The following is a 57671-nucleotide window of genomic DNA, read 5'->3' on the forward strand; positions in this document are numbered from 1 at the left end:
TTTGAAAAATTCATCTTCATCTATAGATTTTGCATTATTATCACCAAAAAAATTGGGAATAAAGAATAACAAAAGTGCTATGATCGCAATCGGAAAAAACCAGTTAAATCCTTTATTGTTCATTTATACTTTTTAAAATTTAAAATTCATTTTCTATTCTGGTGATCTTTGCATCACCCCAGAGTTCTTCTATATCGTAGTATTCGCGTACCTGCTTTTGAAATATATGAACTACCACCGAAACATAATCTACCAAAACCCACATTGCATTTTCGGTACCCTCTACATGCCAAGGCCTTTCTTTGAGTTCGTTTCTTACTTTTTTCTCAACACTTCCTGCCAGGGCAGCAACCTGCGTGTTGGAATTTCCGCTGCATATCACAAATGTCTCTGCTACTGAATTTTCAATGTTTGAAAGGTCAAAGATCATGATATCTTCCCCTTTTACATCCTGGATAGCTTCAACGATTTTATCTAATAATTCTTGCTTTTCTGCTGTTTTATTCATTAAAAAAATACTATAATCTGCAAATTTATTGTTTTTTCTTTACTTTAGCCTTACTTTTAGGCGCTGAAAGTCTTAAAGTTTTCTTAAATGAGCGAACTGTTTTACCTAAAAGAGTGTTCTTCTACTAATGACGAAATTCCCAAATTTTTACTTTACGGAGGTTCAGATTTTGTAAGCCTTTATACATTCAACCAAACCAAAGGAAGAGGACAGTATGGAAATAGCTGGGCATCAGCTCCTGAACAAAATTTAGCGTACACGTTAGCTGTGAATACCTTAAACTCCAATGTTCCTGATAGTCTATTCAATTATTATACCGCAAGCAGTATAAGAGAATTTCTTGCCAATTTGACTGGAAATCCCGTGAAAATAAAGTGGCCGAATGATATTATCCTTAAAAATAAAAAGATCGCCGGGATTCTGATTGAAAAGAAAAAAATCCATAATCAGAATTATTTTATCATTGGGGCAGGTATTAATATTCTTCAGGAAAAATTTGAAATTCCCAATGCAGGCTCTCTCTTAACGCAGGTAGGCAAACATTTTGACCTGAAAACATTTACAACACAACTGCATGATTTTCTGACAGAAAAACTAAATCATATTCCTTCTGAACGGGAAATCATGGATGAGTTCAATGCCAATTTATTCCGCAAAGATGAGATCTCTGTATTCGAGATCGGAAAAGAAAGACAAAATGGCATTATACGATCTGCCGACGAAAAGGGTGAGATACGGATAGAACTGGAAGATGGCTTAAAATCCTTTTACCATAAGGAAATAAAGCTTCTTTACTGATTGGCCCGTCTCAGGTATAAAATTAATGCTAAAGGCAAAAATATGAGATTCGGGAACCACATAGCCAAAGCAGGGCTCATGCTTTTATTCTCTGAAACCACCTTCAACGCCTCAAATGAGAACACGAAAATAAATGCCAGGGAAATCCCGACGGCAAGGTTGATACCCAAACCACCCCTTCTTTTCTGGGAAGAAAGTGAAAGTGCCAGAAAAGTGAGGATAACAATAGAAACAGGCATAGATGTCCTCTGATAAAGCTCATTAAGGTGGGCATTGAGGTTACTGTTCCCTTTTTCTTTTTCTCGCTGGATGAACTTAAGCAATTCCGGTGTTGTTTTATTCTGCCCAAGCAACTCGTTCGGAAAAAGTTCTTCCGGGGCATGTCCATAACTTTTTCTTAGTTCAAATCCGTTACCCAGTTTTTCGGAGTCATCTTTATTGATGGTCTTTTCCAGATAGTTGTTCAATACAAACTGCTTTTTGTCTTTATCCCAATATACTTCATTAGATTTAAGCTCATAGGTCATTTTTCTGTTCTTATCGAACTGCTGAAAGATAAACCCTGAACCTCTTCTCTCTCTTTTATTCCATGTATTGATAAAGATGTATTCTGTTTTGCTTAATTGTGCGGAAACCGGAGCCGTTCCCAATACTTTTTCTTTATTGGCTGCATTATAGGTGTATGCTTCCAATTCATTTTTTTTAATATTAGCCCACGGTAAGACAAAATGGTTAACCACTAATGATATGGATGCAATAAATAATGAAGTGATCAGATAAGGCCTTGCAAACCTGTGAAAACTGGCACCGCTGCTGATCACGGCAACAATCTCCGTATTATTGGCCATTCTGGATGTGAAATAAATGACGGAAATAAACACCAGGATAGACAAGAATGTCATAACGAGATTGATGATCCAGAAAGGATAGAAATGAACCAGAAAATAAGCCAGATCCAGTTTCGGATCTATAAGCTTGGCATTCTCAATTCTTGGGATTTTCTGTTGAACATCGATCACCAATACCACTATAGACAGCAGGATCAGCATGAAACTAAAGGTTCCAAGGTATTTTCCGATGATATATCTGTCTATAATTTTAAGCATCTTATTTTTTATTTAAAGCCGTTGTCTCAAAACCGGCACCACTGATTTTTTCCATTCATAAAAATCGCCTGCTATAATATGCTCTCTCGCCACTTTCACCAGATCCAGATAGAAGGCAAGGTTATGGATAGAAGCAATCTGTTTGGCCAAATATTCTTTTGAAACGAATAAGTGACGCAGATAGGCTTTTGAGTATTCTTTATCTACAAAACTTGTCCCAAACTCGTCCAAAGGCGAAAAGTCGCGTTTCCATTTTTCATTTTTAAGGTTCATTACACCCTGCCATGTGAAAAGCATTGCATTTCTGGCATTTCTTGTAGGCATTACACAATCCATCATATCAATTCCCAAGCCAATAGATTCCAGTATATTCCAGGGAGTTCCCACTCCCATCAGGTATCTTGGCTTTTCTTTGGGAAGGATATCCGTAACCTCATCTGTGATCCTGTACATCTCTTCTTCCGGCTCCCCTACGGAAAGTCCACCGATCGCATTTCCCTCTGCCCCTGCTTCGGAGATCACTTCGGCAGAGATCTTTCTCAGGTCTGAATAGGTAGATCCCTGAACAATAGGGAAAAGCCTTTGCTGATGGCCGTATAATTCTTTATTCTGTTCAGTCCATTCGATGCACCTTTTCAACCAGCGATGGGTAAGCTCCATGGATGATTTGGCCTGATTGTATTCGCACGGATAGGGCGTACACTCATCAAAAGCCATAAAAATATCTGCTCCGATCTGTCTCTGGATCTCCATAGATTTTTCCGGAGAGATGAAATGATAGCTTCCGTCAATATGGGACTTGAATTTCACGCCTTCTTCTGTCATTTTCCTGCTGCTGGCCAAAGAAAACACCTGAAAACCTCCTGAATCGGTAAGAATAGGAAGATCCCAGTTCATAAATTTATGCAGCCCTCCTGCTTCCTGCATAACATCCATGGTAGGGCGCAGATACAGGTGATAGGTATTTCCCAGAATGATCTGGGCTTTAATGTCTTCTTTTAATTCTCTCTGATGAACTGTTTTTACACTGGCAACAGTCCCTACCGGCATAAAAATAGGCGTCTGGATCTTACCGTGATCTGTAGAGATCTCTCCGGCCCGGGCCTTTCCTTCAGAGGTTTTTTCTATATTAAAAAATTTCATTCGTAGACTTTTTTTATTTCCTGCCATTGGTGGCCGATGTTTTGCCAAACAGAATATGTTCCTGCATCATTATTTATTTCGCAAAAGAAGGAACGTTTTCCCCTTTCTTCAACTTATCTTTTATATATTGATTGGCTTTCGGGTCTTTTTCCAGTAATTTTTTCTGGGCTTCATCCGCAATAGCATCCATTTTATTCCTGATCACATAATATTTATAGCTTTCTACAAAATCCACAGGCTTTACCTGATGAGACTGAAGGACAAACCTTGTCCCGCTTTCCAGATTGGTTCCCTGAAACATGAAGATCGCCTGATCATTAATGGCTAAATCTGCAAGAATTTCGGACATCATATTTTCATCAACAAGATTTTTCGGTTTGTCGATATAGTCGGTGCAGGAAAATAATCCTATCATCATAAAAATGAATATCAGTTTTCTCATAATCTGTTGATCAATGATTTCCATTTCAAATTTAAGACCCCAAAAACAGCTTCATGGATGATCCCGCCATTCATTTTGCTTTCACCCAAAACCCTGTTTGTAAAAATAATAGGTTCTTCCACTATTTTGAACCCTTTCTTATACGCCCTGAATTTCATTTCGATCTGAAATCCATATCCTTTCAGCCTTACATTATCCAGTCCGATCTCTTCAAGGACTTTTCTTGAAAAGCAAACGAAACCTGCCGTGGTATCATGAATTGGCAGTCCCAGGATAAATCTTACATATTTGGACGCAAAATAGGAGAGCAACACTCTTCCCATGGGCCAGTTCACCACATTCACTCCTTTTGAATACCGGGAACCGATAGCCATATCGGCCTGTAAACAGGCATTATATAGTTTCGGGAGGTCATTTGGGTTATGAGAAAAATCGGCATCCATCTCAAAAATGTAATCATAATTATTCTGAATAGCCCATTTGAACCCATGAATATATGCCTTTCCCAAGCCATCTTTTATATGCCTTATCGACAAATGCAGATGATGGGGAAATTTTTTCTGCAGATCCTTCACCACTTCAGCTGTTCCGTCAGGTGAAGAGTCATCCACCACCAGAATATGAAAGTCATTTTCCAAAGCAAAAACCGCAGAAATAATATTTTCAATATTTTCCTTCTCGTTATATGTCGGAATAATGACCAGTTTTTTCATTTCAGTTTGCAAAGATAGTTTATTTAACCTTTTTATTTTATACAAAATAATCTATAATTTTGCAAAAAACATTCCGTTGCCGTTATCACAAAATTTTATAAATCACATAAGGATACCTGAAAACAACGATTGGGTGATCTTTATATTGCTGGGCTGTGTCTTTTTATATATTTTTATGATGAATGTCATAGAAAGGGATGCCAATTTGAAAGACTTTTTGCTTCAGAAATATTTTGACTCAAGCAATAATCTTCCAAGCTGGATCATAACATCCTGTGTCACTACTCTTACTTTAGCTGTTCTGGTATCCCAGTATATACCTATTGTTCCAGAATATATTGCCGATCTGCAGATTTTGGGTTATCAGCTGAATAAAATCGGGTATAGCTTATTAGCAATCCTATTTTTTTATCTGTCAAAATCTACTTTAGGCTTTTTATTTTACCAAAGTATCGGGGATGGAAAAAAATGGTCCGTTTTCTATTTTACTTCTACCAAATTTTATTTCATCCTGTCATTTTTACTGATCATTTTATGTATCGTTCATTATTATTTCCCAATTGACAGAAATAAAATATTCCTGTATTATATATTCTTTTTTTCTATCGTATTCATTTTCAAAGTTTTTTTCTATTTATTTCACAAAAACAACATCTTACCAGAAAAATGGTATTATAAATTTTTGTATATTTGCACCCTCCAAATCGCGCCTTTATTGTTGCTTTGGAAATTATTATTTTTTTAATATAGTCAATAACGATGAGAATAAAATCTATATTGGTTTCTCAACCAGCGCCAAGTGAGTCTTCCCCGTATTTGGATATAGCGAAGAAGGAAAAAATAAAGATTGATTTCCGTCCTTTCATCCACGTCGAAGGAGTTGACAATAAAGAACTTAGAACACAAAAAATAGATCTGACGCAATATACCGGCATTATCTTTACCAGTAAAAATGCGATTGATCATTATTTCAGACTGGCGGAAGAACTACGCTTTGCTGTTCCGGACACTATGAGATACATATGCCAGTCCGAAGCTGTAGCCAATTATCTTCAAAAACATATTGTTTACAGAAAAAGAAAGATCAGTTTCGGGGAGAAAAATTTTTCAGACCTGCTGCCTCTTTTCAAGAAATTCCCGTCTGAAAAATATCTGCTGCCTTCATCAGATGTTTTGAGCCCGGATATTCCAAAAACTTTAGATGCCGCCAATATAGACTGGACCAGAGCAATCATGTACAGAACAGTCTGCAGTGATCTGACTGATATTAATATTAAGGATTACGAAATGCTGGTATTCTTCAGCCCACAGGGAATCAAGTCTTTACAACAGAATTTCCCTGACTTCAGGCAAGACGACACTAAAATTGCCGTTTTTGGGAATACCACCTTAAACGCCGCCGAAGAGGCAGGACTGAGAGTAGATGTAATGGCTCCTACAAAGGAAACTCCTTCCATGACTATGGCCCTTGAAAAATATATTAAAAGCCTTCATAAATAGCTTTTAATATCTTATATAAAACAGCCGTCTTTCAATAAAAGGGAAGATGGTTTTTTTTTAACTAAATTTGAACAAGAATTAATATTGAATGGAAGCTCCAAAGGCAAAAAAAATAGAAAAAATACTCGAAATACACGGGGACAAGAGAATAGACAATTATTTCTGGCTTAATGAAAGAGAAAATCCTGAGGTCATCCAATATCTTGAAAAAGAAAATGCCTACGCAGATTTCATTATGAAAGATACTGAAAATCTTCAGGAAGAGCTTTTTGAAGAAATGAAATCCCGCTATAAAAAAGATGACGAATCCCTTCCCTATTTTTTTAACCAATACTGGTATATTGTCCGGTACGAAGAAGGAAAAGAATACCCTATTTTTTGCAGAAAGTATAAAAGCTTAAACAATCCGGAAGAAGTTGTTCTTGACGTCAATATCCTTGCAGAAGGAGAAAACTTTTTCGAGGTCGGATCTGTTGCAGTAAGCCCCAATAATCAGATCGCTTCTTTTTCGTCAGATAATGTCGGCAGAAGAATTTACACTTTACAATTTAAAGACCTGTTAACCGGAGAGATATTATCTGATCAAATCCAAAATACGACAGGAAAAGCGGTTTGGGCCAATGACAACCAACACGTTTTCTATACAAGAAAAGACGAAAGCTTACGGGCTTTTCAGGTTTACAGACACGCATTAGGAACCGACCCTTCTGAAGATGTTCTGATCTTCCATGAAAAAGATGAAACTTTTGATGTCAATGTTTTCAAAACAAAATCATTACAGTATATTTTCATCGCAAGTTCCAGTACGATCTCGGATGAGCATCGTTTTATCCCTTCAGACAATGTTTTTGCAGAATGGAAGATCATTCAGTCCAGGATAGACGACCTGGAATATTCCGTGGAACATTATGAAGATGAATTTTATATCATTACAAATGCAGATGAGGCAACCAATTTCAAAATTGTAAAAGCAAAGATCGACAGCTGCGGAATGGAAAACTGGGTGGATGTAATCCCTCATCGTAAAGACGTGCTGTTGGAAGGCTTTGAGATCTTTAAGGATTATCTTGTTCTCGAAGAAAGGGAAAAAGGGCTGTTACAGATCAAGATCATCGATGAGAAAAACCGGGAGTCTCATTACCTGCCTTTTTCAGATCCTACTTATACTGCTTACATCAGCATCAATCTGGAATTTGATACTGAAGTTTTGCGTTATGGCTACACTTCTCTTACTCAGCCAGGCTCAACCTATGAGTATAATATGAAGGAAAAAACAACCAAGCTTTTGAAACAACAGGAAGTTTTAGGTGGCAAGTTCTTTGCAGAAAACTATATTTCCGAAAGGATCTGGGCAGACTCCAGAGATGGAAAGTCCAAGATCCCTATCTCTTTGGTTTACCATAAGGACACGAAAAAATCTGCCACTACTCCCCTGCTTTTGTATGGTTATGGAAGTTATGGGCACACCGTTGATGCAAGTTTCTCGAATGTAAGACTATCTATTTTGGACAGAGGGTTTATTTATGCTATTGCCCATATCCGCGGTGGTGAATATTTAGGGAGAGAATGGTATGAGGATGGAAAAATGCTGTTTAAAAAGAATACTTTCTTTGATTTCATTGATGCCGGTAAATATCTCATTAGCCAAAATTATACTTCATCAAAACACCTGTACGCAATGGGAGGAAGTGCCGGGGGCCTTCTGGTTGGAGCTGTCATTAATTATGAGCCAGATCTTTTCAACGGCATCGTAGCACAGGTCCCATTTGTGGATGTGGTAACTACAATGCTGGACGAAACCATTCCGTTGACCACCGGGGAATATGATGAATGGGGAAATCCAAACAACAAGGAATATTATAATTATATGAAATCCTATTCTCCCTATGACAACGTGGAAGCAAAAGACTACCCTCACCTACTGATCACCACCGGTCTTCATGATTCACAGGTTCAATACTGGGAACCTGCAAAATGGACGGCCAAATTAAGGGAAATAAAAACGGACGATCATCTTCTGGTCTTTAAAACCGATATGAGCTCCGGGCACGGAGGCGCCAGCGGAAGATTTGAATCATTGAAAGAAGACGCGCTAGAATATGCATTTTTATTAAAATTAGAAAACAAAGAAGAATGATCAACGAAGCCGAATACTGGAAAAAAATAGAACAATTCTTTGAGGATAACTTCCAGACTGAAAAGAACCCGCCAATCGAAACACTTCTGTTTCTTATCGGGCTTCAGGAATTAGGGAGTGGCCAGCAAAAATATACAAAAGACGATAAGGTAAACCTCCTCCACATTGCAGTTTGCAGATTACTGGAACCTTTTGGCTATTATAAATTTACTCATTATGAAGACGGATGGCCGCAATTTGAGCAATTGGAAGAACTGCCAGAGTTAAGACCTAATGAACAGACCCTGCTGATGAAAAAAGCTATTATTCAATATTTTCAGGATGAAGAATTGATTTAATTTGAAAATGTTTTTTGTTGCTCTATTATTTGGGCGGGGACTTCCAGATAAAGCCTGTTCCCATTGATATGAATTTTCAAATTATCTCATTCTCAAATTACCATATTATCCTTTCAGCACATCCTCCAGTTGATCGAGCCCCATTTTGAAACCTTCTTCAAAACCCATTTCCAGCAGCTGTTTGATGGCTTCATGAGACTGAAAATGAATGTTAACCGTAACTTTGGTACCTTCTTCTACTCCTGTAAAGCCAAACAGCCACTTTGCTTCCGGAAAATCAGGATTAATATTCCCATTTTCATCACAGAAGGAGTCAGTTCCGTCGAAGCTTCTATGTTCTATGATTTCACCATATTTCACCAGAGCATAGTGCCTTTCCCCTTCCGGTCCAACCATAGAATACAGCCAGGTTCCACCTTCTTTGAAATCCTGACTTTTAGTTTCGCACTTCCAGGGCTTTGGAGCCCACCATTGATCCAGTAATTCGGACTGGGTAAAATAATCCCATACTTTTGAAACGTCTGCATCATAAATTTTCATTACATACACACTGTTCGAGTCAAAATCTTTATTAAAAACAATATTGGATTCCATAAGTAACTATTTTTAACAAACTTACCTCTTTATTTCAAAAGCCGCCTTTTCTTATGACAAGTATTTAAAAATTTATAAATAAATGTTAAAAAACACCTTTTTAAGAAAAATAACACAATTTTTTGGCTCGTTTTTTGTTTATCTAGTCTTAAAATAATTAATTTTAACATTCATTTTTCCAAATAATTTAAAAATAAATAAATGAATAATAAATTCATCCCAATAATCTCGGTGTTTATGACGATCTCTCTGATTGTCTTTGTTACGCTCCAGTTTTATTGGCTGAAAGGTTATTATGGCGCTTTGGAACAGGATTTTTCCAACAAAGTATATTCAGCTTTAGAAAATACGGCCAAAAGTATCGGTGAAATTGAGGTGGAAACCGTGATGAATGAAAACTTTAAAAATTTCAGAGAAGATATCCGCGCCAACAGCAAACAACCATCACTAACAACAATACAGCAGGTAGAAGATTCCGGAACCCAGCGCCAGATCATTTACTCTAAAAATATTATTGAAAAAACACAGCTTCCTATCTCTAAAAAAGGAGACTCAATAAAACTGACAACACTTTACCGGGATGAGGCTGCCTACAAAATAAGAAGAGATACTACCAAACCGGAGCAGCTTACCGCTGAAATCAATAATGATATTGAAAACGGGGATTACGACATTAAAGAGTTTGTAAAGATCAACGGAACCAATCTTCCCATCACGAAAAGAGTCAATGAAAAAATTCTGGATTCGGTCATTACAAAGGAGCTTAAGATAAGAGGAATAAGCGCTCAGGTGGGATATGGGGTGACAGATAAAAACAATAAACTGACCAGTGTTGCCAATAAGCTTTATAAGGAGAAGAATGATGGCAATACATACATTTATCCCCTTTTCACTGATAAAGAGGACCGTACTTTATATTCTTTAGCATTGGTTTTTCCTAAAAAAGAATATTCCCTGGCCATGAATAACTGGCCAATGCTGTTGGGAACCTTCCTTTCGCTGCTTACCATCTTAGGGATTTATATCATTTCCATCAACTATATGATGAAGCAGAAAAAGCTTGCGGAAATTAAGACTGACTTCATTAATAATATGTCACATGAGTTCAAAACTCCTCTGGCAACCATTTCCGTGGCAACGGACTCTCTGGCGAATGACAAAATTGCCACTAATCCTGAAAAAGTAAAATACTATTCGGAGCTGATCAAACAGGAAAATTTGAGAATGAAAAAACAGGTGGAAAACGTGCTTAATATGTCAAAACTTGAAAGGAATGAGGTAAAATTGTTCTTAAAGGAAACCAATGTAAGAGAACTGATCAAAAAAACCACAGAATCCTTCAATCTGATCGTGGAACAAAGGAACGGATCTCTTACACAGGAATTTACAGCTGATAAATACACCTTCAGGATCGATGAATTCCATATCTCGAATATGCTGGTGAATTTACTGGACAATGCCAATAAATATTCTCCGGACACTCCTGAAATTCATGTAAAAACAAGAAATGAAGGAAATCTGTATGTGATTGAAATTTCCGACAAAGGAATGGGAATGGACATCCAGAACAAAACCAAAATTTTTGAAAAATTCTTCAGGGAAGAAACCGGAAATATCCATAATGTAAAAGGACAGGGCTTAGGATTGTCTTATGTAAAGAAGATTGTAGAACTGCATAAAGGTCAGATTCTGGTAGACTCCCACAAAGGAAAAGGAAGTACGTTTACCATAAAACTGCCGATGAGCTAAAGAAATTTAAATGATAAATGAATTGTACATCAATTATCATTCATCAAAAATCAATTATAAATTATAAAATATAGGATATATGAGCAACAGAATATTATTAGTAGAGGACGACCAGAGTTTTGGAGCTGTATTGAAGGATTATTTAACGATAAATAATTTTGAGGTGACTCTTGCAACAGATGGAGAACAGGGATTAAAAGAATTCACGGAAAATGAGTTCGACATCTGTATTTTCGACGTGATGATGCCTAAAAAAGACGGGTTTTCATTGGCAGAAGATGTAAAAAAGATCGATAAGAACACTCCTATCATCTTCTTAACGGCAAGAAATATGAGAGAAGATATCCTAAAAGGGTATCAGCTTGGGGCAGATGACTATATCACTAAGCCTTTTGATACGGAGCTGCTTTTATATAAGATCAAAGCTATTCTTCAAAGAAGTTCCACACTTGAAAATGAAGAGCAGGAACAGTTCAAGATCAGCAATATCTTCTTCGATTCCATGCTGAGACAATTGAGAGTAGGTGACAAAGAATATAAACTTTCCCCAAAGGAAAACGAATTGCTTAAGCTTCTTTGCATTCATAGAAACGATTTTATGCCAAGGGATCTTGCTCTAAGAAAGATCTGGAAAAAAGAGAATTACTTCACGGCAAGAAGCATGGACGTGTATATTGCCAAACTTCGTAAATTATTGAAAGATGACGAAGGATTAGAGATCATCAATGTTCACGGAGAAGGATTCAGGCTTTTAGTTAAGAATTAATTCCGAAAATAATAGTATAAATATAAAATTAGCAAAGCAATTAAAAATGTTTTGCTAATTTTGTTTCATACGATTAGATATGAGAAATATATTTTTAGGCCTTATCGCCTTTTCTATACTTACTGTTTCCTGTAAAAAGGATGAAAAAGCTACCTATTTAAAGGATGAAGCCGGGAACCAGCAGGCCAATGCTGCAGCCAATAATACACCCCAGCCTTCCCTTCTAAACCAACCCGGGATGCAGAGCGTTCAGAGTAATGCAGCACCGGTAGCAGCTACAGCTTCGGGAATGAATCCGCCACACGGACAGCCGGGACACCGATGCGATATTCCGGTAGGACAGCCTTTGAACAGCAAACCGGCGCCAGCTCCAAATGGAACTCCACAAAATATTGCCATACAAAATGGCAAGCCCATTCAGATAGACCCCAATGCTATGAAACCGGGAAAATTTACCGCAGATCCTAATACAGGAAAACCGGTAAAAACAGCTCCGGGAATGAATCCTCCACACGGGCAGCCGGGACACCGTTGTGATATCCCTGTCGGGCAGCCTTTGAATAGTAAACCCGCTCCTGCTCCACAACCTGCCGCGAAAACCAATGTTGTCCAAACGACTCCACCTCCTGCTCCCACACCCGCACCTGCCCAGCAAAACCTGGCAAAAGGAGAAAAGCCCAAACTAAATCCGGCACATGGAGAGCCTTGGCATAACTGTGCCTTGAAAGTAGGAGACCCTTTGCCATAATTTTTGTAATTTTGCATCGTGAAGTTGTTTCAGATACTTACAATTATTTTCTGCTTAGGGATCTTCCTGATTCCTAAAGATAATTTCTATGCCCAGGCTGCACAGGAAAACTGCTGTAAAGCAGATTCCAAAACGGATGACTGCTGCAAAAACCACCATTCATCATCTTCAGACGATCATCAGGGAAAAACAAAATCGTGTTCAGACAATTGCTGTTCGTTCTGTGCAGCATCTTATACCTTTATAGAAACTCCTTTTTCAAAAAGCCTGAATCCGGAACTATCCTATTATAAAGCCAATAAAAATTTACAATTCCGATATTCCGCTCCTCATATTTCAGACCGTTTAAAAGAAATCTGGCAACCGCCGAAAATAGCTTAATTAAAACATTCAAAGTTCATCATATGATGTATGGACTATACTTTAATTAATCTAAATTTTTAAACAAAATGAAATTATATATTTCCAGGGTAATTCTTGGTTTATTCTTATTATCTGCCCAATTTATTTTTGCTCAAAATCTTGCAAAAAATCAGTTTCAGGTAAAAGGAAACTGTGATATGTGTAAAGAAAGGATAGAGACCACCGCTAAAAAAGCAGGCGCTAAAGATGCAGTATATTCTATTGATACACAAACCCTTACTTTAGTAACAGATCATAACATTTCTACAGCTGAAATCCTGAAAAAAATAGCGGATGCCGGCCACGATAATGAAAAATTCAAGGCACCCGATAAATCATACGAAGCCCTTCCCGGCTGCTGCCATTATGACAGAGACCTTCAGCCTTCTAATGCGGAAGCTATACACAATGGCCATAAAAAAGAAAATGAATTTTATGTAAAGGGAAATTGTGGCTCATGTAAAGCCAGAATTGAAAAAGCAGCCCAAGATGCCGGTGCCGATTCAGCGGAATGGAATGCTGAAAAGCAGATGATTTCCTTGAATTTTAACCCTTCAAAAACCTCAGCAGATACTATTCTAAAAAAAATAGCAGAAGCGGGGCATGATAATGAAAAGTACAAATCTTCCGATAAGACCTACAATGATCTGCCGGGATGCTGCCTGTACGACAGGGATATTCCTATGGGAGCTCCAAACCCCAAAGTACATTTTGAAGAGGATTCAGAATCCAAGCATGATGATCATAATGAGGATACCGCTTCAGATGAAGGACAGCACGAGAAGCATAAAAATATTGAAGAAGTCAGATTATCCGGTTCAAAAGCCACAACTTCCTTAAATAAAAAGGAAGCCGGATTAGTCTTTAATATTGATAAAAAAGAACTATTAAAAGCAGCGTGCTGTAATCTCTCGGAGAGCTTTGAAACCAATGCCACCGTAGATGTTTCTTTCAGCAATGCCGTTACTGGGACTAAGCAGCTCAAAATGTTAGGTCTGGATCAAAAATATACCAGCTTAACGAAGGAACTTTTACCTGAGATCAGGGGAATTGCGTCCGCTTACGGTTTGAACTTCATTCCCGGAAGATGGATTGAAAGTATACAGCTGACCAAGGGAGGAAGTACCGTCACCAATGGCTACGAAAGCATTACAGGACAGATCAATACGGAACTGATAAAACATGCTGAACATCCTGAAACCTCCCTGAATCTTTTTTCAGATTTCAACGGAAGGGCCGAAGCCAATTTTACAAATGTTGCTCCTATTAATGAACACTGGGCGCAGACTTTTCTGCTACACGGAAACGGTACTTTCGGAAATACGGACATGAACGATGACGGATTTCTGGACAGGCCCAAAGGGACTCAACTAAATGCAGCTTACCTGCTCAATTACAACGACTTGGAACACTCAGGTTTGGCTTCCCATTTTGGCATTAATTTTATTAAAGACGAGAGAACTGCCGGACAGACTGCGTTTGATAAATCATTAGATCAGAGTGAACAATCCGCTTATGGTGTGGGAATTGATATTTCAAGATTCCAGGTATGGAACAAAACCGGGTATGTTTTTAAAGGAAAACCTTATCAGAGCTTAGGATGGATGAACCAGTATGTATATCATCAGCAGGACAGTTTTTTCGGATTGAGGAATTATTCCGGGAAGCAGCACACCTATTATTCCAATTTGATTTTTGAAAGCATTATCGGAAATACCAATCATAAGTATAAAGCCGGGGCAAGTTTTCTATATGACCGCTATGATGAGAAGTATTTAACTGACAACTTTAAAAGAAATGAAGTTGTACCGGGAATTTTTGCAGAATATACCCTGACCGGTCTAAAATATACTTTAGTAGCAGGGGCAAGGGCAGATTTTCATAATCTGGCAGGAACGCAATTTACACCAAGATTGAATTTTAAGTATGATTTCACACCGCAAACCATCTTAAGGCTTTCTGCGGGACGAGGGTTCAGAACAGCTTCTGTTTTTGCGGAAAACCAGCAGTATTTTGCTTCAAACCGTAATATTCAGATCATACAGAGTGGCGGAAATATATATGGTTTAAAACCGGAAATAGCATGGAATTACGGAGCCAGTTTACAGCAGGAGTTTAAACTTTTCGGAAGAAAATCCACTATTGTTGCCGATCTTTTCAGGACAGATTTCCAGGATCAGGTTCTGGTGGATCTGGATAGATCTCCCCAACAGCTGGTATTTTATAATCTGGACGGAAAGTCCTTTGCCAACAGTTTCCAGACCCAATGGGATTTTACACCTTTCAAAAATTTTGACGTAAGGCTAGCTTATAAATATTATGATGTTCAGGCAGATTATGTAGACGGAAGGAGGAAAATCCCGTTCATGGCAAAGCACAGAGGGTTTGTGAACCTGGCCTATGCTACCAATAAAAGCAGCAAAGGAGGATTCTGGAGTTTTGATACTACGTTAAATTGGATTGGAAAACAAAGACTTCCTGACACTTCGGGTAATCCTGCTGAATTTCAGCTGCCAGCCTACTCTGACTCGTATACTGTGCTAAATGCCCAGATCTCAAGAAACTTCAATAAAAAGATCAGGGCTTATCTGGGTGGTGAAAATTTGACTTCCTATTATCAGGAAAATGCTATTGTGGATTTTAAAAACCCGTTCGGAAATTATTTTGACGGCGGAATGATCTACGCTCCGATCATGAAGGCCAACTTATATGTCGGACTGGATGTAACTTTTTAATTCCGGATGCAAAAGCCACAAAAGTTTTTTGTTTAAACATTTTAGAACATATAAGTTTTGACGTCAAACAACTTAAGTGTTAAAAACTTTGTACCTTTTTTGTATCTTTAAACTAAAGTAAATGCATGCATCAACAGCTTATTTTTGAAGATCATTATAAAAAATTCGGGTTAGAAACATTCTCTAAGGAAAGCCTTGAAACCATTGACCAGACAAAATTCCGTCCTTACATTAAGATCCTTTTTGCCCCTGAAAATTATGAACTTACAGTAGATTTTAATCATTATAAAACCGAGTCTCCTACTCTTTTTTTTGCCACCTATCAGTATTTGCAGATAAAAGACGGAAGTTCAGACCCCGCTTCCCTTCTTTATTATAACAGGGATTTTTACTGTATTCAGATACATGACAAAGAAGTTGCCTGCGACGGCCTTCTCTTCCACAATATTTTTGAAATTCCAAAGGTTGAGCTGGACGCTTCCGAAACCCTTATTATTAAAAATTTACTGAAGAATATCAAAGAAGAACTTGAATGGAAGGAATCATCCGGTGAAGAAATGATAAGAACCTATTTAAAACAGATCATCATCCGTGCTACCCGGAAATGGAAAAAACAAAACCTGTATACTGATAATGTAAGCATCCCGAATAATGAATTAGATGTTTTCAGGGATTTCAGCAGGTATCTGGAAATCCACTTCAGGGAAAAACACAATGTTTCCGATTATGCTGAACTTCTTCACATTGCGCCGAAGACATTAACCCATAAATTCAAAAACTTGAATCTGGATTCTCCCAATCAGTTTATAATCAATAGGATTTTACTGGAAGCCAAGCGTTTATTATTTTACACTGACAAGCCCGTTAAGGAAATTGCCTATGATCTCGGTTACGAAGACCCTGCCTATTTCAACAGGCTTTTCACCCAAAAAACCGGAAATACACCTGTTAATTTCAAAAAAAATTACACTTCGGGAAAAAAGTACAATATTTAGATCGTTTTATCTATTTATTATGACCTGAAACCGATATATCTTTGTCACATCAAAAACAATCAATATTAACAACAAAAGACAAACATTATGAGACGTAACGCAACAGCCGTTTGGAACGGCACCATCAAAGAAGGAAACGGACATTTAACTACACAAAGCACTACACTGAACCAGACTCAATATTCTTTTAACAGCCGTTTTGCCGACAGAGTAGGAACAAATCCTGAAGAGTTACTGGCTGCAGCCCATGCCGGATGTTTCACCATGAAATTAAGCGCTGAGCTTTCCCAGGCAGGCTTTACTCCGGAAGAATTAAAAACAACTTCCGTAATCACTTTGGATCCAAGTGTCGGAAAGATCACAAAATCTGAGCTTACTTTAACCGCAAAAGTTCCGGGAATTTCTGAAGAAGAATTTCAGAAGTATGCCAAAATTGCCGAAGAAGGTTGCCCTGTAAGTGCTGCTTTCAATTTCGAAATTACCCTGAGTGCTACTTTAGCTTAAAAAAACAAAACATCATCTTTGACATTCCATAGGAATCTAAGCATTATTTTAAAATTCTATTTTTAAGTTTGATATGGTTCCTATGGAATGATAAGATGGATGTAACATTCTTTCAATCATTAAGTCTGAGCCACATTTCCAGAGCTCAGGCTTAATTTTTAAAATAAAATATACCTATCGGTATATTTTTGTATATTTGTATCAGAATTTCAATCAAAAATGTCAAAAGCAGAAAAAACAAAACAATTCATTATCGAGAAAACGGCACCTTTGTTCAACACAAAAGGTTATATGTCCACATCGCTTTCAGACATTACCCAGGCAACAGGATTAACCAAAGGAAGCATTTACGGAAACTTTCAAAACAAAGATGCTGTTGCCCTTGAAGCTTATCAATACAATTCAGGCTTATTAGGTAAAAATATGGCCCGTTCATTAGGCAACGAATTCCCGACAACCATTGATAAACTGAATGCTTTTGTAAATTTTTACAGAAAAAACTGGAAAGCCGTTTTCGAGAACGGAGGCTGCCCTTTAATGAATGCTGCCACCGAGGCAGACGATACTTTTCCTGCTTTAAAAAAGAAGGTGGCAGACTCTTTCGAAGGCTGGATAAAAAATGTAACTGAGATCATTATTCAGGGACAAAAAAAAGAAGAAATACAACACGATTTAGATGCCCGCGAATACGGATCATTATTCATCATGATCGTTGAGGGTGGAATTTTGCTTTCCAAAACCACAGGTGATGAAAAATATCTAAATCTTGCCTTAAACAGAATTTTATTCATCATAGATCAAGAACTTAAAATCATTCCATCATAAATTATATTCTATGGAAACAAAAAAAGTGGCCATTGTAGGATACAGCAGAATCCCATTCGCCAGAATCAATACAGCCTATGCAGACCAGGGAAACCCTGAGTTGCTGGGTGCGGCTTTAAACGGGCTGATAGATAAATATAATCTGAAAGGAAAGCTTCTGGGAGAAGTTGCCGGCGGCGCCGTTATCAAACATATCTCTGAAAGTAATCTTGTAAGGGAAGCGGTGATGAATACCTCACTGGATCCCGCAACCCCAGCCTGTGACATTCAGCAGGCTTGCGATACGGGCATTGAAGCCGCCATTTATATCGGAAATAAAATTGCACTCGGGCAGATAGAAAGCGGCATCGCATGCGGTGTTGAAGCCATGAGCAATATTCCTTTTGAATCCCCGCCAAGATTAAGAAAGGCCTTATTAAAAGCCAATAAAGAAAAATCCGTTTTCGGAAAACTAAAACAATTATTAAGTCCCCAATTTAAAGACTGGATGCCCTTTCCTTATAAAGGGCAGGAACCTAAAACAGGACTGGTTATGGGTGAGCATACGGAAATCACCGCAAAATATTACCGGATCTCCCGTGAAGAGCAAGATGAACTGGCCTTAAAAAGCCATCAGAATATGGCAAAAGCTTATGATGAGGGTTTCTTTGATGATATGATCACTCCAGCTTTCGGTCTGGAAAAAGACAATAATTTACGCCGTGACACAAGCCTGGAAAAATTATCCCAGTTAAAACCTGCTTTTGATAAGCAGAACGGGACATTAACCGCCGGAAACTCGACTCCTTTTACTGATGGTGCTTCTGCGGTTTTGCTGGCCAGTGAGGAATGGGCAAAAGCAAATAATCTCCCGGTACTGGCCTATATCATGTTTTCAGAACTGGCAGGCATAGAATATGTTGAAAACAGGCACAATTTGCTTTTGGCACCTGTTTTTGCGGCTGACAGAATGCTTAAAAAAGCGGGCATGAATCTTGAAGATTTCGATTTCTATGAAATTCATGAAGCGTTTGCCGCACAGGTTTTAGCAACCATTAAGATCTGGGAAAATAATGATCTGGCTAAAAAGTTCGGGCTTGAAAAAGCACTTGGAAGAATAGACCGGAACAAATTGAATGTAAAAGGCGGAAGCCTTGCTGCCGCACACCCTTTTGCAGCAACCGGAGGAAGAATTATTGCCACACTGGCCAAACTGCTTGATGAGAAAGGAAGCGGTAAAGGATTTATTTCCATTTGTGCCGCAAGAGGACAAGGAGTTACCATGATTTTAGAAAAATAAATTGATACTATGGACCGATTAACACAACTACAACAATTTATAGGAAAGGAATTTGACCAATCTCCTTCTCCTTTTATGAAATGGCTCAATCCTGTCGTAATTTCTGCAGAAGAAGGGCATCTGGAATTTCAATATAAAGTAAGACCTGAATGGCTGAACCCGGTCAGAAACCTTCATGGGGGTGTAACGGCTGCTATCGTGGATGATATTATCGGCGCCACCATGTTCTCACTGAATGAAAATTCTTTTATCACCACGATCAATAATGTGATCGATTATTTTTCAGCTGCAAAAGAAAACGATATTATTGTAGCCGAAACTAAAATTATAAAAAGAGGAAAACAATTTGTAAATGCCCAATGCGAAATCTGGAATTCAGATAAGACCAGGCTCATTGCAAGAGGCATCTCTAACCTATTCAAAATTAACAATTAAGCATGAAAAGAGTTCTCATAACAGGACTGGGTGCAGTAACCCCTTTGGGAAACAATGTTGAAGATTTTTGGCAAAACAGTATTAACGGAGTAAGTGGAGCGGAGCTGATCAGGCATTTCGATACGGAGAAATTCAAAGTTCATTTTGCCTGCGAAGTAAAAGATTTTGATCCGAAGATCCATTTGAATCATCATGAAATAAAAAGAAGTGATCTTTTCACTCAATACGCCATGTACTCTTCTGCTGAAGCCATCCGGGATTCAGGATTGGATCTGGAAAATATGGATCCGTTCGATACCGGCGTGATCTGGGGAACAGGCCAGGGCGGTATGTGGACCTTTGAAAGTGAGGTGATGGATTTTTCCAAAGGAGACGGAACTCCTCGTTTCAATCCGTTCTTTGTTCCCAAATTCATTGCGAATATGGCTTCAGGGATGATCTCGATGAAATATGGCCTTCAGGGTATCAATTACACAACAGTTTCTGCCTGTGCTACAGCAAATACAGCCTTGATGGATGCTTTTAACTATATCCGTTTAGGAAAAGCCAAGGTGATCATCAGCGGCGGGTCGGAGGCAGCCATTACCCCGGCTTCAGTAGGCGGCTTCTCCATTATGAAAGCTATGTCGACAAGAAATAATGATTTCAAAACGGCCAGCCGTCCTTATGATACGGATCGGGATGGTTTTGTTATGGGAGAAGGTGCGGGTGCTTTAGTCCTTGAAGAGTATGAACATGCAAGGGCAAGAGGGGCAAAAATTTATGCTGAATTAGTGGGAGCAGCGATGACAGCTGATGCGTATCATATGACGGCGCCACATCCGGATGGTGTTGGAGCGATCAGAGCTATGCAATTAGCGCTTAAAGAAGCAGGCATCAATGCTGAAGACATTGATTACTTAAATCCTCATGCAACCTCTACTCCTTTAGGTGACCTGATCGAATTAAAAGCCATCAACAATGTATTCAAAGGAAGCAAAAATCTGGATATCAGTGCTACGAAATCAATGACGGGGCATTTATTGGGTGCTGCGGGTGCTGCGGAAGCTATCCTTTCGATAAAAGCGATACAGAACGGGATTATTCCGCCAACCATCAATGTGGAAAGTATTGATGAGAATATTCCGAAAGATGTTAATATTGTGTTTAATGAAGCTAAGGAAAAGGAGATCAATTTTGCATTAAGTAATGCTTTTGGTTTTGGCGGGCACAATGCTACTTTGATTTTTAAGAAAATTCGCTAAATTCATATTAAAATAATGTCCAAGCTCAAAGAAATACGGGAACAACATCATCTGACTCAGGAAGAGTTGGCTGAAAGCTCCGGTATTTCTGTGAGGACAATACAGAGAATAGAAGCAGGAACTATCCCAAAAGGGCATACACTCCGGGTTTTGGCTAAAACTTTACAAATCAGTGAAGATATTCTTCAAAATATAGAATCCGGGGAGGAAAACCAGAAAATCCAAGAAGAACCTGCTTCAATGCATTATTCTCTGATTAAGATCATCAATCTTTCTTCCCTTCCCTGTATTTTGCTTCCACCACTGAATATTCTTGTCCCGCTTTTACTGATGTTTACTTTAAAGCAGAAGAATATTTTGGTAAAACAAATAATTTCCCTTCAGATCATCTGGACTGTTTTAGCCCCGATTATTTTTATGTTAGGTATATTTTTAAAGCTCGGCAGAAGTTTTACTTTAGTCCTTATGATAGGTATTGTCTTATCAAATGTATTTATCATTATTCGGAATGCATTTGAAATAGACCGTAATAAAAAACTTCATTATAGACTGAATTTCAATATGATATAATTCAGACAGATTATTGGCGGGTTTTTGGCGGGCGATTTTTTTGTGTCAAACAACATGAAACTCAATCTTTGCCGAAAATTAAAAGCTATGACAAAATCCATTCATTTTTTACTCTTACTGTTCTTATTTTTTTCAATTAGAACCAATGCTCAAGCCGGAAAAAGCAATCCGGTTTTTGAAAATGATATTGCTATCGAAAACTGGTTAAGAGAAAATAATGTTCCGGTACTCGGGATTGGAATTATTGAACAGGGAAAGTTAAAACAGATAAAAATTTTTGGAGAAATAAAAAAAGGGATTACCGCTCCTTATAATACTATTTTCAATGTTGCCTCCTTAGCCAAGTCTATTACATCAATGGTCGCCCTGCATCTGGTAAATTCAGGAAAATGGAATCTTGATGAACCTATTTATACCTATTGGACAGATCCTGATATTGCCAATGATCCAAGAAGCAAAAAATTAACAACCAGACTCATATTAAGCCACCAAACAGGTTTTCCAAACTGGAGATGGATGAAAGAAAATAAAAAGCTAAGTTTTGATTTTGAGCCTGGAACACAATATCAATATTCAGGCGAAGGAATGGAATATTTAAGAAAAGCTATCGAAAATAAATTTAAAAAATCAATCGAACAACTGGCCAGTGAGTTAATATTTCAACCTCTGCAAATGAATGACACCCATTACATCTGGGATAAAAATACAGATGAATCAAGATTTGCAATCGGATATGATAAAGAAGGCAAACCCTATGAACTCATCAAAAATAAAAAAGCGAATGCCGCAGATGATCTGCATACGACCATCGGAGATTACGGAAATTTTCTTGTTCATATTCTGGAAGAAGGAAACCTTAATAAAAACGTTTATCAGGAAATGATAAAAAAACAGGTTAAAACGAAAGAAAATAAATACTTTGGATTAGGCTTCGAAATTTATGATTTAGGGAACGGAGAATTGGCTCTGTCTCATGGCGGTTCTGATAAAGGAAGTCAATGCATTACCTTTATTTTACCTGACACCAGGCAAGGAATTTTAATTTTTACGAATGCAGATGAGGGTTATAAAGTATATGAGGATTTGCTCATCAATTATTTAGGTGAAAAAGGAAAAAGAATTATTGAAATTGAAACTAAAAATTAAGCATAAAAAAAGCAGCCAGATTTGACTGCTTTTGTTTTTTGTTACGCTTTTAACCATTCCGATGAGGACAGATAATTCTGATCAGGGTAATAAATAAAAAGACAATTTCTTCCTTTGATTGTATTGATGATAGGCTGCGTCAGATCTCTCGGTACTGCAGGGCATCCCCAACTTCTGCCGATCCTTTTGTGCATGGTCGCAAAATCTTCGCTCACATAATCCGCACCATGCATTACAATAGCTCTCCTGTAAGCCGCATCATTAAATCCTTTATCCATGCCCAGCAATCGTAAGGAATATCCGTTGTCCCCATTATAAGTGGCATCCGTTATATAAAACCCTAAACTGCTTTGAAGTGAGCTTTCGGTATTGGAAAAGTTAGTTGCAAACTCTTCCCCTGTATTTTTCCCATGAGCAACCAATGAATTGAATATTACTTTTTTATCATTCAGATCCAGTACCCAAAGTCTTTTGGTATTGGAAGACATAGAAAAATCACAGACCGTCAGCAGGTGAGAGTCCTGATTTAATAGGCCTGCCTTTTTTAAATTTTCAAAGCCTATTAAAGCTTTTGAGAAAACCTCGTAGTTCAGTTCGTGGTTAGGTTCAAATATAATTGATTGATATATTTCTTCTGATGATAACCCTGCATTTGCAGCCTTCTCAGATTTTGTATCTATTGATCTTTCAATCTTTTTTGTGGCAGTAATTTCTTTATTTGCAGTCCCCTTTTGCGGAGAAAGGTAAAATGAGGTGGTAATCATATATACAGCACCTAATAAACTATACAATCTCTTCATTAATATTATGTTAAATTCAAATAAGCGAGGCAAATTTATAAAAACATAATTATCAACAAGTTAAAATGAAAAAAGTTTAACTCAATTTAAGAAACTTTAACGGTAAGCCATTTTTACTTTTCTATCTGGTTATAAGCAGTCTTTATTTTTTCCCAATACTCTTTATTGATCCATTCATATACCGGATAAACACATTGGATGGCCAAGATATCCAAAGGGCTTTTAGAGTCAATCCATTGTATGATGCTTTCAGTCAGTATTTTCTCATTAAAACCCGCCCATTCACCGGCAGGGCTTAATAAATTTGAAAAGAGGACAGGAAAAATTTCGTATTTATCGATTTCCTTTGCTTCTTCAAAAGTATAAGGGCTTTTAAATATGGCCAGAGCCATGTATTTAAAATCAGAGTCTCCCAATTCTGTATCCAGATAGAGATCAGACAATACGATCCAAATCCGCTTACGTTCTTCTAAACGGGCTGTATTTTTCATAAGATCTATTCCTTAGGATCCGGAACAAATTCTAAGCTCACAGAATTCATGCAATATATCAGTCCCGTAGGCTTCGGGCCATCATCGAAAACATGCCCCAGATGTGAATCACATCTTTTGCAAAGCACTTCTACCCTTTCCATTCCGTAAGATGCATCCCTTTTATAATAAACACCTTCTTTATCCGCCTCAAAGAAGCTTGGCCAGCCACAGCGGCTTGCAAACTTTGAAGTAGAACGGAATAAATGGTTCCCACAAACCGCACAATAATACTCATCTACCTCATCAAATTCATTATACTTCCCTGTAAAAGCTCTTTCTGTTGTCGCTTCTCTTGCTACGGCATACAGATCGGGAGCAAGGATCTTTTTCCATTCTTCATTGGGAATATCCAGTTTTGTGGTATCTGTTCTGGAGTAGTATGGATTGTTTTTTGCTTTATTTTCCATAGAAGTTGTTTTAACAGGCTGATGATTTTGTGAGCATGTCTGTACAAAGATCAATAATAGTATTGAAATTAAGAATTTCATTGTAAATTTTTAAGCCGAATAGCATTTCAACAGTCAGGAATGTATCGGTTTCATAACCAAATTTAGTAAATTTGAGAATATGAATGATGAAGCTAAAAAAATACAGTTAAGAAAATATAAAGCATTTGCCACGGGATTGTTCTTATTGATGGCCGTCATTTTTATTCTGGCCTCTATTCTCCAGAAGACAAATGATTCCCACTGGATCGGGTATGTACGGGCTTTTTCTGAGGCCGCAATGGTAGGCGCCCTGGCAGACTGGTTTGCCGTAACGGCATTATTCTGTCATCCGCTGGGATTGCCCATTCCCCATACCAATCTTATTGAGAACAGCAAGCAAAGACTTGGAGATAATCTTGGAAGTTTCGTGGTCAGTAATTTCCTTTCCCCTCAAAACATACGGCCTTATATCCAAAAGCTGAAAGTTTCAAATTTTGTGGGTGAATGGCTTGGAAAAGAAAAAAATCAGGATATTTTAATTAAAAACCTTTCAGATATTGTTTTAGATATCCTTAATAAACTGGATGATTCCACCGTGACCAATTTTATCAGTAAAAAAGTCTCGGAAATGACGGATGATATCAGGCTTAATATCCTTATCGGAAACGGCATCAACTATCTCGTAGATAAAAACGATCATCAAAGGATCATTACCAACTTATCCAAGCAGATCAAAGATTATATCATTCAAAATGACGGGATGATCCAGAAACGGGTAAGTGAGGGAAGCTATGCTTTTATTCCCAAATTCGTTGATGATAAAATTGCCGAAAAAATAGCTTCCGGGCTTTCCGACTTCTTCAAAGAGGTGGAAGAAAACCCTGAACATGAGATCAGAGCTCTGATCACCAGAAAAATTCAAGAGTTCTCCACGGACCTTAAGGAAGATCCAAAGTGGAATGATGAATTCAAAAACATTAAAAATGACTTCTTAAAAAATGATAAACTGAACGAGTACTCGAATGACATCTGGCTTTCCATCAAAAAGACCCTGATGAAAGAACTTCAGGAAGAAGACTCATCATTGAAAACCTATATTTCTAAAAACCTGGATGAATTTTCACAGAACCTGAAAACAGACGAAAATCTCCAGCACAAAATAGATCACTGGGTACGGGTAACCGCCTACAAGTATATCCTTAAAAATACCCACCAGTTCGGGAGCCTCATCAGCTCAACCGTTGGAAACTGGAAGGGAAAAGAACTGAGTGAAAAGCTGGAACTGGAAGTAGGAAAAGACCTACAGTTCATCCGGGTCAACGGAACATTAGTGGGCGGACTGGTAGGGCTCATCATTTATACCATTGCCCATTTTTTTCTCTGAAAACTAAAAAACTAACCATACCAAACCATGAAAATCTTTACCTTACTACTTTTACTCAATTCTATTTTTCTCCTCTGCCAGAAAGTTGAGCTCAGAAGTGTGACGGATTCTTCCCAGATATTCAAGGGGGAAATTGCCGGAGCACCTATTACCATGCAGCTCAATTATAAAGGAATTGTAGATTGCAGCCAATACCAGCACTTTGTGGAAGGCTGGTATTATTATGACAAATACCAGAAAAAAATTCCTTTGACAGGTATTTATGATTACGGTGATCTGCATCTTTATCATTTCGGAGGCAGGCAAAAAGAGATCTCTGAGATATTTAAGGGCAGGATCTCATCTCCCCGTCAGATCGAAAAGACAGACAGCATTGCAAAAGCTCTCACTCCCAGGGAAATCCTTGACTTTAAAATTAATAACTCCGATCAGGAGATCACGGGAAGCTTTTATTTAAAAGATAAAATACACCCTGCAAAACTATTTACGAAAAACAATATGATCTACCGGTATAATGATTATTTGACCTTGCCCAATCATAAGAAAATCAATACATATGATATTATCGACCGGTTCGGAGGAAATGAATTAATAGCTTATAAATCTGACAATACCGGAAACAGGGTGCTCCTATATTTTGAACGGATGTCCAACTTCAATGCATGTGGAATGTGCGGAGCCAGTGACGGCGAAAAAGGCTACAGAGTACTCTACTTCACCAATGACTGGAACTATAAAAGATATGAAGAGTTTCTCACAGAAAGCTGCCTGGCCAATATCTATGATATGGAAAAAGTGAAAACCAAAGATCCGAAAATTTTAAAATTCAGCATCAAAAGAACGACAACTTCCCCGGCCTATACCTTAACCGTAGACATAAAGAACGCTTCCGTTGTAAAATCGAAATAATATCATTTTTTACATTGAAAATACCATAAAGGGTTTCGGCGCGGCGGCTTTGCCGCCGCGCCGAAACCCTCAACAACCAAATTTTTCATAAAAATAATCTCAAAGGTAAAAAGGTATAAATTATCTCGGTAACCTGCCCGCCCTCTCTAAAAGCTTTGCATTGATCTCATTGATCAGTTCGGGTCCTTCATAGATAAACCCGGTATAAAGCTGTATCAGGCTTGCTCCTGCATCCAGCTTTTCGAGGGCATCTTTCGCGGAGTGAATTCCCCCTACTCCAATAATCGGAAATGCCCTTCCGCTTTTCTCAGAAAGGAAACGGATTACTTCAGTAGATCTTTTGGTTAAAGGCTTTCCGGAAAGCCCACCCGTTTCGGATCGGGTTTCGGAAATCAGATTTTCCCGTGAAAGAGTTGTATTGGTGGCAATTACACCTGCTATTTGGGTTTCCTTTACAATATCAATAATATCTAAAAGCTGATCATCCGTAAGATCCGGAGCAATTTTCAGGAGAATAGGTTTTGGGCTGTCCTTTTCATTATTCATGTGCTGTAATGTTCCCAATAATTCCGTAAGCGGTTTTTTATCCTGAAGCTCACGGAGATTGGGTGTATTCGGAGAGCTTACATTCACCACAAAATAGTCGACATAAGGGAAAAGCTTCTCGAAACAGATCTTATAATCATTGACCGCTTCTTCATTGGGAGTTGCTTTGTTCTTCCCTATATTTCCGCCGATCAGTACGTTTTTATTTTTCTTAAGGCGTTCTACCGCCGCATCCACTCCTTCATTGTTAAAGCCCATCCTGTTGATGATAGCCGAGTCTTCTTTTAAACGGAACAGTCTTGTTTTATCATTTCCGGGTTGTGCCTTTGGTGTTAGCGTTCCGATCTCAATAAACCCGAAGCCCAGATCTGAAAGCTCGTTGTACAACCTGGCATCTTTATCAAAACCCGCAGCCAATCCTACAGGATTTTTAAATTTCAATCCGAATACTTCTCTTTCCAGCTTTTTGTCCTGAACAGGTTTCGGTAGGAAAAGTCTGGTTAAAAAAGGAAAGTTCTTAAGCATGGAAAAAGTAAAATGATGAACTTCTTCCGGATCGAATTTGAAAAGAATGGGGCGGATCAGGTTTTTATACATTGCCTTTTTTGGAAGACAAAGATACTGGAAATATTATTTTTCTGCTAATTATAGTCAATTATCTTCTCCGGATTCGTAATCCGGATTATGGTATAAAAGATTAATAAAACCATTAAAAAATGTTTATTTACCGCTTTTTTTGCTGAATTTCATGGAATTGGGATTCAAATTCATATTTTTGCACATTCAGACGTAAAAAAATTATGGCAAAGCAAGAAGATGTTTTCAAGAAAGTGATTTCTCATGCTAAGGAATATGGTTTTATTTTCCCTTCCAGTGAGATCTATGACGGTTTATCCGCTGTTTATGATTATGGACAGAATGGTGCCGAACTCAAAAATAATATCAAGCAGTATTGGTGGAAAGCGATGGTACAGCTTAACGAGAATATTGTAGGTATTGATTCGGCGATCCTTATGCATCCGACTACATGGAAGGCATCGGGCCACGTAGACGCTTTCAACGACCCTCTTATTGACAATAAAGATTCCAAAAAACGTTTCAGGGCGGATGTCCTTGTGGAAGATTTCTGTGCCAAAATAGAAGATAAGGAGAGAAAAGAGATCGAAAAAGCCGCCAAAAGGTTTGGAGATTCCTTTGATCAGGCACAGTTTGAGGCTACTAATCCTAAAATTTTAGAATACCGGGCCAAAAGATCATACATTCTTTCAAGGCTCGCGAGATCTTTAGAAAATAATGACCTTGCCGATGTAAAAGCTTTGATTGAGGAGCTTGAAATTGCCGATCCGGATACAGGATCTAAGAATTGGACGGATGTAAGACAATTCAACCTGATGTTCGGAACAAAATTAGGAGCTTCTGCAGATAATGCTATAGACCTTTATTTAAGGCCTGAAACGGCACAAGGTATTTTCGTGAACTTCCTGAATGTTCAGAAAACCTCCCGTCATAAGCTTCCTTTCGGTATCGCACAGATCGGAAAGGCATTCAGAAACGAGATCGTTGCAAGGCAGTTTATTTTCAGAATGCGTGAGTTCGAACAGATGGAAATGCAGTTCTTTGTAGCTCCGGGTACGGAACTTGATTTTTATGAAAAATGGAAAGAAACCCGATTGAAATGGCACCTTGCCCTTGGTTTAGGAAATGAAAATTACCGTTTCCATGATCATGAAAAATTAGCGCATTATGCTAATGCAGCAGCTGATATCGAGTTTAATTTCCCGTTCGGATTCAAAGAACTGGAGGGTATCCACTCAAGAACGGATTTCGATTTAAATGCCCATGAAGATTTTTCAGGAAGAAAACTTCAGTATTTCGATCCGGAAAGAAATGAAAGCTATGTTCCTTATGTGGTTGAAACCTCTGTTGGCTTGGACAGGCTGTTCCTTGCCCTGTTCTCTCATTGCCTGAGGGATGAAGTACTGGAAGACGGCTCCGAAAGAACGGTATTGTCTCTTCCGCCTGCTCTGGCTCCGGTAAAAGCGGCAATTCTTCCATTATTAAAAAGAGATGGACTGGATGAATATGCAGAAAAGATCTTCAATGATCTGAAGTATGATTTCAACCTGATTTACGAGGAAAAGGACAGTATCGGTAAGCGTTACAGAAGACAAGATGCCATTGGTACTCCTTATTGTATCACCATTGACCATGATTCACTCCAGGATAACACTGTAACTCTTAGAGACAGAGATACAATGGTTCAGGAAAGAGTTCCTGTTGCTGAGCTGAGAAGGATCATTGATGAGAAAACCAACTTCAGAAATTTACTTTCAAAAATATAGATAGAAGGCCTTGATTTTTCAAGGCTTTTTATTTTCAAAGAAAGATCTTGCAGATTTATTATTTTTGCAAAAAAACACATTCCATGAAAAAAGTATTTTTATTTCTTTTTGCATTATCATGCATCGTATTTCATGCTCAGGCTTTAGATTTGGTCAACCTTGCTTCAGGAAAATACCTGGGCTTAAAATCCATTTCAGATTCCGATAAAAATCTTTTCGGTTATCTTGCTCTTTACGATCTCGGAAAAACCGAAACCAATAAAAAGAAAAACAAGCTGGAGTATTTTATCTTTGATAAAAACCTCAACTCTCTTTCCAGCGGTAATTTTGAAAGTGATGAAACCGCTATTGAATATTACCCTTATATCAATCAGGATAAAGAACTGATTATTACTCCTTCTTACAGTACATACGATCTTGCTTTTGACAAGTCTTTCTATACTCCGTCTGATTTTATAATCAGTCTCAAAGACTATCAGATCAGAAAAAAAGACAAATACGATTATGACGGAACTCATTTAACACCGATAACAAGCTCCAAAACCAACAGGGAATTGAAAGAGCAGAGAAAAGATGGAAAAAAATCTTCCGGAGCCGCATTTTACCCGGAAATCATAGAGCTTGACAATAATGAGGTCCTCACTTTTGAATATAAGTTTGACAGGCCTGTTTTTAAGGATTTTTACCTGAAGCTTTTTAACAGGGAACACCAGAAAGTATGGGAATATAAGTTTTTTGAAACTGATGTGAAGTATAATTTCATTAATTTCAAAATTGTAAATTATGACAAGGATATTCTTATCACAAAAATAGTCAGACAGCAGGAAAGCGGTTCCCAGTATAATTTTGTGGTGTTTGATCTGAAGACCGGAAAAATACTTACCACTCTTCCTTTTCCTTATGAACGTCATCTTTATATTACTTTAAATTCTGTGGACGGAGCCGTAAACAGCAAATACAATACGGATGATAAGCTGACTGCACTATTGAGATATTCCGGGGATCCTTTAAATTTCAACAATGAAGGCTTTTTAAAGCTGACTTATGATAAGAGAGCCAATCAGCTGATATACCATGAAATCAATTTATTGAACGATGTTTATCCCAAACATACTGATATAGAAGAACTGAAAGAGCCTTTTGATTACAGGGACCTGGATATAAAATCCGTCAATTTCCTGAAAAATGATGACATTGTGGCTGTGTTTCAGAAAATACACCGTAAAAACAATACTGTCTCTGATCTTGTAGCAATGAATTTTGGCCCAAACATGGATCTGAAAAGTGTAAAGACCTTTCCTGTCAAAAAAAACGGTCTGTATCTTTTCTCACAATACCTGAATGACAGAAATGACATGGTATTTTTTTATGGGGATATCGAAGGGAAAAACAGAGAGAAAAAATGGAATTTGTTTATAAACCCGTTCATTAACGGGCAATTCAAACAGGAGATATTACCTCTGACTTCAGAAAACAATTTCATCATTCCTTATATCGCCAAAGAAGGCTATATCCTTCTTCAGGAATTCAATGAAAAAGAAAAATTTAATAAAATCCGTTTAGAAAGATTAAACTATTAATTTATTCTCTTTAATTATTATTTTTAACTCAAATTTTAACCATGAAAAAAATATTTTTGCTGGCATTCGGATTGGTTCAGGCTTTGTACTTTTCCCAAACTCAGGATCTGGCGGCACTGGCTTCCGGGGAATATGTGGGAATGAATGCCTTATTCGATGATAAGGACAATCTTTACGGATATGTTTCTCTCTATTCTTACGGAAAATCCGGCGATAAGACCAAAAAATTCGAATATGTGATACTGGACAAGAACCTCAACCCTGTTGCCAATAAGGAATTTGAAGGCGATATTACTGCGGGTTCTTATCTGGGATATGTAGATTTTAGAAAGAAGATCATACTCCGCCCCAGCTCCATGGATTATTCCCATGTCAAGTCCAGTGAGCTTTTTACGCCCCGTTCTATGGAAATTGATCCTGCCAGCAATAATATCCGGCAAAAGGCCTATTATGACTATGAAAACGGCACTTTTAAAGAGATCAGCCAGCCTAAAAACTGGAAAGAATCCCGGAAAGAAAATAAGGAGGAGAAAAAAGCAAAAGGCTACAATTACTATTCTACCGTTTTCGAGATCAAGGAAGGAGGTTTTCTGGCGCTTGAGCTTCACGACTATGGTAAATATGTGAATAATAATTCCCTGATCAAGTTTGATGAAAATAAGAATGAAGTATGGAGATACCGGTACAATACCAATGGTGATAAGAAGAACAGTGAAGAAATCACCGTGGTGGAAAAGGATGACAAGTACATCTATTGTATTGCTCTGAAAAAGAATGATGACAAGAAAGCATTCAGCCTGCTGGTTTTAGATATGGCGACCGGGAAAGAAGTTGTTACCAAGCCTGTTTCCGGACTTTCTGATGATACACTGGATAATATTACTTCTTTTTCTTCTACTACAAGAAGCTTAGATAACGATAAGACATTCGATGATAAGATCGTGATGCTGGGAAGGAATTTTGAAAATAAGCAGGGAATAGGTTTCGCCAGGATGATCATTGATAAGAATACTTTCGAGGTCACCACCAATAAGTTCAATTATGTGCCGGACCTGTCTTCTTATATTCCGAAAATTGACCAGTTCGGATATGTGGAAAAGAACTATCACCTGCAGCCCCGCGATGTATTCTTCCTGAAAGACGGAAGTGTAGGGATCCTGCTTGAAAAATATAAAATAGACTTCAACTACGGGGTATCCAAAACTACAGATTTAGTTTACGTTTTTACCGATAAGGATTTTAAAGTAAAGGGAACTAAAATTTTCGCTAAAGAAAAATCATTAGCTACCAGCGACTACCTGTTTTCACAGTATATCAATGACGGAAATGATGTGGTATTCTTCTACAGAGACCTGCAAAAAGATAAGGAAACCAAAGAAAAGAACTGGAAACTATTTATCAATACTCTTATCAATGGTACATTCAAACAGGAAATAGTTCCTATTTCTGAAAAAGATTCGTATTCAGTGATCCCATATGTCGGAAAAGAAGGATATATCCTGCTGAGAGAGATCAATGAGAAGGAGAAATTCAATAAGATCCGTCTGGAAAGACTTAATTACTAAAGAAAACAGACTGTCTCAAGGTCAAAAAAACGGAAATTGTCATTCTGAGCCTGTCGAAGAATCTTTGAGAATCAATCGTTCGAGATTCTTCACTCCATTTCATTTCGTTCAGAATGACACTTTTGAGGCAGTCACTTCCTTATTTTGATAATAATCCGCGATATTCTTAATTTCATCCAGGTTCAGGTTCCACATAAAACTCAGGAATTGCTGATAGCTTTCACTCTGATCCTTAGGCTCTACCCGATCTAGGTACCTGTTAAGATTATAATTTTTCCGGGCTTCATATATTTTTGTGAAAAATTTTCCCAGCCAGCTTTTATAATATTTTTCATCTTCTCCATCCTGCAAAAACTGTAAGGAAACATAGATCCCCAATCCATAATCTTCAGAATGATAATAGTTGGGTAAAATCTCCATTCTCGCGGCCTTTTTTAATGCCAGATAAGTATCGGAAGGCTTCAGAGGTTCTTCCGGCTGATTAAGCTCAGGAAAGATCTTCTTCAGTTTTTCAATTCTTTTAGCCATCTCCGGATGGGATGCCAGAGAATCCTGGCTGAGCTTTTCTTTATACAGCCCATAATTATAGAGTGAAAAATCTTCCTTTTTCAGCCATTGGTCTTTAAAAGGCTGTTTCGGAAGCTCAAAAAATTTCTTATAGGTTTCCACTTTAAGCTTTCTCGGAGAAATGGTATCAAAATCCTGAAGCCTTTTTAAGGTATTGATAAATTCGTTTTTCTTAAAATCACCATTTTTAAAAATGACATACCCCAGAGAATCAGCTTCCATTTCCTGTTGCCTTTTTTCCGCTCCCTTTTTATACATCCGATTTTTAAGGATATCAAAGGCCTTCTGATTAGAATTCTCTCCGGTTCCCTTTAAGCTTCTGACCGTAAGTTTATCCGATTTGTTATTCTCCACCATTCCCACGAAGAGCTTCAAAGAATGTTCTTCTATCTTGTGTCCCAGCTCATGGGCAATTACCGCTGCGATTTCCTCTTCATTGCTCAGCCAGCTGAAAAGGCCCATATTGATGACAAACGTACCATCTAAAAGACAGTATGCATTCGGTGTATTATCTCTCGCAATCAGGATCTTCAAATCTTTCGGGATCTGGGGATTGTTTTTCTTTAAACGCTGTATGAGTAATTTCACATTTTCATCAAAAGCGGATTTGAAAATAAAATCTTTGTTCTTTACCTGCTTTTCAAAATCGGTCCCGAATTCTTTATAGATCATCGATAATTCGAAGCCTGATTTCCCGGAATACTGTGATCTTAGTTTCTTTACGAATAAATCATTATTAATAGCAAAGGTTTTCAAAAAATCTTTTCTCTGCAGATAATCCGCAGTGTCTATTGTCACAAAATCCTGTCCGGAACAAATTGCGGAAAACAGCAATAACAGAGTCCCGATAATTCTTAAAACCATGTCTTTTTCATCAAATAATCACAAAAATAGCTTATTTAATTCTTCATTTAAATTTTCTTATCAATTTTATTCTAAATTTGTTTCAAGTCCAATTTTTATAATGGAAATATTAAAATACATCATCGGAGGCACGGCAGCCACGGTTGCCCTTACCTATTTTTTGGGATATGGCTATCTGTTTAACGGAATTTCCAAAACCTATCTGAAAGGAAAGTCAAGTGCCAATATTGATGACGGGAAATTTTTCTCTGCCAACCCCATCACTTCAGGAAGCCCCAAACCCTGGGAAGAAGCTCCGGAGTATAACAAAAAAGACCTTCCGAAGATCTTGGCAGACGATCTCATTCACTCCCATACCGCCTCGTTTCTTGTTGTGAAAAACGGAAAATTAGTTCACGAGCAATATTGGAACGGCTATAACCGGCATTCCAGAACCAATTCTTTTTCCATGGCCAAGGCCGTTACCGTAATGCTCCTGGGAAAAGCTCTTGAGGAAGGAAAAATAAAAAGTATCGATGAAAAATTCTCTGAATTCTTTCATGCTTTCACCGGGCAAGCATTCGGGAAAAACCTGACCCTGAAAAATTTGGCTCAAATGGAGGCAGGCCTGAACTGGGACGAAAATTATAAAAACCCGTTTCTGCCCAATGCCAGAGCATACTACGGAAACAGCCTTATCAAAGCATTGTTTTCAAGAAAATTCAAGGAAGAACCGGGCACGAGGTTTGAATACCAGAGCGGCTCCACCCAATTGTTGGGATTTGCCATAAAAAAAGCGGTTGGTCAGACGCTGGCAAGCTATTTATCTGAAAAATTCTGGACTCCTCTGGGAATGGAGCAAGATGCAGACTGGAGCACAGATGAAAGCGGAATGGAAAAAACTTATTGCTGCATTCATTCCAATGCGAGGGATTTTGCCAAACTCGGCCAGCTATTTTTAGACGATGGAAAAGCCGGCGACCAGCAGATCCTGAATCAGGAGTTCATTGAACAAATGCGGACCCCGACTCAAAAATCTGAAGAAATTTATGGCATGGGGCTTTGGATCAATAATGACGCTCCTGTTAAGCATTATTATTTCTTAGGGTTACAAGGCCAGTATATTATCATGGTTCCGGAACATCAAATGGTTATTGTAAGAACAGGAAGCTATAATAATCTCCCTAAAAATGACAGGGGAAGACCGGATCAGGTGAGGTTTCTGGTGAATGAAACCGTACAACTATTTCAATAAAGAAGGATTATGGAAAAATACAGCTCAAAAATAGACGCTTATATTGAAAGGTCTCAGGATTTTGCCAAGCCGATCTTACAATACATCAGGGAAACCATCCATGAATTCTGCCCCGATACGGAGGAAACGATGAAATGGAGCCTTCCCCATTTTACCTATAACGGAAAAAACCTGTGTGCAATGGCTTCTTTCAAGCAGCACTGTACTTTCGGCTTCTGGCTGGAAAAAGAGATGAAAACCATGCAGGAGATTACCCGGGACATTGAAAAAACTTCAATGTTCAGCTTAGGAAAGATCACAAAAATTGAAGACCTTCCTTCGAAACCTCAGCTGAAAAAAGCCATTATGGAAGCTATGGAGTTATCGGATATGGGAGTCACTATAAAAAAAGCACCTCCTTCCAAAACCGAAGCGGAAATTCCGGACTATTTTCAGGAAGCTTTGAAAGAAAACAAAAATGCTCTTGCCGTTTTTGAAAAAGGATCGCCTTCCTTTAGAAAAGAGTATATCATGTGGATCACTGAAGCCAAAACAGAGGCCACCCGAACCAAAAGAATGGAGCAAGCCTTAGAATGGATCTCTGAAGGCAAAGGCAGGAACTGGAAATACGAAAAAAAATAAATTCTTTGCAATGAAGAAAAAACTCATTTTCTTTTTCTTCTTAATGATCTCAATGCCTGCACTTTCTCAATCTTTTGATTTTGAGAGCAGGTACAAATATGCCCGGATTCTTTCCTCAAAAAATCCTGACAGCTCAGAAATTGTTCTGAACCATATCATTGAAGCTGCACAGAAAGAAAACCAGCCAAAGTATTTAGCAAAAGCTTATTATCTGAAATCATATAACAGCTATTTAAGATCTGATGCAAAAAGCTCTCTTAATTTCGCAGAAAAAGCATTACACATAGCGGATCAAAATGATTATGCGATCGGCAAGGCACTGGCATACAGGATGCAGGGAACACAGTATGCAAAACTGGGATTGCTGAAAGAAGCTTCACAAAGTCTTAATAATGCCATTTCTGAAGTAGCAGAAGATCATACGGATGAAGGGCATGAACTGAAAGGAATGATCTACAATTCTTTCCTGATATTCCTGAATACCGAAGAATATGGTAAAAAAGAATATTATTCTACCCACGCGATACAGGAATTTCAGAAAATAAAAAATGCGACGAGAAGAAATGAGCTTCTGGTTTCAGCCTATACCAATATAGGATATATTTTATCTGAGGTAAAAAAGTTCGACCAGTCCAAGTCCTATTTCAGGAAAGCACTTGCCCTGGTAGGGAATGAAAATTATTATCTTAAATCCAGTATCCTTCATGATATAGGCTACTCATTCTCTGAACAGGATAAGCCGGACAGTGCGGTATCTTATTTCCGGAAAGCTTTAAAAATAGCCGAAGCATATGGCTTTAACGAAAAGAAAATAGAGATCACCAAAAATCTGGAAAAAGCATATGAAAAGCTGAATGACGCAGGTAATTCCCAAAAATACAAGCTGAAGCATCTTGAACTGAAAGACAGCGTAGCTTATAATCAGAAAATGGCGGTGAATGAAACCCTGTCTGCAAAAGAGAAGAATTTTGACCAGAAACTTAATGATAGCTATACGATTTCCAAAGGCTTGATAGTGGTTTGCATCGCTTTAGTGGGTCTCTTGGCCATCATTAGCTTCCTGATCATCCGCATCAGAAAAAAACATAAGGAAAAAGTGAGTGAAATTTACATAAAGGGGATCACGCCGGTTTCTTATGAAGAGGATCCTCAGGAATCTGCGGAAGATAAAACCAATGGAAATAATAGTTCTTCTGCGGTAAAAATTTCTCCTGAAGCAGAGGAAAATATTCTGGCCGGTTTAAAAATATTCGAAGAAAACCTTCATTTTAACAGCAAAAATATTACGCATTACAATTTAGCGACTAAGCTGAATGTGAATACCAAATACCTCTCTGCTGTTATAAGGAAACATAAGAACTTTAACTTCAACCAATACATCAATTACCTACGTATTAATTATATCGTTGACCAGCTTAAAAATGATCCGGAATACAGGAAATATAAGATCAACCACCTTGCTGAAATCACAGGATATTCATCTCATAGCGCTTTTTCCCTTGAATTTAAAAAAATTGTGGGTATGCATCCTTCTGCTTTTATAAAAGCCTTAAAAGATATCTAATGTGTAAGATCACTTTAAAACATTATACCCCCTACTATTAAGAAAAAGCCATTTGCTTATTACATTAATCCACAAAAAAGGCCTTAACTTCTCTCCTGCATTCAAATATATACATACGCATTGGGGAATTTCCCGCACCATGCGAGATCAATGAAATCTGAAATTAGCTTCCGGCAATGTGTTATTTTTGAGAAAAGCTTCATATTCCGGAGACAGTCTGGTACGTCCAAAAGTATTTTTCCCGCTCATACTTCCCAGCCGGACCTTATCTTTTCCAAACTTTTTATTGAGGCTATCCATCGCTTTCATAACAGGCAGGTGCTGATTCTGGATGTCTTCTTCAAACAGATTAATCAGCCTTTCATTTTCAGGAACAAAATCGTTCACCATAACACCTGCTCTTTTATAATGATAGCCATCCTTATAGATGGCCTCAAAAAGCTGGTTGACCACCCTTCCGATAATAATGGACGAATTGGTAGGATTGGGCAGGATCTGTGTAACGGCTTTTTTATATTCGGGAAGATCTTTCCGGAAGCGGTTGGTCTGTACAAAAACCGTAACTATTTTACAGCAGGTATTTTGTTTTCGCAATCTTTCCGAGCAGTACATGCCAAAGGTTTCCACGCGTTCTCTTACTTCTTCTTTTTCAGTAAGCATTTCCATAAAACTCCGGGTCACTGCAATAGATTTTTTGGGAGCCGGTGCTTCCAGTTCCAACTGGCGGATTCCTTTCAGCTCGTTGATCATTCTCACCCCATGAATTCCCATGAGCTTGCGAACCCATATTTCCGGCTTTTGAAGAAGATCCCAGGCTTTGTAAACTCCATTGTCCCGCATTTTTACGCCTAATTTCCTTCCAATTCCCCAAACATTTTCTATATCAAGCCACTTCAGAGCTTTTTCAATTTTTTCTGCAGTATTCAGGATATAGACTCCTTCAAATTTTTCAGGATAGAGCTTCACGATCCTGTTCGCCACCTTACACAGAGTTTTCGTAGGAGCAATTCCTATACTTACAGGGATTTCAGCCTCATTCCTGATCCTGTTTCGGATCCCGAGACAATATTCATATATATTAATGTATTTAAAACTGCTCAGATCGAGGAAAAGCTCATCAATGCTGTACACCTCAAAATCCGTCTTATCCACATAGGAAGTTGAAATTTTAATAACCTCCTGACTTTTAACGTTATAATATTCAAATTTGGCAGAAAAACTCTTTACATCATGTTTTTTAAAAAGATCTTTATATTTGAATGCCGGTGCTCCCATAGGAATACCAAGTGCCTGTGCTTCTCTGCTTCTGGACACGACACATCCGTCGTTATTGGATAGTACTACAACAGGCTTATCCTCCAGCGAAGGGTTTAGAATCCTCTCACAGGAGACAAAAAAATTATTGCAGTCTACTAAGGCATACATGATAAGGTAAAAGATTTCAGTAACAAAATTATGACTTTTAGAATTGAAAATTATATTTAATTATAATTTTAACACCAAACACAATGTATTGATTTACAACTGCTTAATCTATTTAAAACATCTAAAGCTTTGTCATGAATATGATTATAAATTTTCTATGTCAGATCATTAAAATCCGAAATGCATAAGTGTTGTTGAAATAAAAAATATAGACTAGGATAGATAGGCATCTCCATATATTAATTCATAGTTTCCTACAAAAGGTCTTCTTACTTCTTTGCACGGGATTTTCAAAGTAAAAAAGGGGTTCAATTACCTTCAGTGAATCCTATTTCGTATTCCTGGAAGGAGTTACAAAACATCAAAGAACATATATTGCAACAATGAATGTTACTATACCTGACATTTTCATCTGCCAGCATGAATTAGCAATTTTTTGTAAGTTTGCATCCAATTAAAAACATTCTTGAAACTATTAAACTAAAACTGTGAAAAACTATTATCATTCGTCAGAAACGAAAAAGGATTCTTTTTATAGATCCTTGTATTTCATCATTACCCTTCTATTTTGTAGCCCAAATACTTCAGCACAATTAACAATTCCAACAGGAAATACTTATACAACAACTGATAACAGGCCTTTTGGGTCCTACTATAAATATGACCGTACACTTTCTGTTTATAAAAATAGTGAGCTGAATATTACGGCCGGTTCAACGATTACAGGTCTGCGCTATTTTGTACAGACAACGAATACACCAGTAGATATTCCTGTATCTATCTATATGGAGAATAGAACTAACACCGGCTACATTGCTAATAATTACAATGCAGAAACAGGAGGAATGACTTTAGTTTATAGCGGAACAATTGCAGCATCCAGCTTTAATGCAGGTAAATGGATTAGTATTCCTTTGACAACTCCTTTTACCTATAATGGACAAAATCTTAACATATTAGTGGCAACCAGCATAGGAAGCGGCACAGGTCAGACCACAACAGATAAAACTTTTAGATGGCATACTGCTGCGGCTCAAACACAGGTTTGGTATAGTACCTCTCAACCAACTTTTCCAAGTTCCGGAACAGTCATGAATTCAAAACCAAATATTCAGATTTTATATAATACGCCAGGAGCAGAAGGCGCAGTATCATTTGATTATTCTTCTACTGCTATGCTTGAAAATAGAAATCACATAATAACTGTAAATCGTAATGGCGGTTCTACGGGAGCTGTTTCTGTAGACTATGCAACCAGTGACGGTACTGCAATCGCAGGGAGTGACTACAATGCGGCCTCCGGTACTTTGCATTGGGCAGATGGTGATATATCGCCAAAAACTTTCACGGTTACAACTTTACCGGATACCATCGTAGATGATAACGAAACATTCTCTATAACATTATCGAATCCTGTTGGAGCAACCATTTATGGCACCAGTACCAGTACAGTAACTATAACTAATGTTTTACCTCCAATGTCGGGAACTTACACCGTTGGTGTGGGTGGTAATTACCCCTCATTAACGAATGACGGAGGTATATTTCAGGCTATAAATCAAAGTGTTGACGGCGTTTCAGGCCCTCTTACAATTAATATCATATCCGATTTAACCGGAGAAACAGGCAAAAATACTTTAAATGAAATTACAGGTAATCATGCTGTGTTGATTCAGCCATTTGGAGCACCAAGAACAATAACCGGAAATAGTACATCTTATGGTTCTCTAATTAAATTTTCGGGTGTTGATAACGTTATCATTAATGGTTCGACAACAGGAGCAACGACAGGCAACTGTTTGATTGGAGGCGATCCTGCGCTTCGGGGATTATCAATACAAGGCCAAACCACTGATGATTATGCAGTAGTAAGCTTTCAATCAGGCACCAATGGTGCAAAAAACAATACCGTAAAAAATGTAAATATTACCGGATATTATTCTAATTTCGGAATCGCTTTTAGTGGCAGCAACTCTGCCTGGTCCAGCGGGATTGATAATGATGGAAACAGGGTTGAAAATTGCTCTGTTAAGAATGTAAAAATTGGTATCGCTTCAAGAGGAGAAAGTCTGGCAAACCAAAATACAGGAACCATTATTACACAAAATGACTTATCATCGACAACAGGAACGGATAAAATAAAACAAAATGGCGTATATCTTTACAATGAGATGAATCCTATTGTAAGTTACAATAAAGTTTATGTTGAAAATAATACTCTTGAAGACGTAGTAGGGTTGGCTATAGGAGCCAGAGGTGCTACTACTACCCTGATTAATAGTGGTGGTATAACGGGAGCAATGGTTAATAATAACATTGTAACTGGCGTTATTAATACAACTGATGTTGGGAATTCAGCAGTAGGAATTGCCATTTCAGGAGCATATACAGGGCTTCCAAATACAGTGCAGAACAATATGGTCAGCAATATTAGAAGTCAGGCAAAAAATCCTGCCATAGTTGCAGGTATATTTGTAGCTGGTGCTGTTGCCTCCGTTACAAAAGTATATAACAATACTATTTCCTTATCGGGCGACCGTGGTTCTCAGTCAAATCAATATCCTAGTTATTGTATTGCATTATCAGGTCTTGATCCTTCATTAGAAATGAAAAATAATATTATGTCAACAACCCAAATAGTTACAGGCGGAGGATTAGTTAAAACCTATGCTTTTGGAACTGCAAGTACAACTTTCGACAATTTAATTTCAGATTATAATGTTTTTTACAGTGGAGGTGTCCAAGCTGGTGGTTTCAGATCAGGAAGTCTTAGCACAAATGCAGGAACAAGTTATGCAACGTTAACGGCATGGCGCAATGCTACATCACGTGATACGAACTCTGTGGGAGTCGCACCGGTATTTGCATCAACTACAGATTTACATTTGGATGTAAACAATAACCCATTAATAGCAACCGCCGGAACACCAATTCCGACAATAACAACAGACATTGATTGTCAATTAAGAAATGTAGGAAATCCAACTATTGGTGCTGATGAAATTAATGCAGGCAGTTTAGCAACTAATAATTTTGACCCATCAGCAAGTTTCCGGTTTTATCCTAATCCGGTAAAATCAATATTAAATATAGAAAATAACACCCCAATCGGTAAGGTAGAAGTATTTGCTTCAACAGGACAAAATGTTTTAAGCAAAACAATAAATACTAACTCTGCTCAAATTGATTTATTAAATTTATCTTCAGGAATTTATTTAGTGCGGATTTCATCTGAAAATAATATAAAAACTTTTAAAATAGTTAAAGAATAGTTCTATTTTAAAATCAAAGAAAAACCCTGAAATATTTTATTTCAGGGTTTTTCTTTTTATATAAATTATTACATCATTTTTACGCCAACAAGAAGGCATCCTATATAAGTCCCTATTAGTTTCACAGGCACATTTCCAATATCAATAAAATTTTTTTCATCTCCATTTCTCTTTTAACATTTTCAACTTGAGTTGAGATGGCGTACATGATGGCATTTGAATTTTCAATAACAAAATTATGACTTTAAAAACAGAATATTGGGTTTAATCCAAAATCAAGTATTAAGATTAACACATTGATTTACATGTTATTAAATTATTAAAAATACGTCAAGTTTTGTCGCATCACGCATCTACCTTTGTTTTTCTAAAAACAGCAAAAAATTTGAAATTATGGATAAAGTAACGTTACAAAGAATAGAAAAACTGCATCCTTTCGTAAGAGACGAAGTAAAGCAGATCATCAAAGAATGTGATGAGGCCCTGACCGGGAGGGCCAAAGTAAGAATTACCCAAGGTCTGAGATCATTCGAAGAACAGGAAAAGCTCTATGCGATCGGCAGGATTACAAAAGGAAAAAAGGTAACCAATGCCAAAGCGGGGCAAAGTATCCACAATTATGGCCTCGCCGTAGACATCTGCATGATCATTGACAGAAAAACCGTAAGTTGGGACACCGCTAAAGACTGGGATAATGACAGGATAGCCGACTGGTATGAGTGTGTAAAAATATTTGCCGGACATGGCTGGGACTGGGGTGGAAACTGGAAAACCTTTAAAGATCTTCCCCACTTTGAAAAAAAGAGTATTCCGACGAAAAAAGGTACCATAAAAACAAGCTGGAAAACGCTTTCTAAGATGCCCAGAGATCAAGCAGGATATGTTATTCTTTAAATAGTAAACTCCCGAAAGCTTTCGGGAGTTTATTTTTTATCCGCCTCAAGATTAATTTTTATACGTCAGGTTTTGACGCAGTCAGCCGTTAGCTTTGCTTTTGAAACGTTTCAGTAAAGAATTATTAATACCAACCAACAATGCAAAATGAAAAAATACTTCAACCTATCGGGTGATGAATTGATACGGTCTAACCCAATACCCGTTAATCCTCTCGACAGAAATTCATTAAAGCAATATAATAGTTCCGCAAGTTTTAAAGAAATAGCATTTGAAAACAGATTTGGAGAATCCAGTAAATGCAATCCTGAAAATCTGGGAAAATTCTATCATGGGCAACTACTGATAGATGATCTGATCGAAGATATATACAAGAACAGAAATAATCCAAAATTCTTCTTCAATTTTGGTAATTATGCTGTAAATCATGGTTTTAATCTAAACAGCCAAAATCCATCCATGATCAGTACGGTTCTGAAAAACGCCTATAATGACTTCTCAAAAAGCGTAAAATATCAGTATATTACTCATGAAGGGGCAAAGAAAAATGCCGATCTGGAAGTGTATCTTAATCTGATGCCCTGTCATGTGGATTTAAATCAGCCCGGATTTGTATTTACCCTTAATCCGTCATCTGAGGCAATTGAATATAGAGCCTACTATGTCTATGCAGACTATCTGGATCTGAGAAATTTTGGAAAAGATAACCGGGACTATGATCTGAATAGCAAGTATAATGCAATAACCCTGTTTACAAAAAACGGAGAAGACTTTTTAGCCATTACCAATGATGATGATAAGTGGTATGTGAAAAAAAGGATCACGGAAATTTTTGTATCAGAATTGAAACAGGCATCAACTCCCCGGGAATTAAAATTCTTATATGAGAATATGCCATTCTTTGTACAAAATGTTCTTTTAGAGCATCTTGACCAAAAATTGTTATGGGAACATTTTCTTGCCCTGTCTTTTTATAAAGAAGGAAATTTATTCAGTTCTGATGAAAAAGCAAGTGGCGCGGTAATCGTTTTGCTTAAAGCATTTAATAACATACAACTGATCTATGAAAAATTTAAGGAAAATCAGACTTTAGTTAAAGACATATACAACAATTTAGAAGGAGAATCTACAATAAACGGACAGATATTTTCTAATAAGATCGCTTTTGCCACTTTTATTACTGCACTATGCGTGCATCATAAGATGAACGGATTGAGAAAAATTGAAAAAACATTTTCTTATGGGGATTATAACGGCATAAGCTCTCGAAACACCCCCCGGAAGGAAAAAGAAAATGAGTTTTTCTTACAAAAAATGAAAGATATCCCTCCTCTCGGAATGGATTTTCTTCCTTTCAGGGCTTTTGATGATACCATCCCGGACATGGATGACGGGGCATTTTATCACCCATTAGATATGGTTCTGCTTATTGATGCCAACTCAGAAGAAAAATACCCTGATATCGCAGCCGCCATTTTAGTAAAAGCTATTGCGGATGAAAAAGAAAAATTAGAACGTGAAAAACTTATCAGCCTTGGTCTCAGCCTTTTGGGGCTAGTAATAGGAGCTGCCGGATTGTCTTCGGGAAACCCTTTGATTCTGGCCGGAGCTATAGCAGATATTGCCCTGAATACAGCCAACGCTACCACAATAGTTTTTGATAAGGATATCCTTCAATTAAAAGGTGGCAGAGAATTCCTGGATGAATGGGGAAGATTTTATCTGACCGCCAATATTATCCTCACAGTTCCTGTCGCCGGAGAATTGCTGGTAAAAGGAATAAGACTGATCAATCTCGCAAGAAAAGCCGGAAAACCCGGCGTCGTTAATTATGTGAAATCCTGTATGGTGAAGATCATTCTGGACAAAAACATTCTTACTTTCAGAGGAAATACCTTATCTGAAAGCCAGGCTGTTGTAAGGATAATAGATGGTGAAGAGGTCATAAAAGCCACATCTTTCTATTTTAATAAAATCAATATAGAAAGACTATACGAAAGAGGTGTAGTAATTGTAGAAACTACAGCAGCCGGAAAGACTGAGTTTGCATTGATATACAAAGGCGAGCCCATTCTGCAGGGCGCAGCTTCGGAAATAGCCTATAGAAGGGGAATGAAAGGATTGGCCCTTAACCTTTACAAGCCTTTTAAGCTTATAGCAAAGCTTGAAGAGTTGTACAGGGCCAGAATTTTTAGTAAATATGCGGATAAGTTTGATAATGGTCTTTTTCATCATATGGACGGAGAATTTAATACTTCTTTGCTTGAAGAAATAATGCCATCGGGCTATATCTATCGAGATGAATTTCTAGTATCTCAAGGAGGGCACAGAGGTTCAGCAATTCCTGGAGGTAATATAAGATTGGAACGAATAATAGAGCCGGACGGGATATTTTCAATTTTTCGATTACCAGATGATATTCCTTTTAAAGCGAAAATAAGTGTTAGATATAGAGATGGTTATCTATTAAAAAAAGCAGAATCTTCAATGTTTCCAAAAAATTGGGATATAAAAAGAATACGGGAAGAAATTGCATATGTATATGATAATACAGTAGCAAAAAATGTAGGTCAACTTCCATCAAAACCAAATGATCTGTTTAATAAATATGAGCATTTCTCCAATGATGGAAGTTTTAAAATCTTAATAGAAGTAGATGATACTGGACAAATTATGAATTCATATCCTAACCTTTAACAATGCATATTATGAGATATACTTTTAAAATTCACCGATCAATAACAAATACTCTTTGGTATTATACAGATTTTCAAGAAAGCAAATTTCATGTTCTTAATAACTTTACCAATTCGGGTTGGACATCAGCTAAAATACAAAATATGATAGATGGTGTAAAAAACAGTAAATTAAAAGATTCTGATGAGTCTTTTGACTGGCAAAATGAAGATGTTTTTTTCCGCAGTAACAAATATGGTGTTTTCTTTATAGATTTAATGGCACAACGAGCCGGACAAAAATCTGAAAAACAAGATTTGACCCTAAATCACGATGAGTTTATTAAATTTTTACAAGACTTCAAACAGTTTGTAGAAGAAAACAGTTAATTTCAAGTAAGGAGATATAAACAATATGAGTTATAAATTTAAAAAATACAATATTTCACCAGAAAGCGAAAATGAAAATGACAGAGATTACGATTATGGCGTTGATTATTATTCTCTTCAAGATAAAGAAATTGCATTATTTCAAATTAATTCGCATGAATGGACGTCAGACGAAGTTCAGAATTTAATTGATGAGATCAATGCTTTAGAAGATGATGGTCATATACAATATCAGGTTGAAGGTGGACATCTTGGAATTATAATCGATAAAAAAGGAGCCGCTTTTTTTGACTTAATGAACAGAGAACAGGAAACTGAAGATTTTGAATGGCCTACAGAAAAGTTTATAAAATTCTTAAAAGAGTTTAAAGATTTTCTAATTAAAAATGGAAGATAATTTTTTTAAGAGCCGGTTCTTTACCGGCTCTTTTTTATAATATTTTTATATTTATGTTAGATAATGATATATGTATCCAAAAAATATAACAAAACAATAAGAGCTATATCAGGTATAAAATTTTTCATGAATTAAAACTAATGATGGTTCTTTCAAGACTAATGTAGAAATTAGGTATAATAATCAAACTAGTCCCAAGCAAAATACTTCAACTTTTTCCAAAAATTGGGATATAAAAAGAATACAAGAGGAGATAGCTTACGTATATGAAAGTACTGTAGCGAAAGGATTATCACCTACAATTATTAAAAATAATGGAATTCAACAGTTTGAAGGGTTATCCACAAATGGAATAAAGGTCAGAATAGAAATCTTAAATAATGAAATTATTAATTCACACCCAATTTTATAAAAATGAAAACAAATTTCAAGATTATTGTAGCCGAAATAACAGAAACTAAATATTTTTCGATAGAAAGTGATATTGATGTTATGACTAATTTTACATCACATGATTGGACACCCGCAAAAATCCAAAATCTAATAGAGGGTGTAGAAAAAAGCAAAAACAAAGAGCCTGATGAGTCTTTTGACTGGCAAAATGAAGATGTTTTTTTCCGCAGTAACAAATATGGTGTTTTCTTTATAGATTTAATGGCACAACGAGCCGGACAAAAATCTGAAAAACAAGATTTGACCCTAAATCACAACGAGTTTATTCAATTTTTACAAGACTTCAAACAGCTTGTGGAAGAAAACAGTTAGTCTCAAGTAAGGGTACATAAATAATATGAGTTATAAATTTAGGAAAAACAGTTATAGTGCACCTAATATTGAACCCCTTTGGCAGTATGGTGTTGAAGTTACTGATAAATCAATAATGGCTCTTGAACAAATCGAATCTTGGGCCTGGACATCAGGCGAAGTTCAGAATTTAATTGATGTGATCAATGCTTTAGAAGATGATGATCATATACAATATCAGGTTGAGGGTGGGCATCTCGGAATTATGATCGATAAAAAAGGAGCAGCTTTTTTTGATTTGATGAACAGAAAACAGGAAACTGAAGATTTTGAATGGCCTACAGAAAAGTTTATAAAATTCTTAAAAGAGTTTAAGGAATTTCTGGCAAAAAACGGAAGATAATTTTAAGAGCTGGCCAAATCGGTCAGCTCTTTTTAGAGGAACATTTTATTCTCAAAAAATATATAATACGACAAGTTCTGTCGCTTCCCCCACCTACCTTTGCTTTACAGGAAAACACCGGAAAACAGTGAGATTTAAATACAAAAAAATCATCAATTTTCTTAAAGAAAATTTTTGGTTTATTCATCTCTAATGTCCGGTTTTTTCTGCAAACCAATTAAAAAGCATCATGAAAAAGACAACCATTCTTTCTTTAGACGGTGGCGGAATAAGGGGGATTATTACCTGTATTATTTTACGCTATATAGAAGAGCAACTCCAGCATCATGATAAGCCCGGTGCAAAGCTGGGAGATTATTTTGATCTGGTGGCGGGAAGCAGTACGGGAGGGTTGATTGCTTCCATTGTTCTGTGTCCTGATGAATATCGGAAAGCAAAATATTCTATCCAGAAAGGATTGGAATTATATGCTGAAAAAGGTGGCGATATATTTCAGGTGTCTTTTTGGGAAAAACTCATCAATCCGTTTGGATTACTGAATGAAAGGATCTCCCAGGAAGCACTTGAGCAAAACCTGACTGACTTTTTTGGAAATTTAGAATTAAAAGAATTAATAAAGCCCTGCTTAATAACAAGCTATGATATTGAAAACAGAAGAGCCAAGCTTTTCAATTCCTGGAAAGCCCAGCTGAGCAATGACAATTTTTATGTAAAAGATATCTGCAGGGCCACTTCTGCAGCGCCTACCTATTTCAGCCCGGTACAGATCAGATCTATGTACGGACAGCTTTTCAGTTTGATCGATGGCGGAATGTTTGCTAACAATCCTGCACTCTGTGCCTATGCTGAAGCCAGGAAGACTCCTTTTGCGGAAGTACTGAAAAACCACCTGAAACCCAATTATCCGGGCGTCAATGATATGATTATTGTTTCTATAGGAACAGGATTCGAATCCAGAAGCTACTCTTTCAAAAAATTAGAGAAAGCTGGGAAAATCGGCTGGGTAAATCCGATCATCGATATCCTGATGTCTGCCAATGCGGAAACCGTAGACTATCAGCTTGGCCAGATGTTCCGGACTTTGGGACTGAGGAATCAGAAAAATTACTATCGGATCAATCCTTCCTTAAAAAACGCTTCTCCCGCTATGGATAATGTTAAAAGGTCCAATATAGAGAATCTGATTCAAGCTGGGCTGAGCTATATTGATGACAACAGGGAAACATTAAATCAAATTGTTCAGAAACTGATCAAAAATAAAATATAAGCTTTTTTGCTTATAACTATACAATATTATCGAATTAACTTATAATTTATTTTTCAGAAAAATTATTTAATGCGTCAGGTTTTGTCGCTTCTCGCTTCTACATTTGAAGTAGAAATAAAAACACAGAAAACAATCATTTAAAACTTAAAAGAATTTTTGAATTCAACATTTATACATGCTGAACAGCCTGAAATATGTTCAAAATTAAATAAATCTTTAAACACAAAAAATATGGAAACACCTGATCACAACACAGATATACTTTTCGATGAAGATCTCTATACCATTGAATGGAGTGATATCGAAAATGCAGAGATAGATTATGAAAACTATCTTAATGAAATTGAAAACTTCTTCAGAGAAGATCTTGCAGATCGTCTTTCCGAAGAAGAGATCATGTAATATTTTTAAAAAGCCGGGTTCCGCCTTTCTATGAGTATTTGGAATATAAAAACACGGAAGAGCAACTATTAAAACTTACCAAAGCCTTCAAGGCCTTCATTCATAAAATGCCGGGCGGACGGAACCCTGCTTACTAACCTGTAAAAACACATCAAAAATGAAAATCCCGATCAAAAAGTAAGGTGGATATCCTTTGCCGGAGACCACCTAAAAAATACGGCAAAACCTGAAGATACTCTAATAAAAAGAGTCTTCAAAATTCTAACCTATTTATAAAATCAAATAAAATTACAGAAATGACCGATATTCAAAACGGAGCCGGAACTCCACCGGCAGAAAACACACCTACACAAACCTTATTCAGATTTGTAAGTTTAAGAAGCCCGCAATTATCTGATGAAAAAGATCAGAACAGGAGATTTATTTTTATTCCTCAGGAACTTAAGAATGATGATGGTTTCTATATTCCTGTTACAACAGGAACGGGTTCAAAAAGAAGGCTTCTCCAGGAACAGGCTGCAGCCTATGCGGCTTTACCGGAATGCATTTCAAAAGACAATCCGGCCAATAACCTGAATTCTTTTAAAAGTACCTATACCCTTGTTTATAATTTTGCTATCTGGCTAGCCCAAAACAAAAACACCTGTACTTATGAGGAATTTGTTAGTAAAAGAGATGCTGTACAGGCATCAGGTAATATCACGTATCCCGATACTGTCAACTTATGGAACAATCTAATTTACCAGGTAGTTACCCAAAAGGATTTTTACATCAAAGAAGCGATCATGCAGATGATTCTGGCCATACATGTACTTCAGAATCCTACCAGTCCCGAAGAAGGGGCGCAAGACTTATTGAATGCCAGAATAGTATTACCGAAAGAGCTTATGCTTGATGATGAAACCCTTCCAGCTTCATCTGCATCCAAAATGAGTGAGGAACCTCCCAAAGAAACATTCCCGACAGAAGGGATGAAAAAACAGCAGCAGGTTTCTTTAGCAAGAGTGATACTGAAAAGGTATGATGCCTTAAAGAAAAACCTTTCATCTGCAGAAAAACAATATAATAAAGAATATCAATCCGCTCTCGTGGTTCAGGAAGAAGCTTATCAGGCAGAAATTGCACCTGTTATTGCAGAATACAATGAAGCAGTAGCGGCCGCTAAGGACGAATATTGTGGAGTGAGGCCTTCTGATCAGGAATACGATCCGAAAGACCCGTGCAGACAACCCAAAGAAGTGCCTTACCCTGTACTTCCGAAATTTAATTTTGAGTTCCGTGAAGAAGTTTCCGGGGAATCTTTAACTACAGCATTAAAGCCTGATAATTTAGAGGCTGCGCTTGATCTTTTAGGATTTGAGTTTTATGAAGAATTTTCTCCGGAAAGGCCTACAGAGTCAGATATTATCCAAATCAACTCTTTATTGGAAGGCATCAATACCTTCTCAGAATTTACCGCTTTAATCAATGAATCAGTAGAAAAGCTGAATACGGCAATTGTAGAAAACACGGACAGTAATAACGAGGTTTACACCAGCATCGGAGGAATTATTCTTCCTGCTTCCAGAGAAAATTCTGAGCCCTATTCCTATCAGCTTTGTCCTCAAAAAACGGGTGGCAGATTCAATACATTTTCCCTGTCTATGACTGTTCCCGATAGTTCATGGGATGTAGCGGGAATAACTCTTATACACAAAGAGTATGGGGCCAATAATCAAATTGTGACCTCAACACATTCTTATTTTACCAAATCCAGAAGCGGGAATGTCATTTACTTATCTGATCTTCTGGCAAGTGCCTCTACAGCAGGATCAATGCTTCTTAACCTGAACCGTGATTTTGAGTTTGATATTACATTTACCAATGGGAAAACCACCCATTTTGTAATACCCGGAATTACTTTAGCGACATGCTTATCCGGATATTTTGAGCTGACAGGAACAAGTAACCCCGGCAATCCCGGCGAAACGATAGATGAAGAAGTGTTTATTCCTTCAGGTTTCGGTTTCAAACAAATCGGTATTGCAGATTATTTGAAAGTAGACCAAAGCACCCACGCTTATGTAGAAGGTGAGGTGGCCCACATCGAAAATATCATGGCCAGAGAGTACCGTGAAAAATCTACCAGGAAGCTGAGAAGAAGCGAAAATACAACTACAATTTCTTCTGACACCGAAAGAGAACAGCTTTCTGACACCACTACTGCCAACCGATTTGAAATGCAGACCGAGATCGCTAAAATGATCCAGGAAGCGACAGATGTAAATGCTTATGCAAACTTTAGTGCATCATTGGGAACAGCAGGTAAAAACACATATAATATTGGCTTGGGAGCCAATTATGCACATCATCAGTCCAAAGAGGAAAGTACCAGACAGGCTACTACGCAGGCTCAGGATGTTACCTCAAGAGCAATGGACAGAATTGTCAATAAAGTTCATGAAGAAAGGATTGAAAAGATCATCGAAGAATTTGAAGAAAACAACTCCCATGGTTTTGATAACAGAAAAGGAGACAAGCATGTCGTAGGTGTTTACAGATGGGTGGATAAACTGATGAAAAACCAGATCTACAACTATGGCAAACGCATGATGTTTGAGTTCATGGTTCCTGAACCTGCAAAGCTTCATACTTTGGGGATGATATCAGATAAGACTGCTGCTCAGAGCACTCTTGTAAAGCCTGAAGATCCGAGAGTCTCTACTGCATTTCCGATGAAAGACTATTCTTATCTGGTTACTGAAACAGTTCTAAAATACTGGCTTGCCAAATACAACGTCCAAGTTGAAGAAATGCTCCCGGAAATCATTGTTGTGGGTAAATCGCTTGATTATTCCTCCGCAGAATCCAAAACAGCATCTTCCAAATCTGATTCTGTAATGATCCCTGAAAATTATACCACAATTTCCTGCAGTGTAAAAAGCCATACTGCCTTTGCAGGGGGAAATAATGGTTTTGGGAATAATGCCCTGTTATTAGCAGGAGACCTGTCACTTACAGACGGTGAGAACGCATTGTCAGGTTTCGTTAAAGATGTGCCCATTACCATTGCAACAACTGATGCCCATTTCTTCCATGCTACCGTAAATATCAAATGTAAATTACAGAACGAGTATAGGAAAAAATGGCAGCAAGACACTTTTAATGCTATTATTGGAGCTTATGAAGAAGCCCTGGTGGAATATAATAACAAATTAGCAGAAGAGTTAGCTAAGGCAGGAACCATCAAAGACTCAAATCCTAATTTCTACAGACAAATTGAGAATACTGTACTTCGTAAAAACTGTATTTCCTATATGGCAGACAGAACAGCAGACGCTACACACGGATATGGATTGGCCGGTCTTACGACGGGAAGCACATTTAAGGATCATGAAACAGACCTTACAGCTAGGTTAGATAAGTACACGGCTTTTGTGAAGTTTATGGAACAGGCTTTTGAATGGGAAAACCTTTCTTATTACTTATATCCTTTTTACTGGGGGAACAAACAAAACTGGCTGGATCTTTATCAGGCAGAAAATACGGACCCTTTATTCCGAGCATTCTTACAAAGTGGTATGGCAAGAGTAATTGTAACCGTACGCCCGGGCTTTGAGAATGCCGTACAATTCTATCTGGCAACAGGCAAGATCTGGAACGGAGGCGAGGTTCCCGTAATTGGTGATGAGCTTTACCTTTCTATTGTGGATGAAATGCAAGAACCTAAAGGAATAAAACAGGGAAAAGCATGGTTAACAAGGCTTCCTACTATTCTAAATATTCTTCAGGCTGAAAGTATTGGGTTGAAAGTAGCACATGCTTTACCGTTTACTACTGAAGATCCGGATGATTTCGAGGTTCCTTCAGAAGTCATTACTGAAGATAAGTTCAATTTTGAAAAAACAGAGAGCCTTTTAGGAGTTCAGCCTGCCAATTCATCAGAACAGCTGATATCCGGAGATTGGGATCCCGCAGTGAATTAATAATTAAAATAATCAACAAAAAAATTAAATCAATATGTCCAATATAGGAAAAATTATACGGGTAAATGCATTGCCCCCTCAAGAAGAAAGGGAAACTAATGTACTTTACCAAGTAGCTGTACCCGGTACAGCTACTTATACAGACTATGCTATTGATAAGAACGGAGACGCAAGAACTCCAGTCGTTATACAAACCCCTGCCGTAAATGCTGCAACCATTGATAAGCCGGACTTAGGTTTGACCGGGAATGTAGATACCAAGCAACAGGTTGATGAGAAAATTGCAAAAGTTCAGGCAACAGCAATAAAAGGAAAAGCAAATCCTGCAAGCAATCCAACGCCATATAATGCTACAACCTATCCAAACGGATTGTATGAGAAATGGGAAGTCGATACTGCAGGTACATACACTAATTTTAAGGATGCATCTAATAATGCAATTGTAGTAACAGCAGATCATTTAAACGATAAACTGGTTACCATATCTGTATCCAATGGAATTTCAAAACTAGATTTAGTGACGCTTCCTTCAACGAAAATTGAAACATGGTCTGCCCAGTCTTATCCATCCGGAAAACAGGTCTTCCATAATCAGAAAATTTATGAATCAAATGCAGCTGCCACATCAGCTAATATTCCCGGACAGTCTTCAGTATGGATCGAAAAAGCCGGAAGTCCAGGCCTTGCAGTTTCTTATGACCCTGATGACAACCAAAGATCTCTTTCGGCAAAAATTCTTAATGATGCCTATTTTGGATGGGAAGAAAATGTTCCTGCAAACAATTTTTTAGAATCCAACCCCATAAATTGTATAAATGATATGCTAACGGGGGTATCTAGCAGATGTTATCCGATAATTTTTGGGGATTTAAGCACAACAAAATCTGTAAATCAATTACAAATTGAAATTAGTACGGCCGGAAATTTAAATATTGAGAAAATGTCTATTTCCGGCAATACAGTTACCCGGGTATTTAACTTTATACAGGCCGTAACTGTGGGTGATAATATTATTAATCTGCCTGATCAGATGAAAACATTTCTTCCTAATGAAGTTTTAGCATTAAGAATAAACAATGGTTCTCTTTTAGCAAGATTAAGAAAATTAAATGGCTCAACAGCCTCCGGCTATACCTGGTATTATCAGGATACTACTGCTACCTCATTTACAATGACTGGAACTGCTCAGACAGAAAAGCTCGGAGTTAAATTAATCGGAGCTGGAGGAATAATACTGCATCCCGGATTACTTCATGACACCAATATGAATAACCAGCCATTAAATACCTATGATTCTGTGGAATTCGCTGAAGTTAAGACTCCAGCCTTGTTTTTGACGGATATTCCTACAAATGTTAGTAATGCACAAGTGGGTCAGATCTGGCTAGATGTAGTTAATGGAGGTATTTTAAAAGTAAAATTATAATTATGGATATTTTTCATTTTGCAAATAACGAATTGAACGCCAGGGTTTGTAATTATCCGTATGGAAAGAAAGCAGCATTCGTTCAGAATTCAGACACTCACATGTATCCGAATGAATATTTAATGTTCATTATTGCTATGAAACATAATATCAGAATGACCACATTTATTAATCCATATGATCAGACAGTAACGGTGAGAGGATTAAAAGAAGGTATTTGTGATTATGATATTTATTTCCCCACAGATAGATGGAAAAATCCTGTTTCAGGAACAATAGAGATAATTCCTGATTATTATGGTACTGCATGGACATCTGCCGGAGCTTCGATTTTTGCAAATGCTCAAATTGGGCAGCCAAAGGCTACCCGGGCCCCTAATCACGGACAAGAGCTTTTCGATATTTCTAACGGATCATACGGCTACAATTTCTCAACCGGAATAGCAGGTACTACCAATCTGAGTGAATTTAAAGGTCTCACTGAATATTTAATTCAATGGTTTGAGGAACTTACCGGAAAAAAGCCTGTTTCCTTTTCATACAGAAACGGACAAAACGGAGGATCATTACTTTTCATGCCTTATTTTTTAGGAGGACGGAATTCTGATTTATTACAGACAAATCTGACTCAGGAATGGCAGGACGATTTCGGGCGGAACAATAATGGTATTTACCTGGGAAGTCCTCAACAGATTACATCAAGATCAAGTCGTATTAATCAGAGAAATTCAAGTCGTGTTAAAGATATGGCTTCAAACTTAGGCTTCGGAACATGGGCTGAGGTACTTGAATATGCAAAAGAAGAGATGGCAGAGGCTGTGAATACAGGTGGTGCCGTGAATGATTTTATTCATCGTAATCAGTACAGCAATGATACTACAGGAAGAATAAATTTTGATAATTATCTGAAGTCTATAGACGAATTGCCAAATTCCGGCGATATATGGCGGTGGTCCTATGGAGAAATGTTGCAGTACCTTTTTGTAAGGGAGATTGCGGATAAAATATCTGCAAAGGTACAGGATAACAAAATACTTATTGTTGCCAATAAAAAGGATAAATATAAATCTCTTTTTACATCCGGGATTCCGGAAGCACTAAATACAGAATGGTTTAAAAATGCTTTTCTTTCTGTTGAAATTGACTTAACAGGTACATTTCTGGAAGGTAAGAATATTAAAGCCACTCCCGGAACGGTCTACTCATTAGGGAATAATAAATATACCATACAGATTCCTTTCAGGAATTTGGCCTGGGGAGTATTTTGTGCCGAATTAACGGAAGCTGAATCGGCTGATTATATTGACCTATCCAGACCTGTCATTTCTAATATTGTAAGAAGTGGAAATACGATTTCTTTTGAGACCAACAAAGATTGTATTGCATGGCTTGCCTATTATGACACCACACTACACGCCTCTTTTGGAGGACTAACTGGGGTCAACTCTAATCCTGAATTTAAAAAGATTTGGTCTTTCGATATTTCGACGATAACAAATTATTCTAATAAGAAGTTTTTGATTGCCGTAGCAGATAAAGAAAAGCAGTCCAATGTAAGTAGTGAAATATAAAATCCTGGTTATTGGAAAACCAACAGGATAAGCTTTCATACTATATGAGAGTATATAATATTAATTAAGGCAGAGCCTGAAAACTCTGCCTTTTAATTCAATTTAAAAATCACAAAATGAGTTTAGAAATATTAAACAATCCTTTAATGGGAAGCTATACAGGTCCCCTTTCAGGAAATAATGATCAGAATCTTTCCGGCTCATCTTTTCCCGTCCTGAAACCACCTGCAGAGTTTAAACAGCTTACGGCAAAACAAATTGCCAATATGTATTATGACGGAAAACCTGTAGCAGAAGGAAACGGATACAAGATTTATTCGGACGACCCTAAGCTGGAAGGAGATATTGAAGAAGTGGTCATCTATAAAACCCGGTTCAGACAGGTTATTAATGGAATAGATGTCGTTCTTTTTGCAAGTAAAAGCGGGGCATTTCTGCTGCAGCGTTATCTGGAAGCACTCCCTGAAAGCAATCAGTTAATTCTTTTCTTAGAAATAGATGACCGCTATAATCACCATACCGTCATGCGTGCCGTGGCAGGTGCCAGCCTTACGCAGAAAAAAGATATGCCTTTTGCAGATATCCTTACTTTCACAAGAAAACATGAAGTGGCTGTAGAGCCTAAAGTGCTCAAAAACCTTATAGAAAAAGGAATCTATAGAAATAAAGTAAGCCTTATCAGCCAGTTCTTGGGATTAAAGGATGCCAGCATTGCAAAAATATTCGATTTTTTCAAACAGGAATTGCTGCAAGGAGCCGCCGATTTTTTTATGAAAGACCTTGCAGACAACATTTCGGAACTGAGAATTTTTGAAAACGGCTGGAATCCCCACCCTAAAGAAGGTGAGTATGATCCTGCTTTTATTCCGGAAATGCTTCACAGGGAGCTTAAAAAGTATTATGAGCACAGCTTTTCTAAAAACCCTTATGAAAACCTGGAAGGGCAGAAAAAGATCAATACAAAGATCGTCCAGACGTTGTTCAAAAGAATAAATGCTGCTAAAACCTATTTTAACAACCTGCTGAATACTGCAGAAAATTTTTTCCCGGCTTTTATTCATAAAAAATTGAAGCAGTCTTTAAACCTGTTTTTCCGCCAGATTGATACAATGGAAAAGTTTCTGGCAGACCCGCTTACCGGCCTGCAGCATATCATGTACAGGAGCCATCAGATCGCCAATGCCTTTCTTTGTGGCATTTACAACAGTTTTATAGATATTATTGCA

Annotated in this window: 52 protein-coding genes (2 of these 52 only partly in view); 39 read left to right on the top strand and 13 right to left on the bottom strand. The window is 37.5% G+C overall.

The features are described from left to right. Both ftsH and rsfS read right to left on the bottom strand, forming a co-directional pair. A protein-coding gene (gene ftsH, locus HNP38_RS09710; RefSeq protein WP_184188486.1) for an ATP-dependent zinc metalloprotease FtsH crosses the window boundary here: on the bottom strand, positions 1-123 show its start. Its footprint begins 1860 nt before the window's first position; only the first 123 of its 1983 coding nucleotides appear in the window; its start codon is at positions 121-123; its stop codon lies off the left edge, out of view. Between the two features lie 16 nt (positions 124-139). Further along, positions 140-508 carry a ribosome silencing factor gene (gene rsfS / locus HNP38_RS09715; RefSeq protein ID WP_184188494.1) on the bottom strand — a complete coding sequence of 123 codons (369 nt, stop codon included), beginning with the start codon at positions 506-508 and terminating at the stop codon, positions 140-142. An 87-nt stretch (positions 509-595) separates the two neighbouring features. Between rsfS and HNP38_RS09720 the strand changes: the two genes are divergently transcribed. Beyond that, the gene (locus HNP38_RS09720; RefSeq protein WP_184188497.1) at positions 596-1306 is read left to right on the top strand and encodes a biotin--[acetyl-CoA-carboxylase] ligase; all 711 of its coding nucleotides are present in this window, start codon (positions 596-598) and stop codon (positions 1304-1306) included. On the opposite strand, the gene HNP38_RS09725 is transcribed toward HNP38_RS09720, so the two are convergent. From HNP38_RS09725 to HNP38_RS09740, 4 genes are all read right to left on the bottom strand, one after another. Beyond that, positions 1300-2412 carry an LptF/LptG family permease gene (locus HNP38_RS09725; protein ID WP_184188501.1) on the bottom strand — a complete coding sequence of 371 codons (1113 nt, stop codon included), beginning with the start codon at positions 2410-2412 and terminating at the stop codon, positions 1300-1302. The genes HNP38_RS09720 and HNP38_RS09725 overlap by 7 nt on opposite strands. A gap of 12 nt (positions 2413-2424) precedes the next feature. Further along, on the bottom strand, positions 2425-3555 hold the full coding sequence (tgt, locus tag HNP38_RS09730; protein ID WP_184188505.1) for a tRNA guanosine(34) transglycosylase Tgt: 1131 nt from the start codon (positions 3553-3555) through the stop codon (positions 2425-2427). Between the two features lie 73 nt (positions 3556-3628). After that, on the bottom strand, positions 3629-3997 hold the full coding sequence (locus HNP38_RS09735) for a DUF4296 domain-containing protein (RefSeq protein WP_184188508.1): 369 nt from the start codon (positions 3995-3997) through the stop codon (positions 3629-3631). Then, positions 3994-4710, bottom strand: a complete 717-nt coding sequence (locus tag HNP38_RS09740) for a polyprenol monophosphomannose synthase (protein WP_184188511.1) — start codon at positions 4708-4710, stop codon at positions 3994-3996. Before HNP38_RS09740 ends, HNP38_RS09735 begins: the two co-directional genes overlap by 4 nt. A gap of 178 nt (positions 4711-4888) precedes the next feature. Here HNP38_RS09740 and HNP38_RS09745 point away from each other — a divergent pair, with 178 nt between their 5' ends. From HNP38_RS09745 to HNP38_RS09760, 4 genes are all read left to right on the top strand, one after another. Further along, positions 4889-5455, top strand: a complete 567-nt coding sequence (locus HNP38_RS09745; protein ID WP_410493769.1) for a DUF4271 domain-containing protein — start codon at positions 4889-4891, stop codon at positions 5453-5455. A 14-nt stretch (positions 5456-5469) separates the two neighbouring features. Further along, a complete protein-coding gene (locus tag HNP38_RS09750; RefSeq protein ID WP_184188517.1) occupies positions 5470-6210 on the top strand; it encodes a uroporphyrinogen-III synthase in 741 nt (246 codons plus the stop codon). Between the two features lie 88 nt (positions 6211-6298). Then, positions 6299-8347, top strand: a complete 2049-nt coding sequence (locus HNP38_RS09755) for a S9 family peptidase (RefSeq protein WP_184188520.1) — start codon at positions 6299-6301, stop codon at positions 8345-8347. Beyond that, positions 8344-8685, top strand: coding sequence for a hypothetical protein (locus tag HNP38_RS09760; RefSeq protein ID WP_184188523.1), 342 nt, complete (start codon positions 8344-8346; stop codon positions 8683-8685). Before HNP38_RS09755 ends, HNP38_RS09760 begins: the two co-directional genes overlap by 4 nt. A gap of 105 nt (positions 8686-8790) precedes the next feature. Here HNP38_RS09760 and HNP38_RS09765 read toward each other — a convergent pair whose 3' ends face one another. Then, on the bottom strand, positions 8791-9279 hold the full coding sequence (locus tag HNP38_RS09765; protein WP_184188528.1) for an SRPBCC domain-containing protein: 489 nt from the start codon (positions 9277-9279) through the stop codon (positions 8791-8793). 201 nt (positions 9280-9480) lie between these two features. On the opposite strand from HNP38_RS09765, the gene HNP38_RS09770 reads away from it, so the two are divergent. From HNP38_RS09770 to HNP38_RS09830, 13 genes are all read left to right on the top strand, one after another. Beyond that, a complete protein-coding gene (locus HNP38_RS09770; protein WP_184188531.1) occupies positions 9481-11028 on the top strand; it encodes a sensor histidine kinase in 1548 nt (515 codons plus the stop codon). Positions 11029-11107: 79 nt separating this feature from the next. Continuing rightward, complete coding sequence (locus HNP38_RS09775; protein WP_007842513.1) at positions 11108-11794, top strand: response regulator transcription factor; 687 nt, start codon at positions 11108-11110, stop codon at positions 11792-11794. A gap of 79 nt (positions 11795-11873) precedes the next feature. Then, positions 11874-12542, top strand: coding sequence for a hypothetical protein (locus HNP38_RS09780; RefSeq protein ID WP_184188535.1), 669 nt, complete (start codon positions 11874-11876; stop codon positions 12540-12542). A gap of 18 nt (positions 12543-12560) precedes the next feature. After that, positions 12561-12923 carry a hypothetical protein gene (locus HNP38_RS09785; protein WP_184188537.1) on the top strand — a complete coding sequence of 121 codons (363 nt, stop codon included), beginning with the start codon at positions 12561-12563 and terminating at the stop codon, positions 12921-12923. Between the two features lie 68 nt (positions 12924-12991). Then, positions 12992-15679 (top strand): TonB-dependent receptor domain-containing protein, encoded by a 2688-nt coding sequence (locus HNP38_RS09790; RefSeq protein ID WP_184188540.1) that lies wholly within the window; start codon positions 12992-12994, stop codon positions 15677-15679. Between the two features lie 125 nt (positions 15680-15804). Continuing rightward, positions 15805-16674 carry a helix-turn-helix domain-containing protein gene (locus HNP38_RS09795; protein WP_184188543.1) on the top strand — a complete coding sequence of 290 codons (870 nt, stop codon included), beginning with the start codon at positions 15805-15807 and terminating at the stop codon, positions 16672-16674. An 87-nt stretch (positions 16675-16761) separates the two neighbouring features. Further along, positions 16762-17178, top strand: a complete 417-nt coding sequence (locus HNP38_RS09800) for an OsmC family protein (RefSeq protein ID WP_184188546.1) — start codon at positions 16762-16764, stop codon at positions 17176-17178. 219 nt (positions 17179-17397) lie between these two features. Continuing rightward, positions 17398-18003 carry a TetR/AcrR family transcriptional regulator gene (locus HNP38_RS09805; RefSeq protein ID WP_184188549.1) on the top strand — a complete coding sequence of 202 codons (606 nt, stop codon included), beginning with the start codon at positions 17398-17400 and terminating at the stop codon, positions 18001-18003. Positions 18004-18013: 10 nt separating this feature from the next. Further along, positions 18014-19282, top strand: a complete 1269-nt coding sequence (locus tag HNP38_RS09810) for an acetyl-CoA C-acetyltransferase (RefSeq protein ID WP_184188552.1) — start codon at positions 18014-18016, stop codon at positions 19280-19282. 9 nt (positions 19283-19291) lie between these two features. Continuing rightward, complete coding sequence (locus HNP38_RS09815; protein WP_184188555.1) at positions 19292-19717, top strand: PaaI family thioesterase; 426 nt, start codon at positions 19292-19294, stop codon at positions 19715-19717. A gap of 2 nt (positions 19718-19719) precedes the next feature. Continuing rightward, entirely contained in the window at positions 19720-20961 is a 1242-nt protein-coding gene (gene fabF, locus HNP38_RS09820) for a beta-ketoacyl-ACP synthase II (RefSeq protein WP_184188558.1), read from the top strand. Positions 20962-20976: 15 nt separating this feature from the next. Continuing rightward, positions 20977-21531, top strand: a complete 555-nt coding sequence (locus HNP38_RS09825) for a helix-turn-helix domain-containing protein (protein ID WP_184188561.1) — start codon at positions 20977-20979, stop codon at positions 21529-21531. Between the two features lie 87 nt (positions 21532-21618). Then, positions 21619-22677: a serine hydrolase domain-containing protein gene (locus HNP38_RS09830; RefSeq protein ID WP_317166720.1), complete on the top strand. Its 1059-nt coding sequence runs from the start codon at positions 21619-21621 to the stop codon at positions 22675-22677. 41 nt (positions 22678-22718) lie between these two features. Here HNP38_RS09830 and HNP38_RS09835 read toward each other — a convergent pair whose 3' ends face one another. From HNP38_RS09835 to msrB, 3 genes are all read right to left on the bottom strand, one after another. Beyond that, a complete protein-coding gene (locus tag HNP38_RS09835; RefSeq protein ID WP_184188567.1) occupies positions 22719-23477 on the bottom strand; it encodes a murein L,D-transpeptidase catalytic domain family protein in 759 nt (252 codons plus the stop codon). Between the two features lie 113 nt (positions 23478-23590). Further along, positions 23591-23968, bottom strand: a complete 378-nt coding sequence (locus HNP38_RS09840) for a hypothetical protein (protein WP_184188571.1) — start codon at positions 23966-23968, stop codon at positions 23591-23593. A 5-nt stretch (positions 23969-23973) separates the two neighbouring features. Continuing rightward, complete coding sequence (msrB, locus tag HNP38_RS09845; protein WP_184188574.1) at positions 23974-24498, bottom strand: peptide-methionine (R)-S-oxide reductase MsrB; 525 nt, start codon at positions 24496-24498, stop codon at positions 23974-23976. Positions 24499-24577: 79 nt separating this feature from the next. On the opposite strand from msrB, the gene HNP38_RS09850 reads away from it, so the two are divergent. Both HNP38_RS09850 and HNP38_RS09855 read left to right on the top strand, forming a co-directional pair. Beyond that, positions 24578-25822, top strand: coding sequence for a DUF445 domain-containing protein (locus HNP38_RS09850; protein ID WP_184188577.1), 1245 nt, complete (start codon positions 24578-24580; stop codon positions 25820-25822). A 27-nt stretch (positions 25823-25849) separates the two neighbouring features. After that, positions 25850-26731, top strand: a complete 882-nt coding sequence (locus HNP38_RS09855) for a hypothetical protein (RefSeq protein ID WP_184188581.1) — start codon at positions 25850-25852, stop codon at positions 26729-26731. A 120-nt stretch (positions 26732-26851) separates the two neighbouring features. On the opposite strand, the gene HNP38_RS09860 is transcribed toward HNP38_RS09855, so the two are convergent. Beyond that, a complete protein-coding gene (locus HNP38_RS09860) occupies positions 26852-27874 on the bottom strand; it encodes a quinone-dependent dihydroorotate dehydrogenase (RefSeq protein ID WP_184188584.1) in 1023 nt (340 codons plus the stop codon). Positions 27875-28077: 203 nt separating this feature from the next. On the opposite strand from HNP38_RS09860, the gene HNP38_RS09865 reads away from it, so the two are divergent. The 3 genes from HNP38_RS09865 to HNP38_RS09875 all read left to right on the top strand — a co-directional run bounded on the left by HNP38_RS09865 (position 28078) and on the right by HNP38_RS09875 (position 32764). Beyond that, the gene (locus HNP38_RS09865) at positions 28078-29619 is read left to right on the top strand and encodes a glycine--tRNA ligase (protein WP_184188587.1); all 1542 of its coding nucleotides are present in this window, start codon (positions 28078-28080) and stop codon (positions 29617-29619) included. Positions 29620-29702: 83 nt separating this feature from the next. Next, on the top strand, positions 29703-31199 hold the full coding sequence (locus tag HNP38_RS09870) for a hypothetical protein (protein WP_184188590.1): 1497 nt from the start codon (positions 29703-29705) through the stop codon (positions 31197-31199). A 41-nt stretch (positions 31200-31240) separates the two neighbouring features. After that, a complete protein-coding gene (locus HNP38_RS09875; RefSeq protein ID WP_184188593.1) occupies positions 31241-32764 on the top strand; it encodes a hypothetical protein in 1524 nt (507 codons plus the stop codon). A 108-nt stretch (positions 32765-32872) separates the two neighbouring features. On the opposite strand, the gene HNP38_RS09880 is transcribed toward HNP38_RS09875, so the two are convergent. Further along, complete coding sequence (locus HNP38_RS09880) at positions 32873-34195, bottom strand: M48 family metallopeptidase (RefSeq protein ID WP_184188597.1); 1323 nt, start codon at positions 34193-34195, stop codon at positions 32873-32875. Positions 34196-34295: 100 nt separating this feature from the next. Here HNP38_RS09880 and HNP38_RS09885 point away from each other — a divergent pair, with 100 nt between their 5' ends. The 3 genes from HNP38_RS09885 to HNP38_RS09895 are packed head-to-tail and all read left to right on the top strand — an operon-like array spanning position 34296 to position 37614. Then, positions 34296-35429 carry a serine hydrolase domain-containing protein gene (locus HNP38_RS09885; RefSeq protein WP_184188600.1) on the top strand — a complete coding sequence of 378 codons (1134 nt, stop codon included), beginning with the start codon at positions 34296-34298 and terminating at the stop codon, positions 35427-35429. A 9-nt stretch (positions 35430-35438) separates the two neighbouring features. Next, entirely contained in the window at positions 35439-36050 is a 612-nt protein-coding gene (locus tag HNP38_RS09890; protein ID WP_184188603.1) for a YdeI/OmpD-associated family protein, read from the top strand. A 10-nt stretch (positions 36051-36060) separates the two neighbouring features. Beyond that, positions 36061-37614 (top strand): helix-turn-helix domain-containing protein, encoded by a 1554-nt coding sequence (locus tag HNP38_RS09895; protein ID WP_184188606.1) that lies wholly within the window; start codon positions 36061-36063, stop codon positions 37612-37614. Positions 37615-37761: 147 nt separating this feature from the next. On the opposite strand, the gene HNP38_RS09900 is transcribed toward HNP38_RS09895, so the two are convergent. After that, a complete protein-coding gene (locus tag HNP38_RS09900) occupies positions 37762-39039 on the bottom strand; it encodes a Y-family DNA polymerase (RefSeq protein WP_184188609.1) in 1278 nt (425 codons plus the stop codon). Between the two features lie 488 nt (positions 39040-39527). On the opposite strand from HNP38_RS09900, the gene HNP38_RS09905 reads away from it, so the two are divergent. The 13 genes from HNP38_RS09905 to HNP38_RS09970 all read left to right on the top strand — a co-directional run. Continuing rightward, on the top strand, positions 39528-42311 hold the full coding sequence (locus HNP38_RS09905; protein WP_184188612.1) for a Calx-beta domain-containing protein: 2784 nt from the start codon (positions 39528-39530) through the stop codon (positions 42309-42311). Between the two features lie 393 nt (positions 42312-42704). Then, on the top strand, positions 42705-43205 hold the full coding sequence (locus tag HNP38_RS09910) for a M15 family metallopeptidase (protein WP_184188617.1): 501 nt from the start codon (positions 42705-42707) through the stop codon (positions 43203-43205). Between the two features lie 147 nt (positions 43206-43352). Beyond that, on the top strand, positions 43353-45902 hold the full coding sequence (locus tag HNP38_RS17960) for an EndoU domain-containing protein (RefSeq protein ID WP_228461026.1): 2550 nt from the start codon (positions 43353-43355) through the stop codon (positions 45900-45902). 143 nt (positions 45903-46045) lie between these two features. Next, on the top strand, positions 46046-46270 hold the full coding sequence (locus HNP38_RS09920; RefSeq protein WP_184188620.1) for a hypothetical protein: 225 nt from the start codon (positions 46046-46048) through the stop codon (positions 46268-46270). Between the two features lie 25 nt (positions 46271-46295). Beyond that, on the top strand, positions 46296-46667 hold the full coding sequence (locus HNP38_RS09925; protein ID WP_184188623.1) for a hypothetical protein: 372 nt from the start codon (positions 46296-46298) through the stop codon (positions 46665-46667). 414 nt (positions 46668-47081) lie between these two features. Further along, on the top strand, positions 47082-47432 hold the full coding sequence (locus tag HNP38_RS09935) for a hypothetical protein (protein ID WP_184188626.1): 351 nt from the start codon (positions 47082-47084) through the stop codon (positions 47430-47432). 25 nt (positions 47433-47457) lie between these two features. Continuing rightward, the gene (locus HNP38_RS09940; protein WP_184188629.1) at positions 47458-47814 is read left to right on the top strand and encodes a hypothetical protein; all 357 of its coding nucleotides are present in this window, start codon (positions 47458-47460) and stop codon (positions 47812-47814) included. Between the two features lie 229 nt (positions 47815-48043). Continuing rightward, positions 48044-49081 (top strand): patatin-like phospholipase family protein, encoded by a 1038-nt coding sequence (locus HNP38_RS09945; protein WP_184188632.1) that lies wholly within the window; start codon positions 48044-48046, stop codon positions 49079-49081. Between the two features lie 231 nt (positions 49082-49312). Then, on the top strand, positions 49313-49483 hold the full coding sequence (locus HNP38_RS09950) for a hypothetical protein (protein WP_184188635.1): 171 nt from the start codon (positions 49313-49315) through the stop codon (positions 49481-49483). A gap of 296 nt (positions 49484-49779) precedes the next feature. After that, positions 49780-53448: a hypothetical protein gene (locus HNP38_RS09955; RefSeq protein WP_184188639.1), complete on the top strand. Its 3669-nt coding sequence runs from the start codon at positions 49780-49782 to the stop codon at positions 53446-53448. A 34-nt stretch (positions 53449-53482) separates the two neighbouring features. Then, positions 53483-54874, top strand: a complete 1392-nt coding sequence (locus HNP38_RS09960) for a hypothetical protein (RefSeq protein ID WP_184188642.1) — start codon at positions 53483-53485, stop codon at positions 54872-54874. A 2-nt stretch (positions 54875-54876) separates the two neighbouring features. Continuing rightward, positions 54877-56445, top strand: coding sequence for a hypothetical protein (locus HNP38_RS09965; protein WP_184188645.1), 1569 nt, complete (start codon positions 54877-54879; stop codon positions 56443-56445). 116 nt (positions 56446-56561) lie between these two features. After that, positions 56562-57671: the 5' portion of a hypothetical protein gene (locus HNP38_RS09970; RefSeq protein ID WP_184188647.1), read on the top strand. The gene runs 1155 nt beyond the window's last position; 1110 of the gene's 2265 nt are visible here — the first part of the coding sequence; it begins with the start codon at positions 56562-56564; the stop codon falls past the right edge of the window.

Source organism: Chryseobacterium defluvii (assembly GCF_014204415.1).
Lineage (GTDB): Bacteria > Bacteroidota > Bacteroidia > Flavobacteriales > Weeksellaceae > Chryseobacterium > Chryseobacterium defluvii_A.

Coding starts and splice junctions, on each gene's coding strand:
- HNP38_RS09920 (WP_184188620.1), top strand. CDS start 46,046: ATGATAGATGGTGTAAAAAACAGTAAATTAAAAGATTCTGATGAGTCT.
- HNP38_RS09760 (WP_184188523.1), top strand. CDS start 8,344: ATGATCAACGAAGCCGAATACTGGAAAAAAATAGAACAATTCTTTGAG.
- HNP38_RS09740 (WP_184188511.1), bottom strand. CDS start 4,710: ATGAAAAAACTGGTCATTATTCCGACATATAACGAGAAGGAAAATATT.
- HNP38_RS09800 (WP_184188546.1), top strand. CDS start 16,762: ATGAGACGTAACGCAACAGCCGTTTGGAACGGCACCATCAAAGAAGGA.
- rsfS (WP_184188494.1), bottom strand. CDS start 508: ATGAATAAAACAGCAGAAAAGCAAGAATTATTAGATAAAATCGTTGAA.
- HNP38_RS09745 (WP_410493769.1), top strand. CDS start 4,889: ATGAATGTCATAGAAAGGGATGCCAATTTGAAAGACTTTTTGCTTCAG.
- HNP38_RS09830 (WP_317166720.1), top strand. CDS start 21,619: ATGACAAAATCCATTCATTTTTTACTCTTACTGTTCTTATTTTTTTCA.
- HNP38_RS09815 (WP_184188555.1), top strand. CDS start 19,292: ATGGACCGATTAACACAACTACAACAATTTATAGGAAAGGAATTTGAC.
- fabF (WP_184188558.1), top strand. CDS start 19,720: ATGAAAAGAGTTCTCATAACAGGACTGGGTGCAGTAACCCCTTTGGGA.
- HNP38_RS09880 (WP_184188597.1), bottom strand. CDS start 34,195: ATGGTTTTAAGAATTATCGGGACTCTGTTATTGCTGTTTTCCGCAATT.
- HNP38_RS09945 (WP_184188632.1), top strand. CDS start 48,044: ATGAAAAAGACAACCATTCTTTCTTTAGACGGTGGCGGAATAAGGGGG.
- tgt (WP_184188505.1), bottom strand. CDS start 3,555: ATGAAATTTTTTAATATAGAAAAAACCTCTGAAGGAAAGGCCCGGGCC.
- HNP38_RS09885 (WP_184188600.1), top strand. CDS start 34,296: ATGGAAATATTAAAATACATCATCGGAGGCACGGCAGCCACGGTTGCC.
- HNP38_RS09935 (WP_184188626.1), top strand. CDS start 47,082: ATGAAAACAAATTTCAAGATTATTGTAGCCGAAATAACAGAAACTAAA.
- HNP38_RS09780 (WP_184188535.1), top strand. CDS start 11,874: ATGAGAAATATATTTTTAGGCCTTATCGCCTTTTCTATACTTACTGTT.
- HNP38_RS09790 (WP_184188540.1), top strand. CDS start 12,992: ATGAAATTATATATTTCCAGGGTAATTCTTGGTTTATTCTTATTATCT.
- HNP38_RS09725 (WP_184188501.1), bottom strand. CDS start 2,412: ATGCTTAAAATTATAGACAGATATATCATCGGAAAATACCTTGGAACC.
- HNP38_RS09850 (WP_184188577.1), top strand. CDS start 24,578: ATGAATGATGAAGCTAAAAAAATACAGTTAAGAAAATATAAAGCATTT.
- HNP38_RS09835 (WP_184188567.1), bottom strand. CDS start 23,477: ATGAAGAGATTGTATAGTTTATTAGGTGCTGTATATATGATTACCACC.
- HNP38_RS09860 (WP_184188584.1), bottom strand. CDS start 27,874: ATGTATAAAAACCTGATCCGCCCCATTCTTTTCAAATTCGATCCGGAA.
- HNP38_RS09825 (WP_184188561.1), top strand. CDS start 20,977: ATGTCCAAGCTCAAAGAAATACGGGAACAACATCATCTGACTCAGGAA.
- HNP38_RS09775 (WP_007842513.1), top strand. CDS start 11,108: ATGAGCAACAGAATATTATTAGTAGAGGACGACCAGAGTTTTGGAGCT.
- HNP38_RS09770 (WP_184188531.1), top strand. CDS start 9,481: ATGAATAATAAATTCATCCCAATAATCTCGGTGTTTATGACGATCTCT.
- HNP38_RS09865 (WP_184188587.1), top strand. CDS start 28,078: ATGGCAAAGCAAGAAGATGTTTTCAAGAAAGTGATTTCTCATGCTAAG.
- HNP38_RS09895 (WP_184188606.1), top strand. CDS start 36,061: ATGAAGAAAAAACTCATTTTCTTTTTCTTCTTAATGATCTCAATGCCT.
- HNP38_RS09755 (WP_184188520.1), top strand. CDS start 6,299: ATGGAAGCTCCAAAGGCAAAAAAAATAGAAAAAATACTCGAAATACAC.
- HNP38_RS17960 (WP_228461026.1), top strand. CDS start 43,353: ATGAAAAAATACTTCAACCTATCGGGTGATGAATTGATACGGTCTAAC.
- HNP38_RS09840 (WP_184188571.1), bottom strand. CDS start 23,968: ATGAAAAATACAGCCCGTTTAGAAGAACGTAAGCGGATTTGGATCGTA.
- HNP38_RS09855 (WP_184188581.1), top strand. CDS start 25,850: ATGAAAATCTTTACCTTACTACTTTTACTCAATTCTATTTTTCTCCTC.
- HNP38_RS09950 (WP_184188635.1), top strand. CDS start 49,313: ATGGAAACACCTGATCACAACACAGATATACTTTTCGATGAAGATCTC.
- HNP38_RS09720 (WP_184188497.1), top strand. CDS start 596: ATGAGCGAACTGTTTTACCTAAAAGAGTGTTCTTCTACTAATGACGAA.
- HNP38_RS09750 (WP_184188517.1), top strand. CDS start 5,470: ATGAGAATAAAATCTATATTGGTTTCTCAACCAGCGCCAAGTGAGTCT.
- HNP38_RS09765 (WP_184188528.1), bottom strand. CDS start 9,279: ATGGAATCCAATATTGTTTTTAATAAAGATTTTGACTCGAACAGTGTG.
- HNP38_RS09925 (WP_184188623.1), top strand. CDS start 46,296: ATGAGTTATAAATTTAAAAAATACAATATTTCACCAGAAAGCGAAAAT.
- HNP38_RS09805 (WP_184188549.1), top strand. CDS start 17,398: ATGTCAAAAGCAGAAAAAACAAAACAATTCATTATCGAGAAAACGGCA.
- HNP38_RS09735 (WP_184188508.1), bottom strand. CDS start 3,997: ATGAGAAAACTGATATTCATTTTTATGATGATAGGATTATTTTCCTGC.
- HNP38_RS09960 (WP_184188642.1), top strand. CDS start 53,483: ATGTCCAATATAGGAAAAATTATACGGGTAAATGCATTGCCCCCTCAA.
- HNP38_RS09810 (WP_184188552.1), top strand. CDS start 18,014: ATGGAAACAAAAAAAGTGGCCATTGTAGGATACAGCAGAATCCCATTC.
- HNP38_RS09940 (WP_184188629.1), top strand. CDS start 47,458: ATGAGTTATAAATTTAGGAAAAACAGTTATAGTGCACCTAATATTGAA.
- HNP38_RS09875 (WP_184188593.1), top strand. CDS start 31,241: ATGAAAAAAATATTTTTGCTGGCATTCGGATTGGTTCAGGCTTTGTAC.
- HNP38_RS09795 (WP_184188543.1), top strand. CDS start 15,805: ATGCATCAACAGCTTATTTTTGAAGATCATTATAAAAAATTCGGGTTA.
- HNP38_RS09955 (WP_184188639.1), top strand. CDS start 49,780: ATGACCGATATTCAAAACGGAGCCGGAACTCCACCGGCAGAAAACACA.
- HNP38_RS09965 (WP_184188645.1), top strand. CDS start 54,877: ATGGATATTTTTCATTTTGCAAATAACGAATTGAACGCCAGGGTTTGT.
- msrB (WP_184188574.1), bottom strand. CDS start 24,498: ATGAAATTCTTAATTTCAATACTATTATTGATCTTTGTACAGACATGC.
- HNP38_RS09910 (WP_184188617.1), top strand. CDS start 42,705: ATGGATAAAGTAACGTTACAAAGAATAGAAAAACTGCATCCTTTCGTA.
- HNP38_RS09890 (WP_184188603.1), top strand. CDS start 35,439: ATGGAAAAATACAGCTCAAAAATAGACGCTTATATTGAAAGGTCTCAG.
- HNP38_RS09870 (WP_184188590.1), top strand. CDS start 29,703: ATGAAAAAAGTATTTTTATTTCTTTTTGCATTATCATGCATCGTATTT.
- HNP38_RS09900 (WP_184188609.1), bottom strand. CDS start 39,039: ATGTATGCCTTAGTAGACTGCAATAATTTTTTTGTCTCCTGTGAGAGG.